General features: G+C 59.5%; 52 protein-coding genes and 5 pseudogenes (2 of these 57 running past the window's edge). 25 read left to right on the top strand and 32 right to left on the bottom strand.

Translation table 11 applies throughout. The annotated features are described in order from the left end of the window. The 4 genes from RBH71_RS23365 to RBH71_RS23350 all read right to left on the bottom strand — a co-directional run. Positions 1 to 218, bottom strand: the beginning of a protein-coding gene (locus RBH71_RS23365) for a hypothetical protein (RefSeq protein ID WP_003513544.1). It extends 1870 nt beyond the left edge of the window; 218 of the gene's 2088 nt are visible here — the first part of the coding sequence; its start codon is at positions 216 to 218; its stop codon lies off the left edge, out of view. 1 nt (position 219) lies between these two features. Continuing rightward, positions 220 to 3030: a DUF4159 domain-containing protein gene (locus tag RBH71_RS23360; protein ID WP_003513543.1), complete on the bottom strand. Its 2811-nt coding sequence runs from the start codon at positions 3028 to 3030 to the stop codon at positions 220 to 222. Continuing rightward, a complete protein-coding gene (locus RBH71_RS23355; RefSeq protein ID WP_003513542.1) occupies positions 3027 to 3941 on the bottom strand; it encodes a DUF58 domain-containing protein in 915 nt (304 codons plus the stop codon). The genes RBH71_RS23360 and RBH71_RS23355 overlap by 4 nt, the downstream gene beginning before the upstream one ends. A gap of 111 nt (positions 3942 to 4052) precedes the next feature. Continuing rightward, positions 4053 to 5063 (bottom strand): AAA family ATPase, encoded by a 1011-nt coding sequence (locus RBH71_RS23350; protein ID WP_003513541.1) that lies wholly within the window; start codon positions 5061 to 5063, stop codon positions 4053 to 4055. A gap of 175 nt (positions 5064 to 5238) precedes the next feature. Between RBH71_RS23350 and RBH71_RS23345 the strand changes: the two are divergent. The 3 genes and pseudogenes from RBH71_RS23345 (at position 5239) to RBH71_RS23335 (ending at position 7755) form a co-directional block, all read left to right on the top strand. Next, a pseudogene (locus tag RBH71_RS23345) lies at positions 5239 to 5867 on the top strand (DUF1285 domain-containing protein). Beyond that, positions 5864 to 6502, top strand: coding sequence for an NUDIX hydrolase (locus tag RBH71_RS23340; protein ID WP_003513539.1), 639 nt, complete (start codon positions 5864 to 5866; stop codon positions 6500 to 6502). Before RBH71_RS23345 ends, RBH71_RS23340 begins: the two are co-directional and overlap by 4 nt. Further along, entirely contained in the window at positions 6499 to 7755 is a 1257-nt protein-coding gene (locus tag RBH71_RS23335) for a CCA tRNA nucleotidyltransferase (RefSeq protein ID WP_003513538.1), read from the top strand. Before RBH71_RS23340 ends, RBH71_RS23335 begins: the two co-directional genes overlap by 4 nt. Before the next feature lie 26 nt (positions 7756 to 7781). On the opposite strand, the gene RBH71_RS23330 is transcribed toward RBH71_RS23335, so the two are convergent. The 3 genes from RBH71_RS23330 to hemF all read right to left on the bottom strand — a co-directional run bounded on the left by RBH71_RS23330 (position 7782) and on the right by hemF (position 9387). Then, on the bottom strand, positions 7782 to 7967 hold the full coding sequence (locus RBH71_RS23330; protein WP_003513537.1) for a DUF1059 domain-containing protein: 186 nt from the start codon (positions 7965 to 7967) through the stop codon (positions 7782 to 7784). Between the two features lie 119 nt (positions 7968 to 8086). Continuing rightward, the gene (locus RBH71_RS23325) at positions 8087 to 8353 is read right to left on the bottom strand and encodes a hypothetical protein (RefSeq protein WP_003513532.1); all 267 of its coding nucleotides are present in this window, start codon (positions 8351 to 8353) and stop codon (positions 8087 to 8089) included. 122 nt (positions 8354 to 8475) lie between these two features. Continuing rightward, positions 8476 to 9387, bottom strand: a complete 912-nt coding sequence (gene hemF, locus RBH71_RS23320) for an oxygen-dependent coproporphyrinogen oxidase (protein WP_003513531.1) — start codon at positions 9385 to 9387, stop codon at positions 8476 to 8478. A 129-nt stretch (positions 9388 to 9516) separates the two neighbouring features. Here hemF and RBH71_RS23315 point away from each other — a divergent pair, with 129 nt between their 5' ends. Continuing rightward, entirely contained in the window at positions 9517 to 9792 is a 276-nt protein-coding gene (locus RBH71_RS23315) for a hypothetical protein (protein WP_003513530.1), read from the top strand. Between the two features lie 3 nt (positions 9793 to 9795). Here the strand turns inward: RBH71_RS23315 and RBH71_RS23310 are convergent, their stop codons facing one another. Together RBH71_RS23310 and RBH71_RS23305 are read right to left on the bottom strand one after the other, a co-directional pair. Further along, a complete protein-coding gene (locus tag RBH71_RS23310; RefSeq protein ID WP_003513528.1) occupies positions 9796 to 11448 on the bottom strand; it encodes a Na/Pi cotransporter family protein in 1653 nt (550 codons plus the stop codon). 172 nt (positions 11449 to 11620) lie between these two features. Continuing rightward, entirely contained in the window at positions 11621 to 12094 is a 474-nt protein-coding gene (locus RBH71_RS23305) for a tRNA (cytidine(34)-2'-O)-methyltransferase (RefSeq protein WP_003513525.1), read from the bottom strand. A 225-nt stretch (positions 12095 to 12319) separates the two neighbouring features. Between RBH71_RS23305 and RBH71_RS23300 the strand changes: the two genes are divergently transcribed. The 3 genes from RBH71_RS23300 (at position 12320) to RBH71_RS23290 (ending at position 16938) form a co-directional block, all read left to right on the top strand. Beyond that, entirely contained in the window at positions 12320 to 12475 is a 156-nt protein-coding gene (locus tag RBH71_RS23300) for a hypothetical protein (protein ID WP_003513522.1), read from the top strand. A gap of 382 nt (positions 12476 to 12857) precedes the next feature. After that, positions 12858 to 14708 carry an ABC transporter ATP-binding protein gene (locus RBH71_RS23295; protein WP_003513520.1) on the top strand — a complete coding sequence of 617 codons (1851 nt, stop codon included), beginning with the start codon at positions 12858 to 12860 and terminating at the stop codon, positions 14706 to 14708. 253 nt (positions 14709 to 14961) lie between these two features. Then, the gene (locus tag RBH71_RS23290; protein ID WP_003513518.1) at positions 14962 to 16938 is read left to right on the top strand and encodes an ABC transporter ATP-binding protein; all 1977 of its coding nucleotides are present in this window, start codon (positions 14962 to 14964) and stop codon (positions 16936 to 16938) included. Between the two features lie 13 nt (positions 16939 to 16951). On the opposite strand, the gene RBH71_RS23285 is transcribed toward RBH71_RS23290, so the two are convergent. Beyond that, positions 16952 to 17884, bottom strand: a complete 933-nt coding sequence (locus RBH71_RS23285) for an endonuclease/exonuclease/phosphatase family protein (protein WP_003513516.1) — start codon at positions 17882 to 17884, stop codon at positions 16952 to 16954. Positions 17885 to 18194: 310 nt separating this feature from the next. On the opposite strand from RBH71_RS23285, the gene petA reads away from it, so the two are divergent. The 5 genes and pseudogenes from petA (at position 18195) to RBH71_RS23260 (ending at position 22126) form a co-directional block, all read left to right on the top strand. After that, the gene (gene petA / locus RBH71_RS23280; protein ID WP_003513514.1) at positions 18195 to 18773 is read left to right on the top strand and encodes a ubiquinol-cytochrome c reductase iron-sulfur subunit; all 579 of its coding nucleotides are present in this window, start codon (positions 18195 to 18197) and stop codon (positions 18771 to 18773) included. Positions 18774 to 18787: 14 nt separating this feature from the next. After that, positions 18788 to 20114, top strand: a pseudogene (locus RBH71_RS23275) (cytochrome b). Positions 20115 to 20136: 22 nt separating this feature from the next. Beyond that, a complete protein-coding gene (locus tag RBH71_RS23270) occupies positions 20137 to 21021 on the top strand; it encodes a cytochrome c1 (protein ID WP_003513510.1) in 885 nt (294 codons plus the stop codon). Between the two features lie 79 nt (positions 21022 to 21100). Beyond that, positions 21101 to 21493, top strand: a complete 393-nt coding sequence (locus tag RBH71_RS23265; protein WP_003513508.1) for a GFA family protein — start codon at positions 21101 to 21103, stop codon at positions 21491 to 21493. A 90-nt stretch (positions 21494 to 21583) separates the two neighbouring features. After that, positions 21584 to 22126 (top strand): adenine phosphoribosyltransferase, encoded by a 543-nt coding sequence (locus tag RBH71_RS23260; RefSeq protein WP_003513506.1) that lies wholly within the window; start codon positions 21584 to 21586, stop codon positions 22124 to 22126. A gap of 13 nt (positions 22127 to 22139) precedes the next feature. Here RBH71_RS23260 and RBH71_RS23255 read toward each other — a convergent pair whose 3' ends face one another. From RBH71_RS23255 to ychF, 4 genes and pseudogenes are all read right to left on the bottom strand, one after another. After that, on the bottom strand, positions 22140 to 22775 hold the full coding sequence (locus RBH71_RS23255; RefSeq protein ID WP_003513504.1) for a class I SAM-dependent methyltransferase: 636 nt from the start codon (positions 22773 to 22775) through the stop codon (positions 22140 to 22142). Positions 22776 to 22837: 62 nt separating this feature from the next. Further along, positions 22838 to 23305 (bottom strand): MaoC family dehydratase, encoded by a 468-nt coding sequence (locus RBH71_RS23250; protein ID WP_003513502.1) that lies wholly within the window; start codon positions 23303 to 23305, stop codon positions 22838 to 22840. Further along, a pseudogene (locus RBH71_RS23245) lies at positions 23302 to 23776 on the bottom strand (MaoC family dehydratase). Before RBH71_RS23245 ends, RBH71_RS23250 begins: the two are co-directional and overlap by 4 nt. Positions 23777 to 24097: 321 nt before the next feature. Continuing rightward, positions 24098 to 25201, bottom strand: coding sequence for a redox-regulated ATPase YchF (gene ychF, locus RBH71_RS23240; RefSeq protein ID WP_003513497.1), 1104 nt, complete (start codon positions 25199 to 25201; stop codon positions 24098 to 24100). Positions 25202 to 25454: 253 nt separating this feature from the next. Between ychF and clpS the strand changes: the two genes are divergently transcribed. After that, on the top strand, positions 25455 to 25766 hold the full coding sequence (gene clpS, locus RBH71_RS23235; protein ID WP_003513495.1) for an ATP-dependent Clp protease adapter ClpS: 312 nt from the start codon (positions 25455 to 25457) through the stop codon (positions 25764 to 25766). Positions 25767 to 25777: 11 nt separating this feature from the next. Here the strand turns inward: clpS and RBH71_RS23230 are convergent, their stop codons facing one another. The 5 genes from RBH71_RS23230 to RBH71_RS23210 all read right to left on the bottom strand — a co-directional run bounded on the left by RBH71_RS23230 (position 25778) and on the right by RBH71_RS23210 (position 31087). After that, the gene (locus tag RBH71_RS23230) at positions 25778 to 26230 is read right to left on the bottom strand and encodes a GNAT family N-acetyltransferase (RefSeq protein WP_003513492.1); all 453 of its coding nucleotides are present in this window, start codon (positions 26228 to 26230) and stop codon (positions 25778 to 25780) included. A 6-nt stretch (positions 26231 to 26236) separates the two neighbouring features. Further along, on the bottom strand, positions 26237 to 26953 hold the full coding sequence (gene pth / locus RBH71_RS23225) for an aminoacyl-tRNA hydrolase (RefSeq protein WP_003513491.1): 717 nt from the start codon (positions 26951 to 26953) through the stop codon (positions 26237 to 26239). 101 nt (positions 26954 to 27054) lie between these two features. Continuing rightward, positions 27055 to 27768, bottom strand: a complete 714-nt coding sequence (locus RBH71_RS23220) for a substrate-binding periplasmic protein (protein ID WP_003513488.1) — start codon at positions 27766 to 27768, stop codon at positions 27055 to 27057. 16 nt (positions 27769 to 27784) lie between these two features. Continuing rightward, a complete protein-coding gene (locus RBH71_RS23215) occupies positions 27785 to 30169 on the bottom strand; it encodes a bifunctional diguanylate cyclase/phosphodiesterase (RefSeq protein ID WP_003513486.1) in 2385 nt (794 codons plus the stop codon). Positions 30170 to 30475: 306 nt separating this feature from the next. Then, on the bottom strand, positions 30476 to 31087 hold the full coding sequence (locus RBH71_RS23210) for a 50S ribosomal protein L25/general stress protein Ctc (RefSeq protein WP_003513485.1): 612 nt from the start codon (positions 31085 to 31087) through the stop codon (positions 30476 to 30478). Positions 31088 to 31387: 300 nt separating this feature from the next. Between RBH71_RS23210 and RBH71_RS23205 the strand changes: the two genes are divergently transcribed. The 3 genes from RBH71_RS23205 (at position 31388) to adh (ending at position 36230) form a co-directional block, all read left to right on the top strand. Continuing rightward, the gene (locus RBH71_RS23205) at positions 31388 to 33472 is read left to right on the top strand and encodes a putative bifunctional diguanylate cyclase/phosphodiesterase (protein WP_026330768.1); all 2085 of its coding nucleotides are present in this window, start codon (positions 31388 to 31390) and stop codon (positions 33470 to 33472) included. Positions 33473 to 33579: 107 nt separating this feature from the next. After that, a complete protein-coding gene (locus RBH71_RS23200) occupies positions 33580 to 34539 on the top strand; it encodes a helix-turn-helix domain-containing protein (protein WP_013636592.1) in 960 nt (319 codons plus the stop codon). Positions 34540 to 34712: 173 nt separating this feature from the next. After that, a complete protein-coding gene (gene adh / locus RBH71_RS23195; protein WP_003513477.1) occupies positions 34713 to 36230 on the top strand; it encodes an aldehyde dehydrogenase in 1518 nt (505 codons plus the stop codon). 143 nt (positions 36231 to 36373) lie between these two features. On the opposite strand, the gene RBH71_RS23190 is transcribed toward adh, so the two are convergent. Continuing rightward, positions 36374 to 38641, bottom strand: coding sequence for a methyl-accepting chemotaxis protein (locus RBH71_RS23190; RefSeq protein ID WP_003513476.1), 2268 nt, complete (start codon positions 38639 to 38641; stop codon positions 36374 to 36376). A gap of 190 nt (positions 38642 to 38831) precedes the next feature. On the opposite strand from RBH71_RS23190, the gene RBH71_RS23185 reads away from it, so the two are divergent. The 4 genes and pseudogenes from RBH71_RS23185 to RBH71_RS23170 all read left to right on the top strand — a co-directional run bounded on the left by RBH71_RS23185 (position 38832) and on the right by RBH71_RS23170 (position 42301). Next, positions 38832 to 39671, top strand: a complete 840-nt coding sequence (locus RBH71_RS23185; RefSeq protein ID WP_035251843.1) for a glycosyltransferase family 2 protein — start codon at positions 38832 to 38834, stop codon at positions 39669 to 39671. Positions 39672 to 39691: 20 nt separating this feature from the next. After that, positions 39692 to 39979, top strand: a complete 288-nt coding sequence (locus RBH71_RS23180; RefSeq protein ID WP_019565216.1) for a lipid-A-disaccharide synthase N-terminal domain-containing protein — start codon at positions 39692 to 39694, stop codon at positions 39977 to 39979. Further along, positions 39954 to 41463, top strand: a pseudogene (locus RBH71_RS23175) (ArnT family glycosyltransferase). Before RBH71_RS23180 ends, RBH71_RS23175 begins: the two are co-directional and overlap by 26 nt. Next, positions 41453 to 42301 (top strand): phosphatase PAP2 family protein, encoded by an 849-nt coding sequence (locus RBH71_RS23170; RefSeq protein ID WP_003513468.1) that lies wholly within the window; start codon positions 41453 to 41455, stop codon positions 42299 to 42301. Before RBH71_RS23175 ends, RBH71_RS23170 begins: the two are co-directional and overlap by 11 nt. 231 nt (positions 42302 to 42532) lie before the next feature. Here RBH71_RS23170 and RBH71_RS23165 read toward each other — a convergent pair whose 3' ends face one another. From RBH71_RS23165 to lgt, 6 genes are all read right to left on the bottom strand, one after another. Next, the gene (locus RBH71_RS23165) at positions 42533 to 43465 is read right to left on the bottom strand and encodes a ribose-phosphate pyrophosphokinase (RefSeq protein WP_003513466.1); all 933 of its coding nucleotides are present in this window, start codon (positions 43463 to 43465) and stop codon (positions 42533 to 42535) included. Between the two features lie 220 nt (positions 43466 to 43685). Beyond that, positions 43686 to 44462, bottom strand: a complete 777-nt coding sequence (locus tag RBH71_RS23160) for a hypothetical protein (protein ID WP_003513464.1) — start codon at positions 44460 to 44462, stop codon at positions 43686 to 43688. A gap of 90 nt (positions 44463 to 44552) precedes the next feature. Continuing rightward, positions 44553 to 45704: a M24 family metallopeptidase gene (locus tag RBH71_RS23155; protein ID WP_111800992.1), complete on the bottom strand. Its 1152-nt coding sequence runs from the start codon at positions 45702 to 45704 to the stop codon at positions 44553 to 44555. Next, the gene (gene pgeF / locus RBH71_RS23150) at positions 45705 to 46499 is read right to left on the bottom strand and encodes a peptidoglycan editing factor PgeF (RefSeq protein WP_003513461.1); all 795 of its coding nucleotides are present in this window, start codon (positions 46497 to 46499) and stop codon (positions 45705 to 45707) included. It abuts the gene before it with no gap. A 160-nt stretch (positions 46500 to 46659) separates the two neighbouring features. Beyond that, on the bottom strand, positions 46660 to 47760 hold the full coding sequence (locus RBH71_RS23145) for a class I SAM-dependent methyltransferase (RefSeq protein ID WP_003513459.1): 1101 nt from the start codon (positions 47758 to 47760) through the stop codon (positions 46660 to 46662). A gap of 15 nt (positions 47761 to 47775) precedes the next feature. After that, on the bottom strand, positions 47776 to 48588 hold the full coding sequence (lgt, locus tag RBH71_RS23140; RefSeq protein WP_029658791.1) for a prolipoprotein diacylglyceryl transferase: 813 nt from the start codon (positions 48586 to 48588) through the stop codon (positions 47776 to 47778). Positions 48589 to 48896: 308 nt separating this feature from the next. Between lgt and RBH71_RS23135 the strand changes: the two genes are divergently transcribed. The 4 genes and pseudogenes from RBH71_RS23135 (at position 48897) to RBH71_RS23120 (ending at position 51284) form a co-directional block, all read left to right on the top strand. Continuing rightward, on the top strand, positions 48897 to 49160 hold the full coding sequence (locus RBH71_RS23135) for an accessory factor UbiK family protein (RefSeq protein ID WP_003513446.1): 264 nt from the start codon (positions 48897 to 48899) through the stop codon (positions 49158 to 49160). A gap of 432 nt (positions 49161 to 49592) precedes the next feature. Then, positions 49593 to 50094: pseudogene (locus RBH71_RS23130) on the top strand (YbjN domain-containing protein). A 2-nt stretch (positions 50095 to 50096) separates the two neighbouring features. Next, positions 50097 to 50915, top strand: a complete 819-nt coding sequence (gene proC / locus RBH71_RS23125) for a pyrroline-5-carboxylate reductase (RefSeq protein ID WP_003513444.1) — start codon at positions 50097 to 50099, stop codon at positions 50913 to 50915. 27 nt (positions 50916 to 50942) lie between these two features. Further along, positions 50943 to 51284 carry a tRNA-binding protein gene (locus tag RBH71_RS23120; protein WP_003513443.1) on the top strand — a complete coding sequence of 114 codons (342 nt, stop codon included), beginning with the start codon at positions 50943 to 50945 and terminating at the stop codon, positions 51282 to 51284. Positions 51285 to 51405: 121 nt separating this feature from the next. On the opposite strand, the gene RBH71_RS23115 is transcribed toward RBH71_RS23120, so the two are convergent. The 4 genes from RBH71_RS23115 to RBH71_RS23100 all read right to left on the bottom strand — a co-directional run bounded on the left by RBH71_RS23115 (position 51406) and on the right by RBH71_RS23100 (position 54859). Beyond that, positions 51406 to 52785 (bottom strand): ATP-binding protein, encoded by a 1380-nt coding sequence (locus RBH71_RS23115; RefSeq protein ID WP_003513442.1) that lies wholly within the window; start codon positions 52783 to 52785, stop codon positions 51406 to 51408. 30 nt (positions 52786 to 52815) lie between these two features. Then, on the bottom strand, positions 52816 to 53475 hold the full coding sequence (locus tag RBH71_RS23110; RefSeq protein ID WP_323687555.1) for a response regulator: 660 nt from the start codon (positions 53473 to 53475) through the stop codon (positions 52816 to 52818). 55 nt (positions 53476 to 53530) lie between these two features. Beyond that, positions 53531 to 54058 (bottom strand): MarR family winged helix-turn-helix transcriptional regulator, encoded by a 528-nt coding sequence (locus RBH71_RS23105; protein WP_003513440.1) that lies wholly within the window; start codon positions 54056 to 54058, stop codon positions 53531 to 53533. 201 nt (positions 54059 to 54259) lie between these two features. Then, positions 54260 to 54859 carry a DUF1236 domain-containing protein gene (locus RBH71_RS23100; protein WP_003513439.1) on the bottom strand — a complete coding sequence of 200 codons (600 nt, stop codon included), beginning with the start codon at positions 54857 to 54859 and terminating at the stop codon, positions 54260 to 54262. A gap of 234 nt (positions 54860 to 55093) precedes the next feature. Between RBH71_RS23100 and RBH71_RS23095 the strand changes: the two genes are divergently transcribed. Further along, entirely contained in the window at positions 55094 to 55738 is a 645-nt protein-coding gene (locus tag RBH71_RS23095; protein ID WP_003513437.1) for an MBL fold metallo-hydrolase, read from the top strand. A 92-nt stretch (positions 55739 to 55830) separates the two neighbouring features. Here RBH71_RS23095 and RBH71_RS23090 read toward each other — a convergent pair whose 3' ends face one another. Both RBH71_RS23090 and RBH71_RS23085 read right to left on the bottom strand, forming a co-directional pair. Further along, the gene (locus tag RBH71_RS23090) at positions 55831 to 56046 is read right to left on the bottom strand and encodes a cold-shock protein (protein ID WP_003494703.1); all 216 of its coding nucleotides are present in this window, start codon (positions 56044 to 56046) and stop codon (positions 55831 to 55833) included. A gap of 443 nt (positions 56047 to 56489) precedes the next feature. Continuing rightward, a protein-coding gene (locus RBH71_RS23085; protein WP_003513435.1) for a DMT family transporter crosses the window boundary here: on the bottom strand, positions 56490 to 56668 show its 3' end. The gene runs 724 nt beyond the window's last position; the window shows 179 of its 903 coding nt (coding positions 725–903); the start codon falls outside the window, past its right edge; the stop codon is at positions 56490 to 56492.

Below are 56668 nucleotides of genomic sequence, written 5' to 3'. Positions count from 1 at the left end.
CGATCGACGATAACGGGGACGATTGTGGAGAGAGGCTCGCGTTCCTCCTGCGTCAAAAGCGGATTGGCGATGGCGGCAAGCAGGGCGACAAGCGCCAGCCCGCGCAGCCATGCGCCGCGCACGCCGCGCCACAGGCCGATGAGGGAGAGAAGAAGGGCGGCGACGGCCAGAACGGCAATAACGATCCACGGCAGGAAGGGGGCGAATGTCAATGTCATGTCACTGCCCCAACCGTTCGAGAAGTGCGGGAACGTGTACCTGATCGGCCTTGTAGTTGCCGGTCAGCATATACATCATGATGTTGACGCCAGAGCGAAACGCATGTTCGCGCTGCAACTCGTCCGGCGGCACAGTGGGCAGCACCGGTGCGCCCTGCGCATCGACGGCCCATGCGCCGGCAAAATCATTCCCTGTTATCATGATCGGCGTCACGCCATCGCCGGAGGAGGAGAGGCCGGATGTCGTCTTCGCCGCCCCCTGGCGCGATTCCACCCAGAGCGGCGAGCCGTTGTAACGGCCGGGGAAATTGGTGAGCAGGTAGAAAGACCGCGTCAGGACGTGGTCTTCCGGCACGGGCTCCAGCGGCGGAATATCGATATTGGCGAGGATCGCCTGCAAACGTTCGCCATTGGGGCTGGTCGCGCCAGTGTCGAGCGACGAAAACTGATCGCGCGTGTCGAACAGAACGGTGCCACCGGCGCGCATATAGGCATCGATACGCGATATGGCAGCGCTCGACGGCATGGGGGCGGAGGCCGACACCGGCCAGTAGATGATCGGGTAAAAGGATAATTCGTCCTTGGATATATCGAGGCCGACCGGCTGGCCGGGCTCCAGCGTCGTGCGCCATGTCAGGAATTCGCTCAATCCCTGCAAACCCTGTTCGGAAATGCGGTCGACATCGTCCTCGCCGGTGCGGACATAAGCGAGATGCGTCGTGTCCAGCCGCTCGAAAATCTGCTCGTCACCGGGTTTGGGGTCGTCGGCGCGCGCATCGCTCGGGGACATGGCTGCAAAAGCGCCAATGGCCAGCAGCACGGTGGCAGCCGTAGCGCTGCGGGCTTTCGGCAGGCGTGCGAAGGCGCCGTTCATGAAGAGCACGATGAGACTGTCGGCAATCAACATCAGGAAGGCGGCGATGAACAAGGCCGGGCGCAGCGATTTCGCCGTTTCGCCGATCAGTGCCTCGCTGGTGGTGTTGACACCGGCGAGCGAGGTATCGAGCGGGCGAAGCGTGGCGCCAGCCGGTAGAAGATTGAGAGCCACGAAACCATCCTCTGTGCCATAAAGGCCGGGGGGATTGTCGAAACCGGTGCGGGGAGCCTGACCGGGGCGCATTTCCAACGGCCGGGCGGAGCCGACATCGGCTGACAAAGCACCTTCGGCCGTCAGTAGCCGGAAGGGCGGTAATGCTGCGGCCGGGGCATTCGCGGAGGTGGAAGCACCGCCTGCCTTGGACAATTGCACGATACGGCGCAACATATCTACGAAGTGGCCTGATATCGGCAGATCGGACCAGCTTGCCTCGGCGCTGACATGGAACAGCACGATGCGGCCCGCTTCGACATTGCGGGTGGTGACGAGTGGCGTGCCGTCGGCAAGGCTCGCCCAGGTGCGCTCGGCAAGGTCGGGTGTCGGTTCGGCAAGAACCTGCCGTTTTACGAGCACGCCATCGGCCTTCGGCATTCCGGCAAAGGCGCCGAAATTCGGGAAATCGGCAAGCGGCTGTGGCTCGGCCCATGAGAGCGCGCCGCCAAGTGCGCGTTCACCCTGCCGCAACGTCACCGGCACCAGCGGATCATTGGTGGGGGCTGCGGCAAGGCGCGGTCCGGCAAAACGGATCAGCGTGCCGCCGGCGGCAAGCCAGCGCTGCATCGGCTCATAGGTCTCCTGCGGCAGACGTCCGATATCGGCCATGACGATGACGGAAGGATTGGATTGCAGGATTTCCGGGATCGCCTGCGCAAGATCTGCCTGTCGTTGCGGGATGAGATCGACAAAAGGCTGAAGGGCGCGGCTGATGTAATAAAGCGGCTGCAGAAGCGGCTGGAAATCATTGCCGGTTTCACCGGCCAGCAGCGCCACGCGGCGGCGGCGGAAACCGTCATCCAGAAGATGCACCGCGCCCGCCGTCGAAACTGCCTCGATGGAGAGGCGGGCGAAGTCGTTGCGCAATTCGAAAGGCGCTTCCACCGTCGCCGTCGTTTCCGCTTCGCCGGGGGCGAAACTGGCGGTGCCAGTGGCAAGGATGCGGCCCTGGCTGTCCTGCGCATTGACGGTCAACCGGCTGGGGGAGGCTGTGTCGAGCCGCGATAGCGTGACGCTCATCGCATCGGCATTGTTGGCGGCGCCGGTAATGGCGGCGATGGATTTCCCATCACCCGTGACGATGCGGAACTCGGCAGCTGAGAGGCTGGTCAGCGTTTTGAGTGCGCTTTCATCCTGCGCGGTGGCAACGCCGTCGGCAATATAGGCGAGCGTGCCGGGGGAGGTGCCGTTCAGCGCCTCGGTAATGGCTTCCGCCGTGCGCACGCGGTCGGGCGCAAGCGGCTTCGGCTTGGCGGCGGCGAGCTTGTCCAGCGCCCCCGCCGTGGTGGCCGGCACGGCGTCGTGTTCGGCATCTGCGGTGAAGCTGATGGAAACGGGGCGATCAGCCCGTTCCGCGTCGCCGATCAGGGCCTGAGCGGTTTCGACGCGTCTCTGCCAATCAGTTGCGGAGGCCCAGCTATTATCGACCACAAGCACCAGGGGACCAGTGCCGGCAATGCTGTTGTTGCGGGGGTTCACCACCGGATCGGCCAGCGCGAAAATCACGGCGGCGGCGAGCGCGATGCGCAGCAATGTCAGCCACCACGGGCTTTTCGAGGGCGTTTCCTCGCGCTTCAGCACGGTGGCCAGAATTTTCAGCGGCGGAAAAACCTCTGCCTTGGGGCGCGGCGGGGTGAGCCGCAACAGCCACCAGATGGCTGGAAGCGCCAGAAGGCCGAAGAGAATATAGGGGCTGGTGAAGACGAAGGGCAATGCGCTCATCGGTTGCCACCGCCTTGCGCGGGCGCACCGGATAAATACATGTGAACAGCCACAAGCGCCTCGGAGGCGAGATGATCGGTGCGGTGAAACACGAAATTCCAGCCTAGACGGCGCAGCGAAGAAGACAGCGCTTCGCGGCGGGCGAGATAGGCGCGGGTATAATCCTCGCGAATGGTTTCTGCGCGGCCGGAGACGAGTTTTTCACCGGTTTCCGGGTCGGTAAATTCGGTGCGGCCCGAATAGGGGAAGGTTTCTTCGGCCGGATCGGCGATTTCCACCACATGGCCGCGCAAGCCGCGCCGTGCGAGTGGCGAAATCCGCTCCATCACATTTTTCGCATCGTCGAGAAAATCGCCTATGAGGACGATGTCGCTTGCACCGCGGATCATGCCCGTTTCCGGCATGCCTGTGGTGAGCGGCGCGTGCATGATGGCGGCAGCCAGACGTTCGGCGGCGTTTCTGGCCGAGATGGGCTCCATGATACCGGGACAACCGATACGCTCGCCCGAGCGCGCAAGGATTTCCGCCAGCGCCAGCATCAGCACCAATGCGCGGCTTTCCTTGGAAACGGAGCCGAGGGTGGATTTGAACATCATCGACGGCGACATGTCGGCCCACAGCCAGATGGTGTGAGCGGCTTCCCATTCCCGATCGCGCACATAGGTGTGATCGTCGCGGGCCGAGCGTCGCCAGTCGATGCGCGACAGGCTCTCGCCTTCGGCATAGGGGCGGAACTGCCAGAAATTCTCGCCGATGCCACGCTTGCGGCGGCCGTGCCAGCCGGCGGTGACGGTGTTGGCGATGCGCTTGGCTTCGACCATGCAGTCCGGCACCAGTGCGGCACGCTGGCGCGCGCGCGCCAGGACTTCGCTACCCGGTGTCTTATCTACGATCTGGCCGATGGATGCCACAGGCACTCCTTTCGAGAAAGCTTAGGCAGATGTCAGAGCGGCGGGCCGCTCCGAGTTTTTGTCGAGTATCGGATTTTCCGAAAACAGCGTCACACTTTTCGGTCCGATGCCTTAGTTCTTCGCCTGCTCCACAAGGGCTGCGATGACATCGCGCACCGACATGCCTTCGGCGCGGGCGGCGAATGTCAGCGCCATGCGGTGCTCCAGCACCGGTTCGGCCAACGCATAGACATCGTCCAGCGACGGCGCGAGCCTGCCTTCGTAAAGCGCACGGGCGCGTGCCGTCAGCATCAGGGACTGGCCGGCGCGGGGACCCGGGCCCCAGACAACGTGTTTGTCGGTCAATTTGTTGCCGTGGCCGGGGCGGGCAGAGCGGACAAGCGAAAGAATCGCGTCCACCACCTTGTCGCTGACTGGCATCTGGCGGATGAGGGCCTGGATTTCCATCATGCGTTCGGCGTCGATAACCTTGCGCGCCTCGCCCGATGCGGTGCCTGTCGTGTCGAGCAATATCTGGCGTTCGGCGGCAAGCTCGGGATAGCCGACATCCACCTGCAGCAGGAAGCGGTCGAGCTGCGCTTCAGGCAGTGGATAGGTGCCTTCCTGTTCCAGCGGGTTCTGGGTTGCGAGAACGTGGAACGGTTTCGGCAGGTCGTAACGCTGGCCGGCCATGGTGATGTGATATTCCTGCATGGCCTGCAGCAGTGCGGACTGCGTGCGCGGGCTGGCGCGGTTGATTTCATCCGCCATCAGCAATTGCGCAAACACCGGACCTTTTATGAAGCGGAAGGAGCGCCGCCCGTTTTCATCCTGATCCATGACTTCGGAGCCGAGAATATCCGATGGCATGAGGTCCGGTGTGAACTGGATGCGGTTGGCATCGAGCCCGAGAACCGTTCCAAGCGTGGTGACGAGCTTGGTTTTGGCAAGGCCAGGAACGCCGACAAGCAAGGCGTGGCCGCCCGAGAGTATGGCGAGAAGCGTGTTCTGCACCACTTTTTCCTGGCCGAAGATGACCTTGGATACCTCCGCGCGGATCGCGGCAATATCCGAAAGCGCCTTTTCGGCCGAGGCGACGATGGCTTTTTCGTCGAGGGTTTCGCCGGTATTCATCACGCCCATGTCGCTCTCCTCATACCTTTGCCGCCGACCCATTCCTGCCCCGATCTTGATGGCCATTGGCCGGGGCGGATTTCGCGCTGCAACTAGCTTATTGCTCTCTTGGCCGCTGACAAGCGCCATTCGAATGACTATGTCGTGACTTAGTATTTCCTTATCGGCAAAGCGAGACTCGAATATGGCAGCGGAGACGATAAATTCGGCAAGCGATGCAGCAGGGCTGGCGGCGATGATTTCACGCGCCGCCGAGCAGACCGGCGACGCCAAACGTGGACCTGCGCCGGTGGAGCGCTGGAATCCCCCTTTTGCGGCGATCTCGACATGGAAATCCTCGCAGACGGCACCTGGTTCTATATGGGTACGCCCATTGGCCGGGCGCCGCTTGTGCGGCTATTTTCCACGGTCCTGCGCAAGGATGACGACGGCAAGACCTATCTTGTAACTCCTGTGGAAAAAGTCGGCATCCGCGTGGTGGATGCACCTTTCGTGGCCGTCGAGATGAAGGTGACGGCGGGCGAGAAGGATGGCGGACCGCTGCTGACCTTCCGCACCAATGTCGGCGATGTGGTGGAGGCCGGGCCGGAGCATCCGCTACGCTTTACGATTTTCGGAGAAAACCGCGAATTGAAACCCTACATTCTGGTGCGCGGCAGGCTGGAGGCGCTCGTCTCGCGGGCGGTGATGTATGATCTCGTGGCACTCGGCGAGGTGATCGATGTGGACGGTGTCGAGATGTTTGCCGTGCGCTCGGGCGGGGTTGTCTTTCCCGTGATGCCCGCCAATGAACTGGAACGGCTTTCGCAATGACAATGACGACAACCCGCCTTGAAACTTTTACCGCCGCCGATTTCCGCCGCCGGGTGCTGGAGGAAGGCGAGGGCGTGGCGGAACGCGAGAATGGCGATCATCTGCTCAATCCGGGCGTGGTGCTTTCGGGAAACGGCATAAGGCTAAAGGACGCCGCCGTGCTGGTGCCTGTCATCGACGACGGCAACGAAGCGCGGGTGATCTTCACCCAGCGCACCGCAACCCTGCGCAAACATTCCGGCCAGATTTCCTTTCCGGGCGGTGGCATCGATGCCGGGGACCGCACACCGGAAGAGGCGGCCCTGCGCGAGACGGAAGAGGAGATCGGCCTCTCGCGATCTTTCGTGGAAACGGTCGGGCGTCTGCCGGATTATATTTCCGGTACCGGTTTTCGCATCAAGCCGGTGCTGTCGGTCGTTCGTCCCGGCTTTGACCTGACGCTCAATCCCACGGAAGTGGATGAGGTTTTCGAGGTGCCGCTGTCTTTCCTGATGGACCCAGCCAATCACGGGCGCGGCAGCCGCATCTTTCAGGGGAAGGAGCGGTTTTTCTACGAAATGCCCTATGGCGAGCGCTACATTTGGGGCATTACGGCGGGCATCGTGCGGACGATTTACGAGAGGTTTTATTCATGAGCAGCCTTGCCGGGCGGGACTGGTTTGAAAAGCCGTCGCTGAAGCGCATCTTCGCGCTGTTGAACGCCGATGGCGGCGAGGTGCGGATCGTCGGCGGCGCCGTGCGCAATGCGCTGATGGAACAACCGGTCGTCGATGTCGATATGGCGACGACGCTTACCCCCGATGTGGTGGTTGAGCGCGCCAAGGCGGCGGGCATCAAGGCGGTACCGACCGGCATTGAACACGGCACGGTGACGCTGGTGATCGACGGCGAAGGTTTCGAGGTGACGACGCTGCGCCGCGATGTCGAGACCAATGGCCGCCATGCGCAGGTCGCTTTTGGCACAGACTGGCAAACCGACGCCGAGCGGCGCGATCTCACCATCAACGCACTTTACGCTGACGAGAAGGGCAAGATCATCGACCTCATCGATGGCCTTCCCGACATTGAAACAGGAACCGTGCGTTTCATCGGCGATGCGGCAATGCGGATTTCGGAAGATTATCTGCGGATTCTTCGCTTCTTCCGCTTTTTCGCCCATTATGGTTCCGGTCGTCCCGATGCCGATGGCTTGCGCGCCAGTGCGCGAGCCAAGGACAAGCTGGGGACGCTCTCGGCCGAGCGGGTGTGGAGCGAGCTGAAAAAGCTGCTTTCCGCGCGCGATCCCTCCCGCGCCTTGCTGTGGATGCGGCAATCCGGCGTGTTGGCGGAAATTCTTCCCGAAACGGAAAAATGGGGTATCGACGCCATTCACGGGCTGGTGGCAACCGAACAGGCGCTTGGCTGGACAGTTGACCCGATGCTGCGGCTCGCTGCGATAGTGCCGCCCGACAGGGAGAGGCTAGCGGCGCTTGCTGCGCGGCTGCGGCTGTCCAAGGCTGAAGCTGCATATCTCGCCCACTGGGCTTCCGCGCCGGTGATCGAGCCGGAGATGAAGGAGACGGCGCTCGACCGGCTGCTTTACCGGCAGGGCGTTGACGGTGTGAAGACGCGGCTGAAACTGGCGCTTGCCTCGGCCCGCGCCGACCTTTCAGGCGGTGAGGCGGCGATGCAGAAAGTCGCGCGGCTTTCGACGCTGCTGACGAGAGCGAACAAGTTCCACAAACCCGGCTTTCCGCTGAGCGGCGCTGATGTGATGGCCGCGGGCGTGGAGTCCGGTCCGAAGGTAGGCGAGGTGCTGAAAAGCCTCGAAGAAAAGTGGATCGACGTCAATTTCTCGCTAGACCGGGCAGCGCTGACCGCCCGGCTGAAGGATATGCTGGAGAATTGAGATCGCAGTGCCGGAGGCGTTGCGGCTCAGGCCGCGTTTGCCTCGTCGCGGATGCGGGATTTGATGTTTTCGATCATGTTTTCGCGGATGATGGTTTCGCCGTGGGCCGATCGCATATGTTCCACGGTGCGGCGTACGACTTCCGCGTCGTCATCCGCGCGGGTGTGCCAGGCACAGCCGGGCACGAGCGTTCCACATTCAAACAGTCTCATGGTCTTGCCTCCCTGTTTTAGACAGAGGGACAGCCTGCAAATGCCTGCTGTCCCTCTGACAAGAAACGAACGGTCGCCGCTAATGTTCCAGAGCGGCGTCCGCTGACCCTGTTCAGGCCCTATTCGGGCATCGCCCAGCACTGGAAAACAGAGGATGTGCCGGCTGCCGGGATTTTTGTACGAGGCATTTCGTCATTGTCGGCCCGCGTCACCGCTTTTCCGGCAAGCGTGCGTTTTACTTGTTCGACATAAAAGGAATGCGGCAGTTCGCGATCGCCGGTGGCACGCATTTCCGCTGCCATGCGGTCGATCAAATCAGGGGTATCGATGGAATGCGAGGCTCCCTCAGCGGAAGCGGATATAGGCATGCTGTTCGAAGTAATCATGACGATAGCTCCTCCAGTACGTCTGCACGCAGGAGATTATCATTGCCTTTATTTTTCCATAAGTCCTAATTTGCGCGATTTGCGCCCAAATTCCTGACGGGCGTCAAATTTACGTGAGTATTTCAGGGCCAGCGGACCACGGGCGGCAGGGAAGACAGAATCGATTCGACATTGCCGCCGGTCTTGAGGCCGAAGATCGTGCCGCGGTCGTAAAGCAGGTTGAATTCCACATAGCGGCCACGGCGAATAAGCTGCTCGTCGCGGTCCTCTTCCGTCCAGGGCTGGTTGAAGTTGGACCGCACGATTTTTGGGTAGACCAGGTTGAAGGCGCGGCCAACATCCTGCACGAAGGCGAAATTGGCGTCCCAGCCGCCCTTTTCCTCTTCCGGGTGCAGCCAGTCGAAAAAGATGCCGCCGGTGCCGCGCGGCTCGTTGCGGTGCTTGAGGAAGAAGTACTCGTCGCACCACGACTTGTAGCGCGGATAGTCGGCCACGGGATGGCGGTTACAGGTGATCTCGAAGCCGCGGTGGAAAAGCTGGGTGTCCGGATCCTGTTCCGTCCGCCGGCGTCCAAGCACGGGCGTCAGGTCCGCGCCGCCGCCGAACCAGTGGCTGGTGGTGACGACCATGCGGGTATTCATATGAACAGCCGGCACATTGGGATTGACCGGATGGGCGATCAGCGAAATGCCCGAGGCCCAGAAGCTGGGGTCTTCTTCCGCACCCGGTATCTGCTGGCGGAATTCCGGCGAGAACTCACCATAGACGGTGGAGGTGTGGACGCCGACCTTTTCGAAGACGCGGCCCTCCATCATCGACATCTTGCCGCCGCCGCCCGCGCCATTGTCGCGCAGCCAGTCCTTCTGCACGAAGCGTCCCGGTTCCTGATCGGCGAGCGGGCCGCTCAGCTCGTCTTCAAGGGTTTCGAAGGAGGTAACGATGGTGTCGCGCAGATGCTGGAACCAGGCCTGGGCGGCGGCCTTCTTGTCTTCTATGTCCTCGGGCAAGCCCTTCGGCAAAGATGGCCGTTCCATGCATGTTCTCCTTTGGTGAAGTCGATTCCCTGTCGCATCTAGCAGGTGCTGGCCTTGCGCACAAATTCGACTCGCCAAGTTCACATGCGGGCACTATCTTTAGCGATGTAGGTGCCAGAGGTGAATATCATGACGAAATTTGCCGGACCGCCGCCCCTGGACGGGCTGAAGCGCAGGATCGCCAATCACCGCAAGGCGCGTGAAAGTGACGGCGGCGATCCGATGCGCAACGGCATGTTCGTGCGGCAGACCTTTTGTCTCAACCGTGAAGAAGCCCGTGCCAAGGCGCGCGAGTGGTTCGACAGTTTTCCGAAGGCCGCCTATTGGACCGAAGTGGAAAGCTGGCGGCAGCTGGAAGGCGACCGCATCGAATTCACCATGCGGCGGCTTCCTTCGGCAGACTAAGCTTTAAGCACGCGGTTCGGCGTAACGCAGGCGGCTTTCGATCAAAACGCCGCTTTCATCCAGAATGGGATGCGCCACAGACACGATATGGGCGTTTATGCGCTTCAGGTCGCGCAGCATGTCGAGATGCAGTGAACTCGTCTGCATGCTTTCCGTCAGCCCATCGCGCAGCCGCTCCAGATGGCGGTTGGACGACTGTTTTTCGAGGCGGCGTATATCCACCTTGCTTTCCATCAGCCGGCGGGCGAGATCGAAATCGCCGGTCACCAGAATGCTCTGGGCGGCCCGCAGATTTTCGATTGTCATGTCGAACAGCGTCTTCAACTCCTCATAACCGTCGTCGGAAAATTTGAAGCTGTTCAGCACCTTCTTGCGGATCTGCTCGCAAATGCCTTTTTCGATGATGTCGCCGATATGTTCGAGATTGATCGCGTAATCGATGATGGCGATCGAACGGCGCGCTTCGTCGTCTGCAAGCCCTTTGCGCCCCAGTTGGGAAAGATAGACCTTCACCTCCTGCTGACGGCGATCGACCTTCTTTTCGAGCAGGGACACTTCCTGAAGGGGTGCCAGATCATTATGCTTGAAGGCGTTTTCGGCGCGGATCAGCATGCGCTCGATAGCATCGCCGACGCTCAAGACCTCACGCGTGGCATTGGCGAGCGCCACAACAGGCGTATCCAGCGCCTGCTGATCGAGGAAATTCGGGCCATCTTCGGCTTTCGGATCGCCCGGCACCAGCTTTGCCATCAGGTCGGATATGAGGGCTGAGAACGGCCAGACAACCGCTGCCAGAATGACATTGAAGATGAGATGCGCATCAACAGGCAATTTGGCGGGCGAAAGCGGCAATTGCTGCAAAAGCGTTGCGCCATAGGATGCGAGTGGCATGGCGATGAGGCAGCCGATGGTGCGCACCACAAGGTTGCCGATGGTGATGCGCCGCGCCGAGGCCGGGCCGGAGAGCGTGGCGATGACCGGCGGAATGGCGCCGCCGAGATTGGCGCCGAGAATGAGAACGATGATGAGACCGGCGGACAGCGTGCCGGTAGCAGCAAGCGACAGGATAAGCACCACGACAGCGAGGCTGGAGGAGGAGACGAAGGCCAGCACGGCGGAGAAGATCAACGCGACGGGCCATGCGCCATCAAGCAGACCGATGAAGACGCCAAGGGCTGGCGAGGCACGCATCGGTTCGGTCGCGCCGCTCAACAGATGCAATGACAGAAGCATCAGGCCGATGCCGATGACGGCGGTTCCGCCACCTTGTCGGGCGTTTGAGCTACCCTTTTTGAGCACGATACCGGAGAGGATCAGCAGCGGCGACAGCCACTCCACACCGGCCGCGACAATCCAGGCGGTGACGGCGGTGCCGACATTGGCGCCGAGCAGCACGACCTGCGCCATGCGCGGCTTTATGAGATCGCGTTCTGCGAAGGAGGCGACGGTAAGCGCGGTTGCCGTCGAGCTTTGCAGCGCGACAGTGGCGAAAAAGCCGGAAAAGAAGGAACGCGGGCCGCTCTGGGTGCCGGTCGCCAATACACTTCGCAGTTTCATGCCGAAGGCACGGGTAACCCCGTCCTTGACCTGGGCAAGACCAAAGAGCAGCAGCGCGACTGCGCCGAGAAGGTTGACGATGACAATGGTGGATTGCATGCGACGTCTCCTCACACCCGCCGGCGGATGGCTGCGGCGAGGGCGATTTTTGTTGTCCGGCTAATAAGTATAGGAGCCTGAACGCCTTCGGTACAGGCCGGGTTGCGACAGTTTTGAAGCAAAAACGGTCAATTTTTGTATTTGCACGAAAAAATGGCGCTAAAAAAGGCGCTTAAGACCATGCAGTCTGGCGCAAAGCCTCGCCGGTGATCATCGCGGCGGACATTGCGACGTTGATGGAGCGCTGCCCCTCGACCATCGGGATGATGATTCGCTCCTGCGCCTTCTCATGCACGTGGTCCGGCACACCAGCACTTTCACGGCCGAAAAGCAGGATATCGTCGTGGCGATAGGCGATTTTCGTATAGGGCAGGGCGGCCTTGGTGGAGGCGAGAACGAGGCGGCGGCCGGTGGTTGCGCGCCACTCCTCAAACCGGTCCCAGCTGACGTGGCGTGTCAGCGCCGCCGCTGCGATATAATCCATGCCTGCCCTTTTCAGGTTTCGGTCGGAAATATCGAAACCTGCCGGCTCGATGATATCGACGCCGAGGCCGAGACAGGCCGCCAGCCGCAGGATCGTGCCGGTATTGCCGGGAATATCCGGCTGGTAGAGGGCAATCCTGATTTCGGGTCTGATGTCGCTCATTGTCTTCTCACCGCGTTTGGAATGCCGGAGCGCTTATCACGGGCGGCGGGTTTGTGACAGATGCAGCCCGAGAGGACCGTTTCGAAGAGTGCCGTATTCATTCGCGTGACACACAGTCGGGCTACCCATTAACCATCGTGTCGTCAGGCCGATCCGGCATATCCGGTTGCGTCGGATCGGCGTTGTTTCGATCCGGATCCCGCGCAGCAAAAACAGGAAGATATCATGTCCGAACGGGCGAATTTCGTCCATTTGACCGACCTGCATGTGGGCAATCTGCAGGTGCAGGACGATGATCTTTATTCCGACACCTCGGCCACGCTGGCCGATACTCTGGCGCAGATCAAGGCGCTCGGGCAGGCGCAGGAAGCCGCCGAGTAAGCTGTGCATCCAGGCATCACGACGGGCGGAGACCTTCGCGGGTCATCTCCGCCCGTTCGGCAGAATTGGTCGCAATCGAGAGCTTTTCTGACGCGTTCGGCATCTTTGCGGCTGGTCAACGATTAATTTTTGCGCTACAAGGCGACATCTTCAACACCAGCTAGGGAGGTTCTGATGCAAAATGACATTCGTATTCGCCTCCCGGCCCCAGTAGTGCTGCTGCTGGCCTAGGTGTTACCCCCGCGGTTCGACCGCGTTTCCCATAGTCTGATTCGTCATGTGGCTGTTGCGGCCATATCCAATACTTTTCTGTTCCGTCGTGAGCCATATTTGCGTTTGCTCACGTTTCACGATGGGGCGATTGCTTGCCGGAGCTTGGCCTATGTTTGGCTGGTTTGAAAAACGCCTTGATCCTTTTCCCTCTTCGGCGCCGTCTGTGCCGCCGAAGAAGCTTTTGCCGTTCGTGTGGCATTATGTGCAGCCCGCATGGCCGTGGCTCCTGCTGCTCGGCCTGATGTCCATGGGTATCGCCGTTGCGGAAGCCATGCTCTACAAATTCCTCGGCAGCATCGTTGACTGGCTTTCCACGGCCAATCGCGAGACGTTTTTTGCCGATGAGGGCTGGCATCTGATGGTCATGGCTGGGCTGGTGCTCTTCCTGCTGCCACTGATGGGCGCTATCCACACCATGACGATGCACCAGACGCTTGCCGGCAATTTCGGCATGATCGCGCGCTGGAAGATGCATCGTTTCCTACTGCGCCACTCCATGAACTTTTTCGCCAACGAATTTGCAGGCCGGGTTTCGACCAAGGTGATGCAGACGGCGCTGGCGATCCGCGAAGTGGCGCTGAAGGTGATCGACGTGTTCGTCTACGCTATCAGCTTCGTCGTCTCGATGCTGTTCATGGTCGCGGCCGCAGACTGGCGGCTGGTCATTCCGCTGCTGGTATGGCTCGGCATCTATATGGGTATCCTCACCTATTTCGTGCCGAAGCTCGGCCGGCTCGCACAGGAGCAGGCCGATGCGCGCTCGATGATGACGGGGCGTATCGTCGACAGCTATACAAACATCTCGACGATCAAGCTGTTTTCGCATGCGGGCCGCGAGGAAAGATATGCGCGTGAGGGCATGAACGTGTTTCTCGGAACCGTTCACCGCCAGATGCGCAAGATTTCCGGCTTCAACATCCTGATCGACCTCAACAATGCGGTCGTGCTGTTTTCCACGGCCTCGCTCGGTCTTTATTTCTGGATGCAGGGCTCGGTCACGGCCGGCTCGGTTGCCATTGCCATCAGCCTTGCCATGCGCGTCAACGGCATGTCGCAATGGATCATGTGGGAAGTCACCTCGCTGTTCGAAAACATCGGCACCGTCTATGACGGCATGTCGATGATGACGAAGCCGCACGATATCGTCGATGCTCCGAAGGCGCCGCAGCTTGCGGCACCGCAGGGCGCGATCCGTTATGATAACGTCCGCTTCCACTACGGCAAGAACAAGGGCGTGATCGACGGGCTGACGCTGGATATCAAGTCGGGCGAGAAGGTCGGTTTGGTCGGGCGTTCCGGTGCGGGCAAGACGACGCTGATGAACCTGCTCCTGCGTTTCTACGATCTGGAAGCGGGCAAGATCACCATCGACGGGCAGGACATCTCCAAGGTGTCGCAGGACAGCCTGCGCGAGTTGATTGGTGTGGTGACGCAGGATACTTCGCTGCTGCACCGTTCGATCCGCGACAACATCGCCTATGGCCATCCCGAGGCCACCGACGAGCAGGTGATCGCGGCGGCAAAGCGGGCGAATGCCTGGGACTTCGTGGAAACGCTTGTCGATATGCATGGCCGCCAGGGTCTCGATGCCCAGGTGGGCGAACGCGGTGTAAAGCTGTCCGGTGGCCAGCGTCAGCGTATCGCCATTGCCCGCGTGTTCCTCAAGAACGCGCCGATCCTGGTACTTGATGAGGCGACCTCGGCGCTCGACTCGGAAGTCGAGGCGGCGATTCAGGAAAATCTGTTCTCGCTGATGGAAGGCAAGACGGTGATCGCGATCGCGCACCGCCTGTCGACGCTGACCGAAATGGACCGGCTCATCATCCTCGACAAGGGTCAGATCGTGGAATCGGGCAGCCATGCGGAACTGGCGGCGATGGGCGGTATCTATGCCGATCTATGGCGGCGCCAGTCCGGCGGCTTCATAGCCGACCACGAGGCGGAAGTGGCTGCCGAGTAAGGAGAGCTCGACGGGCGGGAAGCATGGTTTCCCGCCCTTTCGTTTGCGGTTCGCGTTTATCTATGTAGGCGAGTTAAACCTCTCCTCCGTCATACCGGCCTTGAGCCGGTTTCCAGTCACGGCGCGTCTGCGCCGTGACTGGAGTCTCCCGCGATCAAAGACTTGAATCGCGCTTTACCCCGGATCTAGTCCTTGGTGACGGAGTGAGGATGCTGCGAGTGCGCAAAATCCAGGTGGATCTATCCAGAGGCCGGTGGAACATTCTTCGCCCTTTTTCATTTCCCGAACGTTACCGAAATATAATCTCTTCCCGAACGCTCTGCGGCTGTTCCCGCTCCGGGAATCCGCCTATATCCGGATCATGGTCATTACCCGCATCTTCGAGTTTTTCGAGAACTGGATAAAGCCCTTCGCCCGAAAGGACGATTTGCGGCCGCCGGAAAAGACGTCCGGTTTCATCTGGTTCTATATCTCGCAGGCCAAGGCGCCGTTTCTTGCCATGCTGGTGCTGGGCGGGTTGACGGCTGCCATTGAGGCTGCGCTTTTCTGGTTCGTCGGGCGGCTGGTCGACATTCTCTCGACCGTCAAGCCGGAAGAGGGCTGGGCTGGACTGCTGGCAGCCCATGGCGGCGAACTCGTCGGCATGCTGGTGTTGATCGGCATCGTGCGTTTTATCGTCACCATGGTGACCGCGCTGGTGGACCAACAGATCATCACGCCCGGCTTTTACAATTTGGTGCGCTGGCAATCCTATATGCATGTGGCGCGGCAATCGCTGACTTTTTTCCAGAATGATTTTTCCGGCCGCATCGTTACCAAGGTCTGGTCGGGCGGGCAGGCGGCAGGCGATCTTGTCACCTCGCTGATGGAAAGCGTCTGGTTCGTCGGCATCTACTCCGTCTCGATGCTGCTGCTGATCGGCGGACTGGACTGGCGGCTTGCCGTCGTCGTCCTCGTCTGGGTGCTGATCTTTTCGCTGCTGGCGCGTTATTTCGTGCCGCGCATCCGCTCCCATTCGAAAGAAACGGCGGAGGCAGCCTCCATGCTTTCCGGCCGGATGGTGGATGCATACAGCAATATCCAGACGCTCAGGCTGTTCGGGCGCGACGATGCCAATGACCGCTACATGCGGCAGGGCTTCGATATCTTCCAGAACGCAACGATGACGTTCACGCGGTTCATCACCGGTGTGCGCGCCTCGATGGCGCTGCTGTCTGGTGTGATGATCACGTCGATGGCGGCGCTGTGTATCGACCTTTGGCTGTCCGGCAAGATCAGTTCCGGCGCTGTCGCCTTCACGCTGGCACTGGTTCTGCGCCTCAACTTCCTGCTCGGGCGATTGATGACGCAGTTCAACGGCATCATGCGCAATTTCGGCACGGTGCAGAATGCGGCGGAACTGATTTCGCAGCCGATCGGCCTTGTGGACGCGCCGGATGCGACAGTGCTGGACGTGAAAAGTCCAAGTATCCGCTTCGAAAACGTCAGCTTCCATTATGGGCGGGCGAACGGGGTCATCGACAATCTTAATCTCGATATCAAGGCGGGGGAGAAGGTCGGCATCGTCGGACGCTCCGGCGCGGGCAAATCCACCCTCGTCAATCTGCTGCTGCGGTTTTACGATGTCGAGAAAGGCCGCATCCTCATTGATGGGCAGGATATAGCCAAGGTCACCCAGGAATCACTGCGCGCCCATATCGGCATGGTCACGCAGGATACATCGCTGCTGCACCGTTCTATCAGAGACAACATCATGTTCGGGCGCACGGATGCCACCGAAGCGCAATTGCTGGAGGCGACGCGCCGGGCCAAGGCGGATGAGTTCATTGCACGGCTGGAAGACCAGCGCGGCCGCACGGGTTTCGACGCGCATGTCGGCGAACGCGGCGTGAAATTGTCCGGAGGCCAGCGCCAGCGCATCGCCATTGCCCGCGTGATGCTGAAGGATGCGCCGATCCTCGTCCTCGACGAGGCGACGTCTGCGCTTGATTCGGAAGTAGAAGCGGCGATCCAGAGCAATCTGGATGAGTTGATGCAGGGCAAGACAGTGCTGGCCATCGCCCACCGTCTGTCAACAATTGCTGCTCTCGACCGGCTGATCGTCATGGATCAGGGCCGTATCGTCGAGCAGGGCAGCCATTCAGATCTCGTCTCGCAGGGCAGACTTTATTCGGAACTCTGGGCGCGACAGTCGGGCGGCTTCCTTGCTGTGGACGAGGCGGCCCAATAGGGTCTTTCGGCAGCTATTTCCCGATCATGAAATCCGCCATCAGGCCGAAATGATTGGAACCGAGGCTGTCGGGGAGACGGGTGGTTTTCAAGAGCGTGGCCGGTTCGCGGGCGAAGATATGGTCGATGGCGATGCCGAAGCGACCTGCCTTCGTCGGCCATGTGGCGGGTTCCCATGGCGCTTTCTTCAGGTCGTTGGCGGCGAGGAAGTCGCGCATGTCGGGAGCGATGCTGGCCGAATTGAAATCTCCGGCCAGAATGAGCGGCCCGGTAACGCGAAAGAGAATTTCGCTGACTTCGTCCAGCTCGTCCCGGTGATAGTCGTCGAAATAGGGTTTGGTGATGTGACCTGCGGCGAGCGTCAGCTTCGTGCCGTCGAACTCGATGCTGGCGATGGCGAAACGGTCGCGGCGCAGGTCGCTGAGGCTATGGAAACGGCCCTCCAGCAGCGGCCGCTTTGACAGGATCAAAAGATCACAGGTCGGTGTTCCCGCATAGCAGCCAAGCCTGTGGGGGTAGGTTTGCTGCAGACGCGGCAGAACCGATTCCAGCGCAGCCGCCTCGAACAGATAGACAGCATCCGCGTCTGATTCGAGAATCCTGTCGGCAATCGCATCCGCATTGGCGGCGTTATCCATCAATACGTTGAAGGACAACAGCCGGAAGGGTCTGGCGCCAGGTGCCGCATTGGCGCTTGTCGAGAATTCCATGAGCATGGCGACGGCGTGGATGGCGAGTGCAAGCGACCAGATGATGAGGAAAGCGGAAATCGCGTCACGCGTCAGCCAAAATACCAGGCATGACAGCAGGATACAGACGAAGGCGATGTGAAGCTGGAAACTGGTGACGAAGGCTAAAAGCCAGAAATCCGTCACATAACGCAGGCTGGCGATGAAAAGTACGGCAGCCACGACCGTGGAGACCATGCACGAGAGCTTCGCCGTCATCCGAATCCCTGCTTTCCAAGCTCTCCCTTGATGTCTCGTAACATGCCGCAAGGGTGGGCACAATGTTGCCCGCTTGCCGGGGCTCAGGAAAAAATGAGAAACAAATCCGCCCCTTCTGGCAGAATTACGGCAGCTTTGTGTGCTTTGCTCTTGCCAAGTCAGTCAATATTTTGCGATCAAACAGAATGACGCGGTTTCTCAAACGCCGCGAGGATGACCGAGACGGTGGGACGGAGATTGTCTTGGATCAAATCATAGCGGGAGGACTCATGCGATTTACGGCAAAAACAGCGCAGAGGATGGTGTAGCGGTGAGCGAGCACGTAACCAATCACGACGCCTCGGGTGAACCGACCCGTCGCGATTTTCTTTATCTAGTAACCGGAATGACGGGCGCCGTTGGTGCCGCCGCAGTGGCATGGCCCTTTATCGACCAGATGCGTCCAGACGCATCGACGCTGGCGCTTGCCTCCATCGAGGTGAACGTCGCGGCGGTCGAGCCGGGCATGTCGCTGACCGTGAAGTGGCGCGGCAAGCCGATTTTCATCCGTAACCGCACGGAAAAGGAAATCGGCGAAGCCAATGCGGTCGCTCTTGCCGATCTCAAGGATCCGGTGGCGCGCAACGCCAACATTGCCCCCGACGCGCAGGCGACGGACATTGACCGTTCCGCCGGTCAGGGCAAAGAAAACTGGATCGTCATGATCGGTTCCTGCACCCATCTCGGTTGCGTTCCGCTCGGCCAGGCCGGCGATTTCGGCGGTTGGTTCTGTCCCTGCCATGGCTCGCATTACGATACGGCGGGCCGCATACGTAAGGGTCCGGCGCCGCAGAACCTCGCCATCCCGACATTTGCATTCACATCCGATACTGTGATCAAGATCGGATAAGGGGACAGATATTTATGAGTGGTCATTCCAGTTATCAGCCGTCCACCGGCATCGAGAGGTGGATCGATCTCGCGGCTTCCCTTGCCGCGCATGATCTATGACAGCTTCGTTGCCTATCCTGTCCCGCGTAATCTGAACTACGCCTACACATTTGGCGCGATGCTGGCTGTCATGCTGATCGTGCAGATCCTCACCGGCGTCGTGCTTGCCATGCATTACGCCGCTGAAACGACGGTTGCCTTCAATTCCGTCGAAAAGATCATGCGCGACGTCAACCACGGCTGGCTGTTGCGCTACATGCACGCCAACGGTGCATCGTTCTTCTTCATCGCGGTTTACCTGCACATCGCCCGTGGACTTTATTACGGCTCCTACAAGGCGCCACGCGAAATCCTCTGGATTCTCGGCTGTGTGATCTATCTCTTGATGATGGCGACGGGCTTCATGGGCTACGTGCTTCCCTGGGGTCAGATGTCCTTCTGGGGTGCAACTGTTATCACCGGCTTCTTCACGGCTTTCCCGGGCATAGGTGAGTGGATCCAGCAGTTCCTGCTCGGCGGCTTTGCGGTGGACAATCCGACGCTCAACCGCTTCTTCGCGCTCCACTACCTGCTTCCGTTCATGATTGCGGGTGTCGTCATCCTGCATATCTGGGCGCTGCATGTGACCGGCCAGACCAATCCGACCGGTGTGGAAGTGAAGAGCAAGACCGATACGGTGCCCTTCACGCCCTATGCGACGCTGAAGGATGCGCTCGGTGTTTCGGTGTTCCTCATCGCTTATGCGTGGTTCGTCTTCTACATGCCGAACTTCCTCGGCCACCCTGATAACTACATCATGGCGGATCCTTTGAAGACACCGGCGCATATCGTGCCCGAATGGTATTACCTGCCGTTCTACGCGATGCTGCGCGCTGTCACCGTCAACATCGGGCCGATCGATTCCAAGCTCGGTGGCGTTCTCGTCATGTTCGGCGCGATCATCGTGCTGTTCTTCCTGCCCTGGCTCGATACGTCGAAGGTTCGCTCCGCCGTCTATCGTCCCTGGTACAAGCTGTTCTTCTGGCTGTTCGTGGTCAACGCCATCATACTTGGTTGGCTGGGTTCGCGCCCTGCGGAAGGTAGCGGCCTGCTCGGCCTGCTCTTCGGAGGCGATATCAAAGGCAACTACGTCGGCTTTTCGCAGCTTGGTACGTTCTATTACTTCGGTTTCTTCCTCGTCATCATGCCGATCCTCGGTCTGGTCGAAACGCCGCGGCGTATTCCGAATTCGATTACCGAGGCCGTTCTGGAAAAGAACGCCGCCAAGAAGACTGCCGCGCCAGCGGCCGCCCAAGTCTGAGCGCGAAGGAAGGATGACGACAATGAAGAAGCTTGTAACGAGCATCGCGCTTATCGCTGCCATCGGCTGTTCCGCCGCCGCTTTTGCGGCGGAGGAGAGCCACGATCTCGCCACCAAGACCGAGCATGCGATCGCCGGCGGTCACTTCCCGGTCATCAAGCCCGAGGAGCAGAGCTGGTCTTTTGCCGGACCTTTCGGCAAATACGACAAGGGCCAGCTGCAGCGCGGCCTGAAGGTCTACAAGGAAGTCTGCTCTGCCTGCCATTCGATGAGCCTCGTTTCCTTCCGCACGCTGGGCGATCTCGGTTATTCGGAAGAGCAGGTGAAGGCCTTTGCTGCGGAATATGAAGTGCAGGACGGGCCGAACGCCGACGGCGAAATGTATAATCGCAAGGCTGTGCCTTCCGACCATTTCCCCTCGCCATTCCCGAACCACGAAGCGGCTGCTGCTGCCAATGGCGGAGCTGCACCACCGGACATGTCGCTGCTTGCCAAGGCGCGCGGCGTGGAGCGTGGCTTTCCGCAGTTCGTCATCGACATGATTCCGATCATCGGCGGTTATCAGGAAGGCGGCCCGGACTACATCCATGCGCTGCTGACCGGATACCAGGACGCGCCTGCCGGCGTTGAAGTGTCGGAAGGCACGCATTTCAACCCGTATTTCGCCAGTGCCGTGGCGCTGAAGATGGCGCCGCCGATCAGCGCCGATCAGGTGACTTACGACGACGGTGCGCCGCAGACGGTGGATCAATATTCCAAGGACGTGTCCGCTTTCCTGATGTGGGCCGCAGAACCGCATCTGGAAGCACGCAAGCGCACCGGCTTCATGGTCATGGTGTTCCTGTTCATCTTCACGGCGCTGATCTATCTCACCAAGAAATCGGTCTACGCCAACAAGGAACATTGACCGGCTTCAAATGCCTGCAATCATTGGCCCCCATGGTCTTGCCCTGGGGGCCTTTTCATGTGTCGAAGGAGGATGAGAAATGGCGAAAGTCCGGAGCGGTGGCTGCCTGTGCGGTTCCGTCCGTTTCGAGGCCACGGGTGAACCCGGCAATCCGCACAGCTGCTCCTGCGATATCTGCCAGCGGCACTCCGGCGCTTCCAGCCTTGCCTGGGTGGAGTTTGCGAGCGATGCAGTGGTCTGGACGGGAGAGCGCGGTGCGCCCATGGTTTTCCGGTCTTCCGATTATTCCAGCCGTGCGTTTTGCGCAGTCTGCGGCAGCACGCTTGGCGCCATCGACGATGCACCGACTGTCGCCCTCGTTTCCGGCTCTTTTGACGACAGAAATGACGAGGCGCTACGGCCTCTGTCGCATTCCTTCGCGGATGTATGCCCGGTCTGGGCGCGGATCGAGGGAATGTCGGGGCAGGAATGAGCGACGGTCCTTTTTAGTTGGTCCGCAGCCACCAAGTTGATAGGGTGGCCCGAACCTTCTGATCCATTTCCCAATCTAACTGGAAATACCATGACCGTTATCGCTTCGGAGCTTTCCGCTGCCATCCGCTCCATTCCCGACTATCCGAAGCCGGGCATCATCTTCAGGGACATCACGACTCTGCTTGGCAATCCGCGCGCTTTCCGCCGTGCCGTGGACGAGCTTGTGCAGCCCTATGCGGGGACGAAGATCGACAAGATCGCTGGCATGGAAGCGCGTGGCTTCATTCTGGGCGGAGCGGTGGCGCACCAGCTTTCCGCCGGTTTCGTGCCCATCCGCAAGAAAGGCAAGCTGCCGCACACCACCGTGCGCGTGGCCTACAGCCTTGAATATGGTGTCGACGAAATGGAAATGCATGTGGATGCCGTGCAGCCGGGCGAAAAGGTGATTCTGGTCGACGACCTGATCGCGACCGGCGGCACAGCCGAAGGCGCGGTCAAGCTCTTGCGGCAGATGGGCGCGGAAATCGTTTCGGCCTGCTTCGTCATCGATCTGCCCGATCTCGGCGGCCGCAGGAAGCTGGAAAACCTCGGTGTCGAAGTGCGGACACTGGTGGAGTTTTCGGGGCATTGAGGCCGGTTTCCGGCTAGGAATGTTGCGACAGGCCGGCGTTTTTTCCGGTCTTTCGTAGTGCGATCCATGTCCAGTGGACGCCCATGGCGCGATTACCCGCCTGAATGGAAGCAACTTCTACCTGTCGTATCAACGTGAACCCCAGACGGGCTGCATTGCCCGTCGTTTCCGCTGGTGAAATGGGAAAAGCACGGCGGCCTTCGGGTGCGGGGCCGTGACGCAGGGACATGATCAGCAATCCGCGCTCTGCCGTCATCTCCGAGAGGCTTTCCATGGCGGTCTGCCGTGCCTCGTCATCGATATGGTGCCAGACGCCGCACAGCGTAACCAGATCGAACGGTTCGTGGCGGCGCGCTTTCATCAGATCGGGCAAACAGTCGTCAAGCCAGGTTATCTTGTGCGAGAGGTGCAATCTCTTTCCGGGTTCACGCAGTTCCTTGACCGGCTCTATCGCCAGAACATCATGGCCGCATTCGGCAAACCAGGCGGCATCGCGACCGGTGCCGCTGCCAATATCCGCGACGCGGGCCGGTGTGACCGGCAACAGATCGATGACCGGTGCGTAGATTTCCCGGCAATCCAGTCCATCGAACCTGGCAATCAGGTCCGGCGTTGCCGCTTCAGCATAACCCTGTAGGATATCGTTCATTCTTGCCTTCCGCCGCGACGCCGATTCCGAGGGTATCGCGCGCGGGCTATCTCGGCCAGCCGCTATTCGAACTCCAGAACCCCGCTCTGGAAGGTCATCACGGTTTCTCCGGACTGGTTCACGCCCTCGTTGAAGGTGGTGTTCAGCCAAACCCCGGCTCTTGATTCCAGTGGTCGGGCATCGAGCAATGTGACGAAATAGGTGACATCGTCTCCGGCGAAAACCGGCTTTTTCCATTTGAGTTCACGAAAGCCGGGGGAGGGGCCAAGTTTCGGTGGTTCAAGGCCAAGTTGTTTCAGCCTCTTCACTTCCTTGCCCCAATGGGAAAGGAAACATTTCATCCAGCCAGCGCCGGTGTGCCAACCGGAAGCGCAGAGCGCGCCGAAGACGCTGTTTTTCGCCGCTTCGGCATCGAGATGAAAGGGCTGCGGATCGAAATCGCGGGCGAAACGGACAATGTCTTCGGCGGAAAAATGCAATGTGTCGAGGGTGACCCGTTCGCCGATCGGGGAAAGTTCTGCCAGTCTCATGCCGCAAGGCCTCCGTCCGCACGCATCAGGAACATCACGGTGTTTTCGCCGTGCGATACCAGAACGCCGCGCTGGTTATAAAGCTCATGGCGAAACTTCACGAGGCCGATGCCGGGGCGTGAGCTGGAGGTGCGCTGTTCCAGAACAATGGATTTTCCCGAAAGCGTATCGCCAGCCAGAACCGGCTTTTTCCAGTCGACATAATCGATGCCGGGGCTGCCCTGCGATGTCAGAATCGCTGATATAGCTCTCCGCCATCATTCGCATCAGCAGGGCGCAGGTGTGCCAGCCGGATGCCGCCAGCCCGCCGAGAATGCTCTGGCGGCCAGCCTCTTCGGACAGATGCATGGGCTGGGGGTCGAACTCGCTGGCGAATTCGATGATTTGTGCTGCAGAAATCGATTGCGGTCCCAAGGGAAATTCCCGTCCAACGGAAAAATCCTCATAGGCATATGTCGCGACCGGCGCCATGGCTTCCTCCCTTGCCTAGTCGATGTCACCGGCATCTAAAATGATTTTTCCCTTTACGTAAAGGTCAAATCGAGAGTGCGTTTGCGGCGTAGGGAGATCCTATTGAGAGAGCGAGTGCGGCATACTGCCTTCTCCCAGAGGGGGAGAAGGTCGCGATAGCGGAATGAGGGGCAAGGGTCGTGAGATTCGCCAGCCTTGCCTCCTCATCCGATCCTCCGGGCTATCTTCCCCCGCCGGAAGAAGAAACAAGCCACAGGTCTGTGTCACTTCGGTTAGCGCGTCAAAAGACGCGATGTGACCGCCGCCGCGCTCAAGGCCAGATCAGGTATTAAAGCGGAAGTGGATGACGTCGCCGTCCTGGACGACATATTCCTTGCCTTCGTCGCGTCCCTTGCCGGCTTCCTTGGCACCAACTTCGCCCTTGTAGGCGATGTAGTCGTCATAGGCGATGGTAAAGGCGCGGATGAAGCCGCGTTCGAAATCGGTATGGATGACGCCGGCGGCAGCGGGCGCTTTGGTGCCGCGCACGATCGTCCAGGCGCGCGTTTCCTTCGGGCCGACGGTGAAATAGGTGATGAGGTCGAGCAGGTGGTAGCCGGCGCGGATCAACCGGTCGAGACCGGCTTCGGTGAGCCCGAGGGCCGAGAGGAATTCTTCGGCTTCATCGGCCGGAAGCTGCGCGACTTCGGCCTCGATCGCCGCCGAGATGATCACGCATTCGGCGCCCTGTTGCTTTGCCATCTCCGCGACAGCCGCGGTGTGCTCGTTGCCGGTGGATGCGTCGGCTTCAGAGACGTTGCAGACATAAAGCACCGGGTGCGACGTCAGGAGATTGAGGCCCTTGAGGATTTCGATTTCCTCGTCCGCCAGTGTCTTCAAAAGCAGACGTGCCGGTTTTCCGTCGTTGAGCAGGGCAATTACGGCTTCCATCACCGGCAGTTGGGCCAAGGATTCCTTGTCCTTGCTGGTGGCGCGCTTGCGCGTCTGCTCGACGCGGCGTTCCAGGCTTTCGAGGTCGGCGAGCATCAGTTCCGTCTCGATCGTGTCGGCATCGCCAACCGGATTGATGCGGCCTTCCACATGGGTGATGTCGTCGTCCTCGAAGCAGCGCAGCACATGCACGACGGCATCGACTTCGCGGATATTGGCGAGGAACTTGTTGCCGAGACCTTCACCCTTCGATGCGCCGCGCACCAGGCCGGCAATGTCCACGAAGGAAATGCGGGTCGGAATGATTTCCTTCGATCCGGCAATGGCCGCGAGCTGCTGCATGCGGGGGTCAGGCACGGCAACTTCGCCGGTGTTGGGCTCGATGGTGCAGAAGGGATAGTTGGCGGCCTGCGCGGCCGCCGTTTTCGTCAGCGCGTTGAAGAGGGTGGACTTGCCGACATTCGGCAGCCCGACGATACCGCATTTGAAGCCCATGGCTTGAAACCTGTCCGTTTGAAAGAATTCGTTGAGGAGCCTTTTGCGGAAAGGGCAGGGCAAGGTCAAGCCCGGGGGCCGATTTGGGCGGGCAAAGCCCCGCGAATGGCGCGGAATTTTGCGCGAGTGCGGGGCCGGGGTTGTCGATGCTGCGGTTGCGGCGCAATATGCGCCGGTCGAGCAACCGATCTTTCGTCATCAACGGGGATTTTCCCCATGGGCTACAATTGAGTGACAATCACGGGCGACAATGATGAGTGACAGTCCTGTTGATCTCAAACCGAAACCGAAAGTCAAACCGAAGCTGGAGCGGCCTAAGCTCTACAAGGTCATTCTGCTGAATGACGACTATACGCCGCGCGACTTCGTCACCCTGGTGTTGAAGGTCGTCTTCCACATGGGCGAGGACACCGGCCACCGGGTGATGATGACGGCGCATCGCTTCGGAAGCGCGGTCGTCGTTGTCTGCGAGCGCGACATTGCCGAGACCAAGGCCAAGGAGGCGAACGATCTTGGCAAGGAGGCCGGGTTTCCGCTGATGTTCACCACCGAGCCGGAGGAGTGACGGCTTTATGCTCAATCCCGCCGGATCTGAAAACCCGTCTTGTTCTGAATGAAACCGCAGCTTTCGTAGAAGGCATGCACCTCAGGACGCTGCCGGCCGGTCAGCAGCATCACCTTGTAGCAATTTGCGGCAAAGGCGGTCTCGATGGCGTGGCGCACGACTGCGCGGCCATATCCCCGGCCGCGACGGCTTTCCAGCGTCACTACATTTTCGATGAAGGCATAGGGACGGGCAGCGCGCGTCAGGTTCGGGATGACGAGAAGCGTGGCGGTTGCAACGGGTTCCTGGTCTTCCATGGCAAAGAACACGGTGAGGCAGGGTTGGCCGAGCATGGCGGCGAAAACCGTGCTTGCCTCTTGCGCCGTCAGTTGCGGGTCCGAAGGGTTCAGCGCCTGGTAAAGTTCGAGCAGTTTCGGCAGATCGTCCGGGCCAGCTTTGCGAAGGCTCATGGTCTCTGAAGACATCTGCGCTCAATCCTTCTTGCCGAACATCCGCTTCAGCATCTCTGCCATCGGTCCGGTTTCCGGCAGTTTTTTCGGTTGGGCGTTGTTGCGCGCCTGATGGATGTGGGATTGCGCGGCGGGCTTGGCCGCCTTGGCCGGTTTTTCCGTTTCCGGCTTGCTGCCGGTGGCAAGCGCCAGCTTGTTCATCAGCTGCGAATCCTCTGATTTCACCAGCATGGCGGCATTGTCGGCAATGGCGTCCAGCAGCGGATCGAGCCAGACCCGGTCGGTCTTGGCGAAATCACCGAGAACGTGGCCATGCACCCGCTCCTTGTCGCCGGGATGGCCGATGCCGAGGCGCAGGCGGCGGTATTCCTTGCCGCAATGGGCGTCGATCGATTTCAGGCCATTATGGCCGCCATGGCCGCCGCCGGTCTTGATGCGCGCGCGGCCTGCAAGCAAATCGAGTTCATCATGGATGACGATAATGTCTGCCGGTGCAAGCTTGAAGAAACGCATGGCCTCGCCGACGGATTCACCCGACAGGTTCATGTAGGTGAGGGGCTTCATCAGCAGAACTTTCTCACCGCCTATTTCGCCTTCGGAAATCTCCGCCTTGAATTTCCGCGCCCAGGGCGAGAAGGAAGGCAGGCGCTGCAGCGCATCCACGGCCATGAAGCCGATGTTGTGACGGTTTCCCGCATATTGGGCGCCGGGGTTACCAAGGCCTGCGATGATCTTCATGGGGCATGTCCGCTTTTTTGCCTGACGATGCTGTTGTCACCACCCCGAAATGTTCCGGCTGTCAATCTTTTTATGGATTTTTTGATGTCGCGAGCGGGCGCTCAAGGGCTGACGAGTTTGTAGCGGTCGAATATGCTCTGTTGCGTTCCATCGGCGATCAGTCTGTCCAGGCGCGCCTGCAATTTTGCAATGACCTCGTCTGGAACGCTTTTGTTGCAGGCAAGACCCAGCTGTTGCCGCGCCAGCGTTATCACTTCCCTGAACTTGCCTGGGGGTTGGCTTTTGAAAGTGCTTTCCGACATCGGCATCAGGTCGATGCGGCCTGCGTTCAGCTTGTGAAGCGTGATCTGGAAATCAGCACCGACATCCACATGCTCGAAACCGAGGTTGCCAAGAAGGACCTCGGTGTAGTCGCCACGCTGGGTGCCGACCCGGTATTTTCTCGCGTCTTCCAGACTGGAGACGTTGATATCCGCATTCTGGCGCGCCACGAGGACGTTGCGGTCGCTATGGATCGGCGAGACCCATTTGAATAATTTTTCCCGTTCGGACGTTCTCGCCGTGGCAAAGACGCAATGCATGGCCTTCGTTGTGGCCAATGCGATCGCCCGCGCCCAGGGCATGACTGCGACCTCGTAATCGGTGCCGGTATCCTCAAGTACGATCTTGAGCTGGTCGATATAAACACCCGCCACGCTGCCGTCGTCGTTTTGCAGATTATAAGGTGGGTAAACCTCGGTGGTCAGGAAAAGCTTGGCTGCGCTGGCCGGGCCGGCAAGAGCAAGAAAGATCAGACAAAAGCGGATCAATCCCATGGCTGCTCCCACCCGTTTACGCCTGTCGCGCCGCGGCGCGGTCTGCGCCGTTATCCGCATTCAATGCAGCGATCAGCCTTTCTATGGGCTGCGGTCGCGCAAAATAATAGCCCTGTCCGTAATCCGCACCTATCACTGTCAGAAGCTCCTTCTGCTCTTCCGTCTCGACGCCTTCGGCGATGACGGAGCAATTCATCTTGTGTGAGATTGCGGCGATACCCTCGACCAGCATGCGGCTGCGCTGCCTTATCTCCACCGTGTCGTCGCAGATCGAGCGCGTGAAGGACTGATCGATCTTGACGATGTCGACCGGAAAACGGCTGAGATAGCTTAGCGACGAATAACCGGTGCCGAAATCGTCCAGCGCGATGCGGCAGCCCAGCTGGTGAATGGCATTGAGGATCGCCCGGATTTGCGGATCGTCCTTCATGATGACCGCCTCGGTTATCTCGATAATCAGCCGTTTGGGGAGAATGCCGTAGCGGTGAAGGACGCCGGCGATACGGGTCGGCAATCCCGGTTCGAACTGCAGCGGCGAAAAATTCACCGCCACATAGGATTGCTCCATGCCGGGCAGGTGCGACAGTCTGGCCAGATTGGCGATTGACTGGTCGAGGATGACATTGCCGATGCGATGGATGGTGCCGTTTTCTTCCGCAAGGCTGATGATCGTGGCGGGAGAAAGCAATCCCTTGTCCGGATGGTTGAGACGCAACAGTGCCTCGAAACCCGCCGTCTGGCCCGTTGCAAGATCTTGAATCGGCTGGAAATAAGCCTCGAACCAATTGTCCGAAAGCGCCTGCGCGATATCCCGTTCCAGTTCCGCATGTTCGCGCGCCCGGTCCATGATCGAGCTGTCGAAGATCTGCGAGCCATTCTTGCCCGTTCTCTTGCGGGTATACATGGCCATGTCGGCATTCTGCAAAAGTTCGGATGCGCTTGCGGCATGCAGCGGGTAGATCGCCATGCCGATGCTGGCGCTGAGACGGATGCTGTTGCCTTCGATCTCGAAGGGCGTGTCCAGCATGGTGCAAATCCGCTCGCAGAACAGCTGGGCGCGCTCCTCCACCTTGTCGCCGGCAAGCAGAATGGCGAATTCGTCGCCGCCCAGACGCGATGCGCTGTCCAGCGGTGTCAGCAGTGGTTCGATTTTCAGCGTGAATTCCCGCAGAACCGCATCGCCTGCCGCATGGCCGAGATTGTCGTTGATGGCCTTGAACCGGTCGAGGTCTATGAAAAGGCATGCCAGTTCGCTGCCGTTCCTGTCTGCGTCACGGATCTGCACGTCGAGAATGGCCTCGAAACCCTGGCGATTGAAGAGGCCGGTCAAATGGTCGGAAATGGCCTGCTGGCGGTTGCGCTTTTCCGACTGGCGCAACTCCGTCACATCAGTCATGACGCAGAGATATGTGCCCTGATGTGCGTTGCCGGAATCAAGGGCTTTTTCAAGGATGAGGGCGTCCATAACGCTGCCATCCATGCAATGAAAACGCACCGTTATACCCGCATGTGCGGCGTCGGGCGAATGTTGCGCCGCCTTGCGCTGCAGGAAAAGGGACCGGTCATCCGGGTGGATGAGGTCGGCGAAATTCAGGCCGAGTATTCTGGCCCGATCATAACCGGTCGCCTGCACCCAATAGTCGCTGACCGCGGCAATCCGGTCGTATCTGTCAAGCGAGAACAGCATGGCGGGTGTGCGATTGTAGATTTCCGTCTTCCGCTCATGGGCATGCTTGATTTCCAGCTCTTCCTTTTCAAGCTGGGTCTGCATTTCGTTGAAGCTTTTTGCCAGCCTGCCGATCTCATCCTTCGAGCGCCAGTCGACATGGTGGCGGGAGCCGACGCGGCGCGTCGCTTCTATCGCTGCCGCCAGCCGCATCAGCGGACGGATGACCATGAAGCGGTTGCCGGCGATGGCCGCAAGAACGGTGGTGAGAATGGCGAGAATGAAAATTGTGATGAACGCCAGTTCGGTGCGGCTGAGAGAGGTCAGAAGACCGATATCGTCGTAATAGACTGTCAGTTGCCCGACGGTGACGACACCGTTTGTGGTTTTGTAGGTCACTTCGCGGGTCGTGGAGGCTGCATCCTGAATGATGTCGCTGCCGGCCGTCTGGATGATGTCCAGCTGGCCAGAGGTATCCTTGACCTCGACCATGCGGATCACGGGGTCGGAAACGAGGGTGCCGGTAATCTGATTTATGGTGTCGTCGTCGAGATCCCATAGCGGGCGGGCAAGCGCCTGCGCATTGGTTGACAGCAGAATCTCAAGGTGATTGCGCTGGCTACGGATAGCCTCGTGATAGGAGAGGGTCAGCAAAAGGGTGAAAAGCGGGGCGACCACTGTGAGAAGTGCACCGGAAACAATCGCGATAAAGCGACTTTCGACGGAATGAGCCATGTTCTATTGCAGTACCCTCTACCCCAGATAACTGCGCCCCGTTTCCGCCCCGTCCGGAGAGACATCCTTGAGGTTTTCGGCAACGGCCTTGTATCCTCACTGTATTTCTTCAACCCGTCCGGTGTTTTCACGATAACGCAATGGGCATCGTTTCATGGAATTGTTAATTCACGCTGAAACGGGACCGGCATCCTGCACGCGGCGAGAGGTTTTTGCTTTTAAAGTTCATAAAAACTAAAAGGCCCGTTCCGAAAAACGGAACGGGCCTTTTAGCTCAAATCTATCTGGCCTTATGGCCGCAGATTATTATTCAGAAGCTTCGCCGGCTTCTTCTTCTTCTTCAGCAACGCCGCCAGCCGGAGCAACGATCGTTGCGATCGTGAAGTCACGGTCGGCGATTACAGGCGTGATGTTCTTCGGCAGCTTCACATTCGAAATGTGAACGCTGTCGCCGATCTTCAGACCGGAGAGATCAACCGTGATGAATTCCGGAATGTCGTTGGCCGGGCAGTGGAATTCCACCGTGTGGCGAACGATGTTCAGAACGCCGCCGATCTTGATTTCCGACTTTTCTTCGTTTTCGAAGTGAACCGGAACTTCAACGTTGACGAGCGTGTTGCCCGAAACGCGCAGGAAGTCGACGTGCATGGTGAAGTCGCGGACCGGATCAAGCTGGTAGTCCTTCGGCAGGACCTTGATCTTCTTGCCGTCGACGTCGATTACCGCCACAGTCGTCATGAAGCCGCCAGCGTGGATACGCTTGGTTACTTCGTTGGTCGACAGAGCGATGGAAATGGGGGCCTGCTTGTCACCATAGATGACAGCGGGAATCAAACCGTTGCGGCGAAGTTCACGAGAGGACCCCTTACCAACTCGTTCGCGCGCCTCGGCCTTGAGCTCATACGATTCTTTGCTCATGGCAATTCCTTTCGAGGTTATATGGAGAGTTCATGCCCGCGGGCGCTGAACTGGAGAGGCTAAAAGCCATCTCGCCCGCGTTGCCTCCAAGGGTGTCTACACGGGTGCGGGCGCTATAATACAAACGGAAGACAAAGACAAGAGCGGCCGTTTTCCACGGATGCTATGCTGTGATTTTATTAGACTTGTCTAATTCACTCGTGCATTGCAACTTTTAATATATGCTTATCCATTCATATAAACCGGCTGCAAACTTGGCAAGTGATAAGGCTGCCTGGAATTCCAATTGCGTAGATGACAATGCTTAAAGTTCTCCAGTGCCTTACCGTCGATCATGACTTCCGATACACCACAGCAGCGGTCCTCGTCTGCATGCTGGGGAGCTTCGTCACGATGCGTCTTTTCTCGAGGGCGCGTCAGGCGAGGGGTTGGCAAAAGGTCAACTGGCTGTTTCTGGCTGGTGTCAATGGTGGGTCGGCGATATGGACCACCCATTTCGTGGCGATGCTGGGTTATGTCGCTGCCGGGGAGGTGGGTTACGATCCCTATCTGACCGGGCTTTCGCTTCTTATCGCCATTGCCACAACGACAACCGGCTTTGCCATTTCCGCCTATGGCGGACGCACGGCCCTGGTGGAAGCGGGTGGTGCGACAGTCGGTCTCGGTATTGCGGCCATGCATTATACCGGCATGGCTGCCTATCAGATTCAGGGCATGATTTTCTGGAACCAGACCTACGTCATCGCTTCGCTGGTCCTCGGGGCTGTATTCGGCGCGCTCGCGGTCAATCGCATCGCGCGCCCAGTCAACCGGTTTTGCCAATATAGCTCGGTTGCGTTCCTCATCCTGGCCATCGCCTCCATGCATTACACCGGCATGGCCTCGATGTTGTTCGAGTTCGATCCGCGCATCGTCATTTCGGAAAGTCTGCTGCCGCCCGCCATCATGGGTGGGGGCGCCATCGCCGTGACGCTTCTCCTGCTGGCGCTCGGGCTTTCCACCTATGTCATCGACGCCCAGTCCACCCAGCAGGCGGTCGCCCGCTATCGTCATCTTTCGCTCCACGATCCGCTGACGGGCATTCCGAACCGCGCGGCATTTATCGAACATCTCAACCGCCGCACGCGCCATCTCTCCATGGGCGCGCACACGGCGCTTTTGTCCATCGATCTCAACCGCTTCAAGGAAATCAACGACGTTCACGGCCATGCGGCGGGCGATGCCGTGCTGCGCGCCATTGCCGACCGCGCAAGTTCCGTTCTGAAAGCCGGGGAGTTTCTGGCGCGTATGGGCGGGGATGAATTCGTGGCGATGACCCATTCCTATTATACCCGCGCCGATGGTGCGGAATTCGCCCAGCGGCTGATCGAGCAGATCAGCAGGCCGGTCGAATGGAATGGGCAGACATTTTCGGTCGGCGCGAGTGTGGGCATATCGGTGCGCAATACCGGCGCCATTGACGCCGACACGCTGATGGCGCAGGCCGATGTCGCCATGTATCGGGCAAAAGGCGGGAATTCCGACACGATCTGCTTTTACGACAAGTCCATGGATGAAGCCGCACGCGAACGCAACGCGCTTGCCGTGGCCATGCGCAGCGGTCTCGCCAACAGCGAGTTCGAGCTTTATTACCAGCAGCAGAATGATACCAAGAGCGGCAGCATCGTCGGTTTCGAGGCACTGTTGCGCTGGAAACATCCGGAACGCGGTATGATCTCGCCCGTCGAATTCATTCCGATCGCGGAGCAGACCGGCTTTATCGTCGAATTGGGCGAATGGGTTCTGCGCGAAGCCTGCGCGCAGGCGGCTCTCTGGAAAAAATCGCTTTCCATCGCCGTCAATGTTGCCCCGCAGCAGCTTGCGGACAATGATTTCCCCGAGAAGGTCGAGAAGATTCTTAGGGAGACGGCGCTTGCGCCTGAGAGGCTTGAGCTTGAAATCACCGAAGGCAGCATCATCGCCGACCACCGCCACGCGCTGATTACGATCCGCAAACTCAAGGCGCTCGGCGTCAAGATCGCCATGGACGATTACGGCACGGGCTATTCCTCCCTGTCGACCCTGCAGAGCTTTCCCTTCGACAAGATCAAGATCGACCGGGCCTTTATCGATGGCCTGTCGACCAATGTGCAGTCGGAGGCGATCGTTCGCTCCACGCTCATTCTGGCGCATAGCCTCAATATTCCGGTGCTTGCGGAAGGTGTCGAGACGAAGGCCCATATCGAGTTCCTTCGCCGCGAAGGCTGCCTGCAGGTGCAGGGCTTCTTCTTCGGCAGGCCCGGTCCCTTGACCTCCATCGCCAATCTCGTCGACGACACGTTCCTCTCGACGGAGGACGAGCCGGAGGTCACCACCACCGGCCAACGCTATTTCAAGGCGGTATGATATCAGGCGCAGCCCGCGGTTGCGCTGACGGATGCAGGTCGCAAAGTTTTTAGTTGAAACGTGAACGCTTCCAGCGCACCATTGCCGAAAAGCTTTGGGAGGAGCGAATGCCGACAGACATCGCCCATGCGGACCGCGTGTATGAAACAGCGCGCCAACGTTCCGCAGCCGCAAGTTCTCCGATTATCGCCTCATGGCGCCGTTGCATGGTCACGCACCGTCTTGCGCCGGAGGAAAACCGCAAGCCGATCTTTCTTACCGACGTCGAATTCCGCCGCGCACGCGAAAGTGCGGCGGGCCTGATTGCCGAAAGCACGGATGAACTCGACCGCATTTTTCACAGTGTCGGCAAATCCGGCTGCTGCCTGCTTTTGACCGACGCCCAGGGCGTCGCGCTGGAGCGCCGGGGTGCTGCCGGCGACGATCGTGATTTCCGGGCGCTTGGTCTCTGGTCCGGCGCCGTCTGGAGCGAAGCGAGCGTCGGAACCAACGGTATTGGAACGGCACTTGCCGACGAGCGTTCGGTGGTGGTCTATCGCGATCAGCATTTCTTCACATCGAACACGGAACTCTGCTGCACCACGGCCCCGATCCGCGACCATACCGGCCGGGTGACGGGCGCTCTCGATATTTCCACGTGCCGCGACGACATCAACGAAATGACGTTTTCTTTCGTCACGCAGGCGGTGCGGGATGCGGCGCAGCGTATCGAGGGCAATCTCTTCCGCCGGGCCTTTCCCGGCGCGCGCATCGTTGTGGTGCCTACGGGTTTCAGTCCGGCACTTTCCTTGCTTGCCGTCGATCAGGACGATCTCGTGCTTGGGGCGACGCGCGCGGCGCGCCTTGCGCTGAAGCTCGATGACCATCGCATTGCGCAGGGGCTGCCCGCCGCCGATGTGTTGCAGGAACAGCGTCACGACGGCGGTTCCGATCTTGAGGAGGCGGAACGTTCGGCTTTGCGCCGGGTTCTGTCGCGCACCAATGGCAATGTCACGCAGGCCGCGTCCCTGCTCGGCATCAGCCGCGCCACGCTTCATCGCAAGATGAAGAAATTCGACGTGCATTGAGGCTACCTGAGACGATACCCGCTCAATTCAGCGGGATCGGAGCGGGTTTGTCGCAGATGTGAGACAATGTGCGCTGCGGAACCGCGCCGTACCACTACCCGCCACGATCATCTAGGCCCACCTTCCTGTCATGCGGTCCGTCGCGGATCGTTTTCATCAGGGAGGATGAAATCATGAATATTCAGGTTCAGCACAAAGCTGGCGAAGCGCCCTTCAAGCTGAAATACGGAAATTTCATTGGCGGCAAATGGGTGGAGCCGAAATCCGGCCGCTACATGGACAATCTGTCGCCGGTAACGGGTCACAAGATTTGTGAGGTTCCGCGCTCCGATGCGGCCGATATCGAACTCGCACTGGATGCCGCCCACCAGGCGCGGGAGAAGTGGGGCAAGACGAGCGTTACCGAACGTTCCAACATCCTGCTCAAGATCGCCCAGCGCATCGAGGACAATCTGGATCTCATCGCACGGGCCGAAACCTGGGATAACGGCAAGCCGCTACGCGAGACCACCAATGCGGATATTCCGCTGACGATCGACCATTTCCGCTATTTCGCGGGCTGCATCCGCGCGCAGGAAGGCACGATCGGCGAAATCGACAATGACACGGTCGCTTATCATTTCCATGAGCCTCTCGGTGTCGTCGGCCAGATTATTCCGTGGAACTTCCCGATCCTTATGGCCGCATGGAAACTTGCACCGGCACTCGCCGCCGGCAACTGCGTGGTACTGAAGCCGGCGGAACAGACGCCTGCTTCTATTCTGGTGGTGATGGAGCTTATCGAAGACCTGCTGCCGCCGGGCGTGCTCAACATCGTCAACGGCACTGGTGTTGAAGCGGGCAAGCCGCTGGCGCAGAGCAAGCGCATCGCCAAGATCGCCTTCACCGGCTCCACCCCCGTCGGCAAGGAAATCATGCGTTATGCGGCCGACAATGTCACAAACATCACGCTGGAACTGGGCGGCAAGTCGCCGAACATCTTCTTTGCCGATGTGATGAATGAAGACGACGCCTTCCTTGACAAGGCGCTTGAAGGTTTCGCCTTCTTCGCGCTCAATCAGGGCGAAGTCTGCACGTGCCCGTCGCGTGCGCTGGTGCATGAATCGATCTACGACCGCTTTATGGAAAAGGCGATCAAGCGCGTTCAGGCCATCAGCCAGGACGACCCGCTCAATCCGTCGACCATGCTGGGTGCGCAGGCCTCGCAGGAACAGTTCGACAAGATCATGCGCTATCTGGATATCGGCAAGAAGGAAGGCGCAAAGGTTCTGACCGGCGGTGACCGCAAGACGCTCACGGGCGATCTTAAGGACGGTTATTACATTCAGCCGACGGTCTTCGAAGGCAACAACAAGATGCGGGTTTTCCAGGAGGAAATCTTCGGTCCTGTCGTTTCGGTCACCACCTTCAAGACGGTGGAAGAAGCGCTCGAAATCGCCAATGACACGGTTTACGGTCTTGGCGCTGGCGTCTGGAGCCGCGATACCAATATCGCCTATCGCGCTGGTCGTGGCATCGAAGCGGGCCGCGTTTGGACCAATTGCTACCACGTCTATCCGGCCGGTGCCGCCTTTGGTGGTTACAAGCAGTCAGGCATTGGTCGCGAGACCCACAAGATGATGCTCGATCACTACCAGCAGACCAAGAACCTGCTCGTATCCTACAGCCCGAACAAGGTTGGCTTCTTCTGAGTTCCTCCCCGGAAGCCGGCGACGGACCGTCCTGATTTCCGGCCGCCGGCGAGTTCCCAGGGGCTTCGGTCCCTGGGAACCCGGATGAAGTTCAGCAAAATAAAAGGCCGGAGGTTTTGCCTCCGGCCTTTTTTTACTGCGGACTATGCCGCGTAACGCTGGTCGCGGTTTCGGGTGGCACCTACGGAGAACTGGCCCACCTGTTTGGTCAGGCCATCAGCTTCGCTTGCGAGCGAGAAGGCCGCAGCCGTCGTTTCCTCCACCATCGCCGCGTTCTGCTGCGTTACATGGTCGAGTTCGTTGACGGAGGCGTTGATTTCGCCGAGGCGGCCGGATTGTTCGCGCGAAGCTGTGGCGATTTCACCGATCTGATCGTTGACCGACTGGATGCGTTTCTGGATCTGCTCGAGGCTTTCTCCGGTTTTCAGCACCAGTGCCACGCCGCTTTCCACATCGCCCGCAGAGGTGGCGATGAGCGTCGTGATATCCCGTGCGGCAGCCGCCGATTTCTGCGCGAGTTCCCGCACTTCCTGTGCCACGACCGCAAAGCCCTTTCCGGCCTCACCGGCGCGGGCGGCCTCAACCCCGGCGTTCAGCGCCAGAAGATTGGTCTGGAAGGCAATCTGGTCGATGACGTCGATGATCTGGCGGATCTTGGACGACGACGTCTCGATCCGCTCCATGGCGACGATCGCTTCTTTGACGACAGCGGTGGATTTATGGGCATCCTGCATGGTTTCCGCCGTCGTTCCGACTGCGACGTCGCAGCGGGAGAGGGAAACGTTGACGGCCTGCGTCATGTCTCCAAGTGCGGCGGCTGCTTCTTCGAGGGCGGCCGCCTGGCGTTCCGTGCGCCGCGACAGATCTTCCGATGCGCTTTTCAGCTCGCCGGAGCCGGAGCGGATGGCATTGGCGCTTTCGCCGATGCTGGAGATCGTCGCATCCAGCCCCGCTATGGAGTTGTTGAAATCGACGCGCAGATGGTCGAGCGACGGCACGAAGGGTTTTTCAATGCGAAGATCGAGCCTGCCCGCAGCAAGATTGGCAAGGCCGGTCGCAAGCGCATCGACTGCTTCTTCCAGTTCCTTTGCACTTCTTGCCTTTTCCATCTCACGCTGGGCACGTTCCTCGTCCAGTTCTTCGCTTTTGCGATGGGACTCGGTTTCCATGCGCTGCTTGTCGAGAATGCCCTGGCGGAAGGATTCCAGTGCGCGCGCCATGGTGCCGATTTCGTCACCACGGGAAACGGCCTTGATCTCAATATTATGGTCACCACCGTTCAGACGTTCCATCAACCCGGCAAGGCCGGTCAGCGGCTTGGTCAGGCTGGCGGAAACGAAAATGCCGATGAGTGTCATGACGGCAAGCACCGCAAGTGTTGCAAGCGTTGCCCAGAAGGCGAGATCATTGGCCGCTGCCAGCACCTTGCCCTCCTGCTGGCCGATGGCCAGAAGATGCTTCTGTCCGAAAACGGAGACCGGACGATAGGCGTAGAAGATGCTGCCCGCAGGGGTCTTCGCCATGACCGTTCCGGCTTCGCTGGCACCTGTAAGTGCCGCGAGACTTTCGGAAACGGCGACACCAGCCCCACCGGAGAGCACGCCCGCGCGAAGTTTGCCTTCAGCGCTCAGAAGAACGGCGTCGTCGATGGACTTGCCGGTTTCCTCAGGTGTTACCACCGCACCGATACGGTCTGCGGAAATGCGCATGATGACGGCGCCCTTGCGCTGCAACTGGCCCCAGTTCGAGACCGCAAGCGGCATGCCGATCAGGGCCGAGTCATTGGTGCCGCCATCGCTGAACCCAGTTGTGCTGATGACACCGTCCTTGCCGGCCTCGATGCGGTCGAACAATTCCTTGATCGTGCTGTTTTGCGGTTCCGTCACATTGGTCAGGAAGTTCTTGCCCTTGGTCACGGAATAGATAATGAGGCCTGCCTTGTCGATGACGTAGATGTCGCTGACCCGGGTGTTGCGCCAGACGCTGGCAATGGCCGCGTTGATCGTGGCGTGGCGAATGGCATAGAGCAGCCGCAAGCCTTCACCGTTGAAGGAGGCGCGCTCCTCCTCGGATACGCCCTCGCGGCGGAATGCCTGAATGATCGCATCCTTTTCCGTCGGTACGACCGTGGTCATGGTTTCCAGCGCCTGAGCGATCGCAGCGTTCTGCGACAGCTCGGAAATGCTTTGTTCGACGCGCAGCGTATAGGCATCAAGCTGTTTGGACTGGTTTCCCGCAACCGTCTCGAGCCTGATCTTGCTGGCGTCGATCAGGCCGGACTTGCCCATTTCGTATGACAGCAGCCCAACGGCCAGGCACGAAACCAGCGTCGCGCCCGTGACGAGTGCTGCGAATTTGGCCTTTATTGACAATGATTTAGCTTTGACAGCAGTCGGATTTGCACCCGGCATCCTGTTTCCTCCCCCCAAAAGAACGTTGCGGTACCGTCGCAACAATTGTTTACGGTCGCGTTAAGCTTGGCGGGGAATTGTATGATTATTTCCCGCATACCGTGAAAAAATCCAAGGCCCTGGCCGGCCATTCTCCGTAATAAAACTGCAATGGAACAGGCGCATACCGTGCGAAGTTCAACGGCTGTTCATATTCATGCAAGCTTTTCGCGCTCCTGCTCTTGCCACTATCGACGATGTTTGCGGAACACCCGCGGCTGGATATGACGGAGCCCCTTTGAGATCGATCCCGGATTTCGCGGTTATCGTACCCATGCACAATGAGGAAGCGAGCGTTGAAACGCTTGTCGCTGAGATCGTTGCTGCCTGCCAGCCGGTCGGTCCGTTCGAGATTATCGTGGTGGACGACGCATCTTCCGATCGCACGGCGGATGTGGCGCTTTCGCTTGCCGGGCGTTATCCGATGCTGCGGCTGGTGCGGCATGACCGGCAGGGCGGGCAATCGGCTGCGATCCACAGCGGTGTGCAGGCAGCGCGCGCGCCGGTTGTCTGTATGCTTGACGGAGACGGGCAGAACCCGCCGGACAATCTGCCGGCGCTTCTTGCGCCGCTTCTTGCCTCGAACGCGCCGAGCCGGCTTGCGCTTGTGGCCGGGCAGCGCGTCGGCCGGCGCGATACGCTTGCAAAACGTCTTTCCTCCCGCTTCGCCAATGGCTTGCGGGCGCGGATATTGAAGGACGGCACGCGGGATACCGGCTGCGGCCTCAAGGCTTTCCGTCGCGACGCCTATCTCGCCTTGCCCTATTTCGATCACCACCACCGCTATTTTCCGGCGCTTTTCAATCGCGACGGCTGGCAGGTTGCCCATGTCGACGTCACGCACCGGGCGCGCCTGCATGGCAATTCCCATTACACCAATATCGGCCGCGCGCTTGTCGGCATCCACGACCTGATCGGGGTTGCCTGGCTGTTGCGGCGGCGCAAGCGGGCAAGTTGGGCCGAAACCTTCAAAACGGAGACATCGCCGTGAACGCACCGGCCTTATGGTCCATGCTGCATGTGAACAGCTGGAAGGAATTTCTCTGGGTCTGCACCGGCTTTATGGGCCAGATGCTGTTCACCATGCGTTTTCTGGTTCAATGGATTTCGTCGGAACGGGCGAACCGCTCGGTCATTCCGGTAGCCTTCTGGTATTTCTCCATCGTCGGCGGCCTTGTGCTGCTATTATACGCGATCTGGCGTCGCGATCCCGTTTTCATTCTGGGACAGGCCTCCGGCCTGTTCATTTATGCCCGAAATCTCTGGTTGATCCATGCAGAACGCCGCCAGCATGCATGAGGCCGCAGCTCTGCCTTACGCGCAGGCGAATGAACAGCGCCAATGGATGACGTTTGCGCTTGCGGCAATCGTGCTCGTCACCGTGCTGCGCGTCCTCGGGCTTGCTTTCAACCGCACCGATCTTTTCGTTGATGAGGCACAATATTGGCTGTGGGGCCGGGAGATGGCGTTCGGCGCCTATTCCAAGCCACCGCTGATCGGCTGGATCATTCGCGCCGCCACCACTCTGAGCGGCGGCGAGAGCACCTTCGACGTCCGGCTCGCCGCGCCGGTCATCCATGGCATAGCGGCCGCGGCGATCCTTGCGCTCGGGCGCATGATCTATGATGCGAAGCTCGCCTCGCTGGCTGCCGTCATCTATCTGACGCTGCCCGCCGTGACGCTCGGCAGTCTGCTGATCTCGACCGATACGCCGATGATGCTGTTCATCGTGCTGTCGATGATCTGCGTGCGCAAGCTTGCGGAAGCACGCGCTGCCGGTGTGTCCGCGATGCTCTGGAGCATTGCGCTCGGTCTAAGCTTCGGCCTCGGGCTGATGTCTAAATATGCGATGATCTATTTTCTGCCCTGCTTCATCGCTGCCGGCTGGCTGTGCGTGGGCTGGCGCATCCGTTGGCGTGACGCCGGTATTGCTGTAGTTGTCTGCGCCGCAGTCGTCGCTCCCAATCTGTGGTGGAATGCCGCACATGATTTCATGACCGCGCGCCACACGGCGGACAATGCCAACTGGCATGGCGTGAAGCTGAAAATCGGTCCGGCGCTCGAGTTCTTCTTCTCGCAGGCGGGTGTTGTCGGGCCGTTCGTCTTCATCGGCATGATCGTCGCGACGTTCAGGGCCAAAACCGCTGAAACCCGGGCGCTTGTCGCCCTTTCGGTGCCGATCGTGCTTCTGATAACGGCACAGGGGCTGATGTCGCGGGCGCTCGCCAACTGGGGCGGTGGGGGCTTATGCCGCGGGCGTGCTTCTGGCGGTGCCTGTCCTGGCATCCCGGCGCTGGCTTACCGTCTCCACCCTTGTGCTCGGCGGCATCGTTGCCATCGCACTGCCGTTGATGACGATTGCCGGAACGGAATTGCGCTTGCCGAATGGCGACCTGGCGATGAAGCGTTATCTCGGCGGCTCGGAGCTTGTGTCGACCGGCCTTTCAAGGGCACGAGAGGCGGGGGCGGATGCAATCGTCGCTGCAGATCGCTCCATTCTGGCCGAGCTTTTTTATCAGCTGCGGGACGAAAAGCTGCTCATGCCGCGCGCTCTGCCTGAAACCGGCGTTCCTTCCAGCCACTACGCGCTTCTTTACCCGCTGAAAGCCGGAGAGGCGACAAATCCCGTCTATCTTGCGAGGGCGGACAGCCTGCCGGGCTGTCTCAATGGCCAGGCGCCGCTGTCGACCTGGGTTGCCGGGCCGGGCTCGTTCGAGGGCAAGGAAATCGGTCTCTGGCGTCTGCCGCCACAATGCATCCCGAGGGTTGCCGATGGACAATGATCTTTCGCATATGCGGATCACGATCTGGGTTACGTTCGCCACATTGGCGCTCGTCATCCTGTTCGCGACCTTCCCGTCCATCGACCTCGAGTTTTCTTCCCTGTTTTTCTCGCCCGAAGCGCGCCTGTGGGCTGGAAGCCTGCCGGTTCCGGAATGGTTTCGCGATACGTTGCGGGAGTTAACGGAACTGGCCGCACTTCTGGCCTTCATCGTTCTGGTCGGCAACATCAGGCTGGGGGCGCTGCAGCGCACGGGCTGGCGCGTCTGGGCCTTTCTCTGCGGGCCTGTGGTGCTCTGCGCCGGGCTTCTGGTAAACGGGGTGCTGAAGGCCAATATCGGCCGCGCCCGCCCGTTCAGCGTCAGCGATTTCGGTGGACATCAGCTTTTTACGCCGCCTTTCCAGTTCAGCACGCAATGTTATTCAAACTGTTCGTTTTCCTCCGGGGAAACGGCGCTCATAGCGAGCTTTTTCCTGCCGCTCTGCGCGCTTGTCTGGAACCGCCTGCAATGGGGCGGGCGTCTTTTCATGGGCAGCACTGCCGCCGGCGCCATCATCCTCATGTCCGGTCTGCGTATTGCAGCTGGCGGGCATTTTCTCAGCGATGTGGTGATGTCCGTGCTGTTTTCCGCACTGACGACGCTGTTCCTTTACCGGGCGCTGGCAATTGCCCGTCATCGTCATCTATTTACCGGCGATGCCGTTACGGCCGATGCCATCAGCCTTTGGCGCAATGGCAGCCATGCTGTTCGCACCCGCGCTCGGCGCTGGTGGCCGAAAATCAAGGCCGCCGCCACACGGCTGCAACGACCGCCGGATGCGGGCACGGCATCTTCCTGAGTGGTGCAGATGGAGTGCTGCGATCTCTGCGGATGCTGAGATAGCTGGCAAAATTGATAAGCTTTCTTCTCATCATGCCAATCTTTAACCAGCATCCAGCCACGGCGCAGACGCGCCGTAAGAAAGGATCTCACGCGATCAAAGACTTGATCGCACTGGACCCCGGACTAAATCCGGGGTGACGGTATGCGGATGCAGTGATTTTGCAGATGTGCGAGAGAAACGATTGCTTCAGTCGAACAGGCCGGAAACCGACTGTTCCTGCGCGGTGCGGTTGATCGCTTCGCCCAGAAGGCCTGCAGTGCTGATCACACGGATATTGTGCGCGGACTGGACGCTGGTGGTCGGCTGGATGCTGTCGGTGATGACGAGTTCGCGCAGCTTCGATGAGGCCACGCGGGCAACGGCGCCGCCGGAAAGCACGCCGTGCGTGATATAGGCAGTGACGCTGGTTGCGCCCTTTTTCAACAGCGCTTCGGCAGCATTGCAGAGCGTGCCGCCGGAATCGATGATATCGTCGATCAGGATGCAGTCCTTGCCGGATACGTCGCCGATGACGTTCATGACTTCGGATTCACCCGGACGGTCACGGCGTTTGTCGACGATGGCCAGCAGACAGTCCAGACGCTTCGACAGGGCGCGGGCGCGCACCACACCGCCAACGTCGGGCGAAACGACCATGACGTTGTTGGTGTCGTAGTGGTCCTTGATATCGCGGGCCAGAATGGGCGCTGCGAAGAGGTTGTCGGTCGGAATATCGAAAAAGCCCTGGATCTGGCCGGCGTGAAGATCGAGCGTCAGAACGCGGTCGGCGCCGGCTTCGGTGATCAGGTTGGCGACGAGCTTGGCGGAAATCGGTGTGCGGGGGCCGGCTTTGCGATCCTGGCGGGCGTAACCGAAATAGGGAAGTACTGCCGTGATGCGTTTTGCCGAGGAGCGGCGCATGGCATCGATCATGATGAGCAGTTCCATCAGATGATCGTTTGCCGGAAACGAAGTGGACTGGACGAGAAAAACGTCCTCCCCGCGTACGTTTTCACTGATTTCTACGAAAATTTCCTGGTCAGCAAACCGCTTTACGGTGGCATTTCCCAAGGGAACGTTGAGATACTTGCAGATCGCTTCGGCAAGGTGCCGGTTCGAATTGCCTGCGAAAACCTTCATTGCGCCCGCCTGTTTCCATGCAATCGCCTTGCGCCACGGGAAAGTGTCTGCCGTAACCAAGCGTCGTTCAAGGGGAGGAACATCCGGCTGAAAAGCCTTTGCCGGATACGCCTTGTTGCCATGCGCGCCTTAATAGCGTTGTTGCTTCCGATTGCAAGAGGACTCCGTGCTTTCGCAATGATTTTCATGAAATCTCTGTGACTTCTCCCGCCGTTTCATCTCATCCCCTTTGAGACTGCTTCCATGACGAATACTCGTTGAGCGTTTTTGCGGCGATATCCTGCATGACCCTGTCGGTCGCGGCGGCCCAGGGATCGCTGCCCTTGGCTGTCACCGTTTCCTGCCCCTGCAGGCGATGGAGCCTGACACCATTGGCATCCAGAACGTCCCAGACGTAGATGATGTTGACCTTGCTGCCATCGGCGAAGGCGGAGAAATATCCCTTGAGGATGTTCTCTGCCGAATTGTCGTTCGAGGCGCGGATTGTCAGCCCCTTTGCCCGCGCCTCGGCGCCCAGTTGCCGCGAAAGCGGCGTGACGGCCTGAACGGGCGCGCCGATGATCGGCAGGAAGCGGATGGTGTTGCCGGAAGCGGCGGGGGCAAGTGCAGCCGTCTGCTGTGGAGGCGGCGGCTGGGTGCTGGCGGGTGAGTGGCCTGCAGATTGTCCGGTAGACTGGGTCTGACCAAGAGGTTCGCCGTACTCATTGCCGTTGGAAAGCGCCTGTGCCTGCGCCTGCAGGGAGTTCTGCGGTGCGTAAGCGGGCACGGAAGAGGCGGTTGCCGGTGCGCCTGCGGGCGCGCGGTCGGCGGCGGCAGCCATCTGGTCGAGATCGCCCTGCGTCACCGGTGTCGATTGCGAGCTGTTGTGCCCGACATTCACCTGCGGCGTCAGCGCCTCCGTGGTGTTGCAGGCCGACAGGGTCAACGCCAGCGCCGGAATGACGAGGACCGAAACGACAAACGTCTGGAAAGGGCGGGTAAACCCCGTCCGGCTCATGCGACGTTTCCTCTCATGTTCCGCTCCTTCTTGCCCAAGGTGGCGGCAATGTAGGGCCGGTTTTCCCGCTCTGTCAAACCCGGTGCAGATTTAAGCTGTGAGAAGATCGAGGCTATGGCGCGAGAGCGGTTCCGGCGCGCCTTGCGTGGTAAGGTAGGTCTGGCCGAGGGTCATGGCGGTGCCGGAATCAGAATCCATCACGATCATGTGCACGAACAGGGTCATGTCGCTGGCGATTTCCTGCGCGTTGCCGGCATGGAACATCTGATGCTCCATCCATGACGGTGAGAAACGCGCGCCCAGCGAATAACCGCAGGAGTTCAGGCGATGGCGGGTCAGTCCACGCTCGTCCATGACGCGGGCGTGCACGTCGAAGACATCGCCGAAGGTCTTGCCGGGCCGCAGCACTTCTTCGATGTCGGTGAGGTTTTGCAGGCAGGCGCTGTAAAGCTCCTTCTGGCGGAAGTCCTGTTCGCCGATCACCACCGTGCGCATCATGGCGGCGTGGTAGTGGGCGCTGACACCTGCCCATTCCAGCGTCAGCTGATCCTTGTCATCGAGAATACGGCGCCCGGCCTTGTAACGGCACAGCAGCGCGTCCGCGCCGGAGCCGATGATGAATTCATTGGCGGGATAGTCACCGCCGCCGGCCAGAACCGCTCCCTGCATTGCCGAGAGGATCGCGGCTTCGTCCGCACCGGGCTTGATGAGCTCCAGTGCAGCGTCCAGAGCCTCGTCCGCAAGTCTGCCTGCCTTCCTCGCATAGGCGATCTCGGCTGGGCTCTTGATGAGCCGCAAGCTGCTGACCAGATAGGAGGCGTCGATCATCTGGCAGAAGCTGGCAAGCTGGTTGTCCAGCAGGCGGGCAACGCGCCCGGTCATGCCGTGGGTGTCGTATTCCACGCCGATCTTGGCGCCAAGGAGATCGAGATCGCTGAGGAGGTTCTTAAGATCGAGCGTCGGGTCGGCATTGGGCCGGTCGACCCAGACGAGAATATTCTCGATCGTCGAAGTATTTCGGGCCTGCCGCATATCTGCCGAACGGGTCAGAAGCATCATGGAGCCGTCCGACTTGACCACCAGCGTCTGGAAGAAGCAGTAGCCGAAGGTGTCATAGCCGGTAAGCCAGTACATGCTTTCCTGGGCGAAAAGCAGAATGGCGTCCAGCTTCTCTTCCGCCATCTTCGCAATCAGCCGTTCGCGGCGGGCATCGAATTCCGAGAGCTCGAAGTGCAGGGCCATTTAGTCCTCCAGAATTGCGATTGCGGAAATCTGCCGCCCGTAGTCGGGCTCGGCACGGTGGGTCGTGCGGCGGTAGGAATAGAAGCGTTCTTCATCAGGATAGGTGCATAGGCCGAGGTTTTCCGCTCTCACGCCCGCATTGACCAGCCGGTCCACCGTAAATTGCTTGAGGTCGAATAGCGCATGGCCGCCTTTGTCCGAAGCGGTGAAATAGGCCGCATAGGCAGGATCGAAATCGGTGAAGCGCGCCATATATTCAGGCCCGACCTCATAATTGGCCTGGCTGATGGAGGGGCCGAGAGAGGCGGAGATGCGCTCGCGGCTGGCGCCCAGCTTCCTCATGGTCTCGATCGTGTTTTCGAGCACGCCGAACAATGCACCCTTCCAGCCGGCATGGGCGGCACCCACAACGCCCGCTTCAGCATCAGCAAAGAGGATCGGGCCGCAATCGGCGCTCAGAACGCCGAGCACGAAACCCGGTGTCGCCGTTACCATCGCATCGGCCTGCGGGCGGCTGCCGTCATAGCTTTCATCGACCACAAGGACATCAGGAGAATGGACCTGATGCACGGTGGCGAGACGTTCCGGAGACAAGCCGAACCATTGCGTGACGCGCCGGCGGTTTTCCTGCACCAGTTCCGGCTCGTCATTCGAACCGAGGCCGACATTGAGGCCCTGATAAAGCCCCTCGGAGACACCGCCTTGCCGGGTGAAGAAACCGTGACGGACACGGTTTTCACTCAAGGCGGCAAGCAGGGGGCTCTGGATGGGGAGCGGCAGCGTTTCGTTCTGCATGGTGCGGGAGTTCCTTGGAGAATGTCGCTGTTGGCCAGTGGGATGCGTTAAGCGAGATGTTTCCTGTTGCCGCGGCGTTGCGCGGCGTTTGTCTGGTGCAGTGTGTCTGCGTTCGCTTGCTTCGTTCTGGGCCGATGTTGGCCCAGAGGTGATTGCACTGTCAATCCACCGCGCGAAACGGCATGAGATGGAGCGCGGGACTTGAAACGGCGATGACCTTGAAAAGTTCCCCCATCCTGCCAGCCCCTTCGCCAGCGAGACGGTTGACCGCTTCGGCGATTTCAAGCGTCTGGTCGGGTATAGCTTTTGCGGCAAGGGCGGTTGCCCGTTCCTTCAGGCCAAGACCATAAAGAAAGTCGCCCTGCCTGATGCCGCCGTTGACATGAACGCCGTTTGCCTCAGCCGTCCTGATGAGGCTTTCGAAATCGACATGGCTGGTCAGATCGGCTTGCCCGGGATGAGAAAGCGGCGGGTCGAAGGCATGGTTGCGCATGGCCTGCAATGTGTCGCCATACCCGGCGACCAGATGGCCGTAGTCGATCGCGAGTGCGGTGCCGCCATATGCGGACAGGCGCTGGCAGATTGCGGTCATTACGGCTTCGCGGGCGGGTGCGATCTCGAATATGCTGCCAATCGGCTGCCGTTCCGGGCCGGGCGGCAGCAGCGCCGGGTCGATGCCGGCAAGCCCAGTCGAGAAGACCAGTTCACCATCGGTACCAAGACTGACCACCCGTTCGCGGAAACCCTGCGGCGTTTTCACGAATTGGCGGATTGGGATGGCGTCGAAAAGCTCGTTGGCGACGAGGAGCAGGAAACCTTCCGGCACCGCATCGAAACTGTCATGCCATGTCAGCCGTTCGGCATGCGCAGCGAGCGTCTCTTTCTGGATGGCGCAAAGGCGAGGGCTGGTCTCCACCAGATGCACCCGCATCGTCTCGTAAAGCGGTGGGGCGATGCGGCGGATGACGCGCAGCATGTCAGACATCATGGTGCCGCGGCCGGGGCCGATTTCCACCAGACGAATATCTGCGGGTGCGCCATGGCGCTGCCAGGCGTGAACCACGAAAACGCCGAGCATTTCGCCGAAAAGCTGACTGACTTCCGGAGCGGTGATGAAATCGCCCGATCGGCCGAAAGGCTCGCGGCTCCGGTAATAACCGTGTTCAGGATCGGCCAGGCAAAGCGAGAAGAAATCGGTGACGCTGAGCGGGCCGTTCAGGCGGATGAGGGATTTGATGCGTTGCGCAAGCGGTGTCGTCATGGCAGGCCATTCCGCTTAAGCGCGTATTTTCGCGCGTCGCGCACGCAAGACGGCCCAGAGGCCAAGAAGGAACATCGGCGTGGAGAGTACCATGCCCATGGTCAGCCAGTTGCCCGCGAGATAACCGATCTGGGCGTCCGGCTCGCGGAAGAATTCCACGAAGATGCGCGACAGCGCGTAACCGCAAACGAAGATGCCGGTTACGATGCCAGGTGTCTTGAGCGCCCTGAAAACGTAGATGGTGACCGCCAGAATGACGAGGAGAACGAGGCCTTCAAGTCCCGCTTCGTAAAGCTGGCTGGGGTGGCGCGCAAACGGCCCGCCGGTCGGGAACACGACGGCCCAGGGAACGTCGGCGATACGTCCCCACAATTCGCCATTGATGAAATTGGCGATGCGTCCGAACAGCAGGCCGACAGGTGCGACGGCTGCGATGATATCGAACATGCTCCAGACAGGGATGCCGTTCTTGCGGGCGAAGAGGATCATGGCGATGGTCGTGCCGATCAGGCCGCCATGGAACGACATGCCGCCGTTCCATATCTCAAGTGCTCTTATAGGGTTTGCGGCGACGGCGCCAAGATCGTAAAACAGGATGTAGCCGATGCGCCCGCCAAGCACGATGCCGCCGGCTGCCCACAGGATGAAGTCGTCAAGATGCTGCGCCGAGATTGGCGATGTATCGTTTGGCCACAGGCGAGGCGTAAGCGCAAGGCGGCGGGCATAAAACCAGCCGAGCATGATGCCGGCGACATAGGCAATGCCGTACCAATGGATCGCCAGAGGCCCGAGAGACAGGGCAACCGGATCGATATTCGGAAATGGCATGATGGCAAGTTGGGTGGGAGCGGCTAACAATCCGTATATTCCGTCATCGTTGCTGGGCGGACAACAGAATGACCCATTGCCTCAAGGAGCCGGGCGATGATGCTCTCCGGTCTCTTTACGCGAGGAAAATGGCGATTGCCGCAGCGCCGGTCAAGATTATTCTTCAAGGGACGCTTTGCGATGCCGAAGGCCATTGCAAGCCATGTGGATTTTTCGATTTTGCTTGCAAGGCGGCTGTCGAGTGCCTACCTGAAAGGCATCAACAGCAGGGAACGGAACGCTCCCTGAACCGACGAAGGAACAGGGCCATGAGCACGACAGGCACCAATCGTTTTCTGGATGAATTCGCCAAGCTGATGACCGATGCGGCGGGCGCTGCGCAGGGAATGCGCAAGGAGGCCGAGGCTGCCTTGCACGCACAGGCGGATCGCTGGCTGAACAGCCTCGACGTGGTCAAGCGCGAGGAATTCGACGCGGTGCGCGAGATGGCGATCAAGGCGCGCGATGAAAACGATGCGTTGCGCGCTCGCATCGAGGCTCTGGAAGCAAAGCTTTCTGCTGCCAAGGATTGATTCTTTTCGCGCTTTTTCATCAATAGGTCCCGGATCGCCTGCGGTTCCGGGACCTTTTGTTTGCGGGCCATGCAACCCGAAATTATTCCCTGTCGATCCGGACCTGCCTCCATCGTTAATTTTTTGAGGCCTGTGGACACTTCCAAAAAACGCAATTGCCAGAGTCGCTTATGTATCTCGCCTGAGGTGATGGGGGAGAAGATATCCACTGTTCAAAAAGTAAAAATGCTGCCCGAGGGGTGGCAGCAGGACTCGGCCATTATACACTGATTTTAAATGATGATTCGAAACGAACCTGGTAAGCTCCACACAGGGTGAATGTGTAACTCTGTTGGTGTCGGGCAATCGTCTCAAGTGTTGAATCCGGTTTGTGTGTGCGTTTTGTGCCCGGCGTTCAAAACAGAACATCCATACCGGATGAGAAGGTGCCGCATGAGCCTGATAGAATTTGAAATTGAGCGCCAGTCCAATCCCGTGGACATGATCGAGATTGTCGCCGCCTCGAACGACTGGTCGTTCGAACGTTCCGGCGAAGATGAGATCGCCATGACGGTGGCGGGCCACTGGGGCCGATTATCACGTTTCCTTTTCCTGGATGGAAGATTTCGAGGCACTGCATCTGGCCTGCGCCTTCGACATCAAGGTGCCCGATCAGCGCGTCAACGAAGTCATTCGCCTGTTGTCTCAGGTCAACGGCCAGATACTGATGGGTCATTTCGATCTGTGGCGGCAGGAAGATGTTGTGATCTTCCGCCAGTCGCTGCTTCTGGCTGGCGGTGCGGAGCCTAACAACCAGCAGGTGGAAGTGCTGCTTTCCAGCGCGCTTGAGGCATGCGAACAATATTATCAGGCATTCCAGTTCGTCGTATGGTCGGGGCTGGATGCGAAAAGTGCAATTGAAGCGGTCATGTTCGAGACCGTCGGAGAAGCTTGAAAATGGTCTACAGGGCTTCCGGTCCTCTCGTCCTCGTTGGGGCGGGCAACATGGGCGGCGCTTTGCTTTCGGGCTGGCTGAAAAAAGGCGTGCCGGGTTCGCAGGTTATCGTCATCGATCCGCGCCCCTCTGATGCCATGCGCACGACAATTGCGGAAGCGGGCGCCACGCATAGCGAAAGCGTGCCTGACGGCGTGAAGGCGAGCATTCTGTTTGTCGCGGTAAAACCGCAGATGATGGAAGCAGTGCTACCCTCCCTCAAGCCCTTGCTCGGACCCGAGACCGTCGTGGTTTCGATTGCGGCCGGCACCACCATCGGCACTTTCGTTTCGCATTTCGGCTCGGTCGCCGCCGTGCGGGCCATGCCGAACACGCCGGCCATGGTTGGCCGTGGCGTGACGGGCGCCTATGCCAACGAATTGGTGACGCCGGCACTTAAAGCCGTGGTGGATGGATTGCTGAAGGTCAGCGGTCCGGTCGAATGGGTGGAAACCGAAAGCGATATCGACGCGGTTACCGCGGTTTCGGGAAGCGGTCCGGCCTATGTCTTCTATCTGGTGGAATGCATGGCGGAAGCCGGTCGCAAGGCCGGTCTGCCGGCGGATATAGCCATGCGGCTGGCGCGTGAAACCGTGGCCGGTGCTGGCGAACTCCTGCATCAGTCTTCTGACGAGGCGGCGCGCCTGCGCCAGAACGTGACCTCGCCGGGCGGTACAACGGCCGCCGCACTTTCGGTGCTGATGGCCGAAGACGGTATGCAGCCCCTGTTTGACAAGGCGATCGCTGCGGCGAAAAATCGCGCCGAAGAACTGGCTGGTTGAAGACGAGCAGGCTGGCGGGAGCAGGGCATGAGCAGTGAAATTTCCTATGCCGATTTCGAGAAGGTCGATATCCGTGTCGGCACGATCGTTGAGGCAGAGCCTTTTCCGGAAGCACGCAAGCCGGCGATCAAGGTGAAGATCGATTTCGGCCCCGAGATCGGCATCAAGAAATCCTCGGCGCAAATCACGGTGCATTATACCCCGGAAAGTCTGATCGGCCGGCAGGTGCTGGGTGTGGTGAATTTTCCGCCGCGCCAGATTGGCCCGTTCCGCTCCGAAGTTCTGACACTGGGGTTTGCCGATGGCAACGGCGACATCGTGCTTGCCGCGGTCGAGCGGCCAGTGCCGAACGGCGAGAAAATGTGCTGAGAAAGCGCAACAACACGCAACCCGAAGATTGCGCAGGCTGAACATTCTTTCTCCGTCGTTCCGGTTCAAGGCTGGAATGACGGATGCGGGCGAGCCGCATCACATTTTTCTCTCCGCTGCTCTACGCCGGAATTTTGACGATTACCCGCAATCCGCCCATCGGGCTGTCGTCCAGCGATACGTCACCGCCATGGCTGCGGGCGATGTCGCGGACGATGGAGAGGCCGAGCCCGGTGCCAGAGGCGTTGAGGTTGCGTGCCTCGTCCAGCCGGAAGAACGGCTTGAAGACATCCTCCCTTGACGCTTCCGGAATACCCGGCCCGTCATCATCAAACGTCATGATGATGGAGCGTGGCGCCTTGCGGATGTCGATATGGAGCTTGCTGGCATAGCGCCGGGCATTCTCCGCGAGATTGGCGACGAGGCGGGAGAGGGCATTCGGGCGCGCGATGATCTGGTCGATATTATAAAGCTCATAGCTGAATTTTTTGCCGTGCAGCTCGAAATCATAGTCGATTTTTTCCAGAAGTGCCGGAAGCTCCAGCGTGCCGACATCCTCCTCGACATCGGTGCGGGCAAAGGTGAGGTAGGCCTCCAGCATCGACTGCATATCCTCGACATCCTTGTCCAACCCTTCCAGATCAGGATTGTCGCCGGCAAGCGCGAGTTGCAGCTTGAAACGGGTGAGGATGGTGCGCAGGTCGTGGCTGACACCGTTCAGCATGGCAGTGCGCTGTTCCATCTGCCGCTCGATGCGTTCGCGCATCAATATGAAGGCAAGTCCCGCCCGCCGCACCTCGTCTGCGCCGCGTGGGGAATAGGCGCTGATCTTCTGGCCCCTGCCGAAATTTTCGGCCGCCTTGGCAAGCGCTTCGATAGGCTTGATCTGACCGCGCAGGAACAGGATGGAAATGGCGATCAGAACCAGCGATGCACCGACCATCCAGACAAGGAAGATATGCGTGTTGGAGGCATAGGCGGCGCTGCGACTGGTAAAGACGCGGAGTGTCTTGTCTTCGAGCTGGACACGTATTTCAACCAGGGAACCGTTGCCATAAGTATCGATCCAGAATGGCCGGCCGATTTGCTGGGTCAGCTGATTGGCGAGGATCGTATCCAGAATGGAAAACAACGGTTCTGGTCTCGGGGCCGGCAAATCGGCCTTCGGCTCGATGTAGATGCTGAGACCCAGCTTCTCGCGAGCGATGCGGATGACGCGCTGATAGTCGTCTTCTTCCTCATCAGTTTGCAGAAGCTCGATGATCGCTGCGATATCGCGCGTTACGGCGGAGGAAAGGCGCTCGGTAACCAGCTGCCAGTGACGCTCCATGAAAACGGCCGCGACAACGCCCTGAAGCAGGATCATCGGCAGGATGATGATAAGCAGCGAGCGCGTATAAAGCCCGGTGGGCAGCCAGTGGCGAAGCCATCTGGTAAATGCGCGCCAGGTCTTCGCTACGCCGCTGTTCCTGACAGTGATTAGAAAATCGAGGCTCGCCATGGCTGTGCGCCCGCCTTTCGTTTGTCCTTGTCAATCCACGCTCAGGCGGTAGCCGATGCCACGCACCGTTTGCAGATAGACCGGGTTGGCAGGGTCGTCCTCGATCTTGCGGCGAAGGCGGTTGATCTGCACGTCGATTGTTCTTTCGCCCACTTCGGATTCCGCCTCGACCAGCTCGTGCCGTGGAATGGTATCGCCGGCGCGAAGCGCAAAGAGCAGCATGATCTCCTGTTCGCGATCCGTCAGGCGGATCGTTTCAGCGCCGCGCCGCAATTCCTTCCTGGGGATAGAGAAGCTGTAGGGGCCGAACATGATCTGTTCGATCTTGGGCGTATCCGGCGAAGTGTTGCGCCGCAGGATGTTGTTGATACGAAGGACAAGTTCGCGCGGATCGAAAGGCTTCGCGAGATAATCATCCGCGCCGGCTTCCAGCCCAGCAATTCGCGAATCCGCCTCCGAGCGGGCGGTCAGGAGAATGACCGGCACGGATTTGTTCTCATTCAGCGACCGGGTGAGCGAAAGCCCGTTTTCCCCCGGCATCATCACGTCGAGAATGAGAAGGTCGAAACGGATGCCGACCATCTTGCGCCGGGCTTCTGCCGCATCGGCTGCGACGGAGATGCGGTATCCCTTGTCGCCGAGGAAACGTTGCAGAAGATTGCGAATGCGGGCGTCGTCATCGACGATCAGAAGGTGGGCCGCATCGTCATCAGCGGGGGGAGTTTTGTCGTTGCCGTGGCCATCGTCAGTCGCCTTCCCCCGGTGTCGGGCTACGCATCTGCGCCAGAAACTTGCGAACGCAGGCGCGGGCGTCGGGTCCAAGCCCTTCCAGCGCACGGTCGATCCGCCGCGACTGCGGCTCGCTCAGCGCCAGCGCCAGTTCGCGCCCTGTCAGCGTCGGATAGAGCCTGCGCTGGCGGCGGTCTTCCGGGCCAGCCATCTGGCGGATATAACCGTCGTCGATCAATTGCTTGAGCACGCGGGCAAGGCTCTGCTTGGTGATCTGCAGTGTGTCGAGCAGATCCGCCACCGTCATGCCGGGCTGCCTGCTGACGAAATAGACTACCCGGTGATGCGCGCGCCCATATTCCAGTTTCGAAAGAATGACATCTGGATCGGAGACGAAATCGCGATACGCGAAGAACAGCGCCTCTATCGTATCGAAGTCGATCTTGCCGTCGTCAACCTTCGGGAGTGCCGGTGTCTGCCTGGCGGCTGCGGTTTTGAGCGATTGCGGTGGCACTGCGGTTCCTTCATATTCTGCGGCTGACATGCGTCGATGCGCCAATATTCTGTAAACATAGCCGAAAATGCGTCCGCTCGGGAGGATGCCGCGATCATTTTCTGTTGCGGTGGATAATATGCTGCGGGTGCCGGTGCAACTGGAATCCTGACTGCCATTACCGGAAATAGAAAAGAGCGCGGAAAGCCCGCGCTCTTCATTGGTTTCATGCTGCCGGTATCGAGTTCGCGTCTACTGGTAGACGTAGACAATCCGGCGCGTCGATGGCTCCACCAGAACAGGCACGTCGTTCACCTGAACGTAGCGGTACTGGTAATCAGGGATTTCCACGAGCCGGGTATCGGAGGGCAGGGTGCTGCCGACCGCTACCTCGCCATCAAAGGTGACAGTGTCCGCAGGGTGCTCGTCAATATAGGAGATGACTGTTTCGGGCGGATTGACTTCACCGACGCGGCCAAGGTTTGGGTCGCCGGGGTTGGGTTCTGCCTGTACGCTCGAGGTCTTCTCGTAAGTCACGACCGGCACGCTGATATCGGAGCGGCGCTGTTCGAGAATGACGGGAGAGCCCTCATACATGACATTCAGATAATCCGCATGTGCCCAGCCGCGCAGGCCGTTGACTTCGATTCGGCACCAGCTGCTGCCGTCCATGCAGCCATCGAGAACCGCATTGCTGCCACGGGTGGCAAGGCCAAGCTCGGGATAATCCTCGCCTGGGCCCGAACGAACGGAAACGTCCGATGCTGTTGTGGCGACCATGGCGGCGTTTGCGTAACCGGCCATCAGGGCGAAAGCGCCGCCAGCCATGAGCATTTTAAGCGTCTTGTCCATGTGTCTCACTCCTTTTAAGACTGGACCTACAACGTCGCAGCCTTCAGGGCGTTCCACATTTTTCACAGATACCTCCCGTCTCGGGCGGGAACATTTCCGATATCTAATTGAATTAGCTCATATTTTTTGGGAGTGGCAAGGTCACCGGAAACCGTTGCTTTTTCCTCCGCCATTGTGCCGGAACCGGCCGCAGGCTATAGGAGGCCGGATTTGTCAGACAGGGAGACACGGGATATGGGAAAGTTGCAGGCGGGCATTATTCCGGTCACGCCGTTCGAGCAGAACTGCACCATTCTCTTCGATGAGGATACGAAGGAAGGCGTTATCGTCGATCCCGGTGGGGATGTGGATGTCATTCTTCAGGTGGTTTCCGAAAACGGCATCGCGCTCAAGGAAATCTGGCTGACGCACGGCCATCTCGACCATGCCGGCGGCGCCAAGGAACTGCGCGAGAAGCTTTCCCTGCCGGTGATCGGCCCGCATGAGGACGATCGGCCGCTGCTCGAGAGGATCGAGACCCAGGCCGAGAAATACGGCATCAGCGGTCTTCAGAACGTTTTGCCGGACAGGTGGCTGAATGAGGGCGACATGGTATCGTTCGGGGATCATGTCTTTGAAGTCTACCATTGCCCGGGTCACGCTCCAGGTCACGTCATCTATTATAATCGCGACCAGCAATTCGCCCATGTCGGCGATGTGCTGTTTGCGGGGTCGGTGGGGCGTACCGACCTGCCGGGCGGAAACCACGAGCAATTGATGGCGTCCATTCGCGACAAGCTGCTGCCGCTGGGTGATGATGTCGGATTTATCTGCGGCCATGGCCCCGGTGGGCGGCTTGGCGAGGAGCGGCGCACCAACCCCTATCTCAAGGGGATCTGAGTTTCCGGGCGCGTATTGGCGCCTCCGGATTGGGCATAAAAAAACCCGGCATTCCTGCCGGGCTTCAACTAGAAATGAAAGCCGTTTTAGGGTTAGCCAGCAATCTGCAGATTGACTGCCTTCGGGCCCTTGCCGCGACGATCCGGTTCCGTGTCGAAGCTCACTTTCTGATTTTCTGAAAGTCCGGACAGGCCGGAAGCCTGTACGGCAGAGATATGAACAAAGATATCAGCGCCACCATTGTCTGGCTTGATGAAGCCGAAGCCTTTGTCTGTGTTGAAGAATTTTACGGTGCCAGTTTCGGCCATGCATCAGGTCCTTTTCGCTCTGCCCGCGTTCAGCTACAGGCAGCATTACAGTTTTGCCCCGCGAGGGCGTTGGCAGGCAGCTCTTGACTATTGAGAAAAAGGACCTTCACAGCGGGAAGTAATGGCGTTCTCATCCAACGTTTTTCGTCCCACCGCCCGAGGTTTATAGCGTCCCCAGTGCGCAAATTTATAGGCCTTCCCATGCTCGCAAATTGCCCGAACCGCATTAGATTGCTGCGTTTATGGAAAATTGGCAAGCAAAAGTTTTCACGGGCTTTTTGTCGGATAAAAACCTGCGGTAGAATTCCTGCGCGTAGTCGCACATTTTTTCCGCATATTTGATAATTGATGAAATAATTGCCGGTTGCCTTCGGTTTCCGGGCAAAATTTTGAATGCGGCGGTACGATTTTTCCTCGAAACAGAAAAATCAGTTCTTTCTGCGTCAGGCCGTTCCAACGACGGTTTTTTGCCGTTTACGCGTCAGTTCCGGCACCAGTTCGACGATCAATATAGCGGCGAAAATGATCACGCAGCCGATATAACCGGCGTTGGAAATGGTTTCCTTCAGGAAAATCGACGCCAGCAAGGCACCGAAAAGCGCCTCTGAAGAGAGAAATATCG

The sequence above is a fragment of the Rhizobium sp. AN68 genome (assembly GCF_030758035.1).
Taxonomy (GTDB): domain Bacteria; phylum Pseudomonadota; class Alphaproteobacteria; order Rhizobiales; family Rhizobiaceae; genus Agrobacterium; species Agrobacterium tumefaciens.
The sequence above is the reverse complement of the archived record's forward strand: the minus strand, read 5'-3'. Positions and strand labels throughout refer to the sequence as shown.

Coding starts and splice junctions, on each gene's coding strand:
- RBH71_RS23305 (WP_003513525.1), bottom strand. CDS start 12,094: ATGAGCGACATCAGACCCGAAATCAGGATTGCCCTCTACCAGCCGGAT.
- RBH71_RS23325 (WP_003513532.1), bottom strand. CDS start 8,353: ATGATTACTTCGAACAGCATGCCTATATCCGCTTCCGCTGAGGGAGCC.
- pgeF (WP_003513461.1), bottom strand. CDS start 46,499: ATGCAGAACGAAACGCTGCCGCTCCCCATCCAGAGCCCCCTGCTTGCC.
- RBH71_RS23100 (WP_003513439.1), bottom strand. CDS start 54,859: ATGGACAAGACGCTTAAAATGCTCATGGCTGGCGGCGCTTTCGCCCTG.
- lgt (WP_029658791.1), bottom strand. CDS start 48,588: ATGCCATTTCCGAATATCGATCCGGTTGCCCTGTCTCTCGGGCCTCTG.
- RBH71_RS23135 (WP_003513446.1), top strand. CDS start 48,897: ATGAGCACGACAGGCACCAATCGTTTTCTGGATGAATTCGCCAAGCTG.
- RBH71_RS23285 (WP_003513516.1), bottom strand. CDS start 17,884: ATGACGGCGAAGCTCTCGTGCATGGTCTCCACGGTCGTGGCTGCCGTA.
- RBH71_RS23230 (WP_003513492.1), bottom strand. CDS start 26,230: ATGTCTTCAGAGACCATGAGCCTTCGCAAAGCTGGCCCGGACGATCTG.
- clpS (WP_003513495.1), top strand. CDS start 25,455: ATGAGTGACAGTCCTGTTGATCTCAAACCGAAACCGAAAGTCAAACCG.
- RBH71_RS23300 (WP_003513522.1), top strand. CDS start 12,320: ATGTCCGAACGGGCGAATTTCGTCCATTTGACCGACCTGCATGTGGGC.
- RBH71_RS23215 (WP_003513486.1), bottom strand. CDS start 30,169: ATGGCTCATTCCGTCGAAAGTCGCTTTATCGCGATTGTTTCCGGTGCA.
- RBH71_RS23115 (WP_003513442.1), bottom strand. CDS start 52,785: ATGGCGAGCCTCGATTTTCTAATCACTGTCAGGAACAGCGGCGTAGCG.
- ychF (WP_003513497.1), bottom strand. CDS start 25,201: ATGGGCTTCAAATGCGGTATCGTCGGGCTGCCGAATGTCGGCAAGTCC.
- RBH71_RS23160 (WP_003513464.1), bottom strand. CDS start 44,462: ATGAGCCGGACGGGGTTTACCCGCCCTTTCCAGACGTTTGTCGTTTCG.
- RBH71_RS23170 (WP_003513468.1), top strand. CDS start 41,453: ATGGACAATGATCTTTCGCATATGCGGATCACGATCTGGGTTACGTTC.
- RBH71_RS23330 (WP_003513537.1), bottom strand. CDS start 7,967: ATGAGACTGTTTGAATGTGGAACGCTCGTGCCCGGCTGTGCCTGGCAC.
- RBH71_RS23145 (WP_003513459.1), bottom strand. CDS start 47,760: ATGACGACACCGCTTGCGCAACGCATCAAATCCCTCATCCGCCTGAAC.
- RBH71_RS23255 (WP_003513504.1), bottom strand. CDS start 22,775: ATGAACGATATCCTACAGGGTTATGCTGAAGCGGCAACGCCGGACCTG.
- RBH71_RS23335 (WP_003513538.1), top strand. CDS start 6,499: ATGAGCAGCCTTGCCGGGCGGGACTGGTTTGAAAAGCCGTCGCTGAAG.
- RBH71_RS23270 (WP_003513510.1), top strand. CDS start 20,137: ATGAAGAAGCTTGTAACGAGCATCGCGCTTATCGCTGCCATCGGCTGT.
- pth (WP_003513491.1), bottom strand. CDS start 26,953: ATGAAGATCATCGCAGGCCTTGGTAACCCCGGCGCCCAATATGCGGGA.
- RBH71_RS23350 (WP_003513541.1), bottom strand. CDS start 5,063: ATGGGCGTGATGAATACCGGCGAAACCCTCGACGAAAAAGCCATCGTC.
- hemF (WP_003513531.1), bottom strand. CDS start 9,387: ATGGAACGGCCATCTTTGCCGAAGGGCTTGCCCGAGGACATAGAAGAC.
- RBH71_RS23200 (WP_013636592.1), top strand. CDS start 33,580: ATGCCGACAGACATCGCCCATGCGGACCGCGTGTATGAAACAGCGCGC.
- RBH71_RS23165 (WP_003513466.1), bottom strand. CDS start 43,465: ATGAAGGTTTTCGCAGGCAATTCGAACCGGCACCTTGCCGAAGCGATC.
- RBH71_RS23210 (WP_003513485.1), bottom strand. CDS start 31,087: ATGAGCAAAGAATCGTATGAGCTCAAGGCCGAGGCGCGCGAACGAGTT.
- RBH71_RS23295 (WP_003513520.1), top strand. CDS start 12,858: ATGTTTGGCTGGTTTGAAAAACGCCTTGATCCTTTTCCCTCTTCGGCG.
- RBH71_RS23340 (WP_003513539.1), top strand. CDS start 5,864: ATGACAATGACGACAACCCGCCTTGAAACTTTTACCGCCGCCGATTTC.
- RBH71_RS23310 (WP_003513528.1), bottom strand. CDS start 11,448: ATGCAATCCACCATTGTCATCGTCAACCTTCTCGGCGCAGTCGCGCTG.
- RBH71_RS23190 (WP_003513476.1), bottom strand. CDS start 38,641: ATGCCGGGTGCAAATCCGACTGCTGTCAAAGCTAAATCATTGTCAATA.
- adh (WP_003513477.1), top strand. CDS start 34,713: ATGAATATTCAGGTTCAGCACAAAGCTGGCGAAGCGCCCTTCAAGCTG.
- RBH71_RS23260 (WP_003513506.1), top strand. CDS start 21,584: ATGACCGTTATCGCTTCGGAGCTTTCCGCTGCCATCCGCTCCATTCCC.
- RBH71_RS23120 (WP_003513443.1), top strand. CDS start 50,943: ATGAGCAGTGAAATTTCCTATGCCGATTTCGAGAAGGTCGATATCCGT.
- RBH71_RS23250 (WP_003513502.1), bottom strand. CDS start 23,305: ATGAGACTGGCAGAACTTTCCCCGATCGGCGAACGGGTCACCCTCGAC.
- RBH71_RS23180 (WP_019565216.1), top strand. CDS start 39,692: ATGCTGCATGTGAACAGCTGGAAGGAATTTCTCTGGGTCTGCACCGGC.
- RBH71_RS23220 (WP_003513488.1), bottom strand. CDS start 27,768: ATGGGATTGATCCGCTTTTGTCTGATCTTTCTTGCTCTTGCCGGCCCG.
- RBH71_RS23315 (WP_003513530.1), top strand. CDS start 9,517: ATGACGAAATTTGCCGGACCGCCGCCCCTGGACGGGCTGAAGCGCAGG.
- RBH71_RS23360 (WP_003513543.1), bottom strand. CDS start 3,030: ATGAGCGCATTGCCCTTCGTCTTCACCAGCCCCTATATTCTCTTCGGC.
- RBH71_RS23095 (WP_003513437.1), top strand. CDS start 55,094: ATGGGAAAGTTGCAGGCGGGCATTATTCCGGTCACGCCGTTCGAGCAG.
- RBH71_RS23265 (WP_003513508.1), top strand. CDS start 21,101: ATGGCGAAAGTCCGGAGCGGTGGCTGCCTGTGCGGTTCCGTCCGTTTC.
- RBH71_RS23205 (WP_026330768.1), top strand. CDS start 31,388: ATGCTTAAAGTTCTCCAGTGCCTTACCGTCGATCATGACTTCCGATAC.
- RBH71_RS23105 (WP_003513440.1), bottom strand. CDS start 54,058: ATGTCAGCCGCAGAATATGAAGGAACCGCAGTGCCACCGCAATCGCTC.
- RBH71_RS23155 (WP_111800992.1), bottom strand. CDS start 45,704: ATGGCCCTGCACTTCGAGCTCTCGGAATTCGATGCCCGCCGCGAACGG.
- RBH71_RS23090 (WP_003494703.1), bottom strand. CDS start 56,046: ATGGCCGAAACTGGCACCGTAAAATTCTTCAACACAGACAAAGGCTTC.
- proC (WP_003513444.1), top strand. CDS start 50,097: ATGGTCTACAGGGCTTCCGGTCCTCTCGTCCTCGTTGGGGCGGGCAAC.